Here is a 54,063-nt window from a genome sequence, read left to right on the forward strand (position 1 = left end):
GCGACGCCGTCCGTCGCGGCGTCGACGCCCGCGGTGTAGAACCGGTAGCGCTCGGTGAGGAACGCGGCCCGGTCGGGGTCGGCCAGCGACCCGTCGGTCGGGCCGTACTCCCCGTCGAACGCGAGCGGCGGGGCGTCGCGGTGGGTCCGACGCGAGCGAAACCGGACGCGGGGGCCGTCGCGCGGCCCGTCGTTCGACCCCTCACCCCCTCCGTCGTCGCGCGCGCCGACGTCCCGAATCCGCATCGAGGCGGCGTAGTACGGGAGCCCGAACGCTCGGCGGGCGACGGCGACGCCGAGGCGGTCCCCGGCGTCGAGGTTGAAGAAGTAGATGCCCGGCGTCCCCTCGTGGGTGACGTACGTCCGGAGGTTGAGTTCGCCGAACGAGACCCCGAGCGACGCGGGGACCCCTCGCGGTCGGATGCCCTCCATGCGAAAGCCGACGACGCTCAGCCACGCTCGCCCGTCGTACGTATCGACGTCGAGCCTCGGCGGGAGACGGTGCTCGACGACTGCTGGGTCGACCGGCCAGTGGGCGAACAGCGTGTCGCGCCACGTCATCCTGACGAGCGACATACCACACCTACGCTCGCCCACGGTTTCGGCGTACCGCTCGCGGCGTTTTTCGAGACGGGACCCCTACGGTGCGTATGGAGGTTCCCGACGACGCCCCCGCCACGTGCCCGGTGTGTGAACGGGCGTACGACTCGGTGTCGGTCCACGACTCGGGGCTGATGGTCAACCTGCTCGACAACACGCTGTACCGACGGGTCTGTTTCGACCCCGTCGAGGGTGCGTGCGTCCAGTTCTACCACCACACTCACGACCAGGTCGCCGGCGGGACTGTCAGCGAGCGCGACTGACGGCACGGTTATTCACCTCCGGTCGAACTGTGCCACCACGGGGCACACCTGGTGACTCACCATGACCGATCGAGACAGCGACGCGCGGCGACGAACCGAGGGGACGACCACGAAACGCCGCTGGGCGGAGAGCCTCCGACCGGTGTTCGCGACCGGACAGGAACTGGCGCACCTCGGGGACGCGACGATGCGAACGGCGATGGCGCAGTACCCACCGGCTCGGAGTGGCCGGGAGGTGACGGAGATCGCGCCGTACGGGGCACGCGCCCCCGAGGGCGAGCGAGCTGCAGAGGACGACACGGCGTCGGAAGAGGACGCCTTCGACGACTTCCTCGCGACGTTCGAACCGGACCTGCCGACGCCCTGAGCGGCGTGGCGAGGGGGACTACTCGTGACCGGCGACGCGGACCGGTTCGTAGGGCTCTTCGAGGAACTCCACGTCCGAGTCCGAGAGGTCGATGTCGAGCGCTTCGACGGCCTCTTCGAGGTGTTCGACGCTCGTCGTCCCGACGATGGGGGCGTCGACCCACTCCTTCGAGAACAGCCACGCGAGGCCGATCTGGGCCATCGTCGCGTCCTCCTCGGCGGCGAGTTCCTGGACGCGCTCGTTGACCTCCTTGCCCCCGCCCTCGAAGTACGGGTGCGACCGTGCGTAGGAGTCCGACTTGCCGCGGGTCGTCGCGTCGAACTCCTCGTGTGGGCGAGCGAGGTAGCCCCGCGCCAGCGGCGACCACGGGACGACGCCGACGTTCTCCTGGGCGCAGAACGGGAGCATCTCGCGTTCTTCCTCGCGGTACAACAAGTTGTAGTGGTTCTGCATCGTCGCGAACCGTTCGAGGTTCTCGAGGTCGCTCGTGTGGAGTGCCTCGGCGAACTGGTAGGTGTGCATCGAACTCGCACCGACGTAGCGCGCCTTCCCCCGCCGGACCGCGTCGTCGAGCGCGCGCATGGTCTGCTCGATGGGTGTGTCGTAGTCCCAGCGGTGGGTCTGGTAGAGGTCGACACACTCCATCCCCAGCCTGTCGAGCGAGGCGTCGAGTTGTTGTTCGATGGCCTTCCGCGAGAGGCCCCCCGAGTTGGGGTCGTCGTCGTCCATCTGGAAGAACCCCTTCGTGGCGACGACCTGCTCCTCGCGGCGGCCCTCCAGCGCCTTCCCGAGGACGCGCTCGGACTCGCCGTTCGAGTACATGTTGGCGGTGTCGAAGAAGTTGATACCGAGGTCGATGGCCCGGTCGACGAGTTCGAGGCCCGCCTCCTCGTCGAGCACCCAGTCGCGCCAGTCGCTCGTACCGAAGCTCATACAGCCCAGACAGATGCGCGAGACGGTCGTGCCGGTGTCACCGAGCGTGGTGTACTCCATGAGGGTGGCTCACAGGCCGTCGACATAACTCCCCGGACGGGGGAGACGCCACGGACCGCGGGGACGGGACCGTCGCCCTCGCCGTGAAGGGGGCCGCCGCCGTACACCGGGTATGACACCCTCGCTGTCGCGGACTCCCGACGGGATGCGCGTCGAAGTCGACCGCGTGGTCGACGCGCCCGCCGACGTGCTGTGGGGCCTGCTCCGAGACACGACTCGTTGGCCCGACTGGGGGCCGAGCGTCCGCGCCGTCGACTGCGACGTCCGCTACGTCGAGACCGGGACGACGGGACGGGTCCAACTCGACGCGCCGGGCGGGCCGTGGGCGCGCTTCCGTGTCACCACCTGCGAGGAGTACCGCTGGACGTGGTCGGTGAGTCCGCCGCTGACCGACGCGCTGCGGAACGTGCTCGACATCGGACCGACGCTTCCGGCGACGGGTCACCGCGTCGAGTCGCTCGACGGGGAGCGCTGTCGAGTGGTGTTCGAGATTCCGCCGCTCGCGGCGGGCTACGCGGTGGTGTGTCGGCGAGCGCTGGCGACGCTCGACGAGTTGGCACACGAGCGTATCGAGAAGTGACAGCACACTGCACGAGGCGAGCGCGTCCTGCAGGAGCGCGAGAAGGGTGGGCGCGGCGGTTCGTCGACGACGGGGTCCTCCGGTCGGGCTACCGGGAGACGGAGATGGCGTCGCGTACTCGGCGCAGGTCCTCGCCGATGCCGGCCCCGTCGCACTCGTCGCTCGGGCACTCGTAGTGCCAGCCGTCGCGTGTCGCCCGTCGCTCCGCGAACCGGTCGCCACACTTCCCGCAGAACAACTGCGCGTCCGAGCAGGTGTCGCGGTGCAGTTCGAGTTCGAGTTTCGACGTGAACGTCCGCTTGCAGTTCCTGCAGGTGTGGGTCATACGCTTCCCTCATGCCTGCAAAACAATAATATTACCGTCAGTGGCCGTGTGAAGCCTTCACACAGCCAATCGCGTCACCGCGCGGTACCTCCTCGAACTCCGACGGGACGGGCCCGCTCAGAGCGCCGTCATCTCGACGGCGAACGGCCAGGCCCCACCCCCGAGCGCGAGGAACGCGAGCGCGCCTCCGACGAGCGCGACGTTCTTCAGGAACTGCGTCATCTCGGTCTGCTGTTGCTCCTCGGGGGCGGCCCAGAAGTCGTGCATCGTCGGCGTCGAGACGAGCAGGAACACGGCGAGCGCTCCCGCCCCGAGCACCGGGAACGCGCCGGTGACGACGGAGAGCCCACCCAACAGGAGCATCCCACCGGAGAGCGGGACCATCACCTCGGCCGCCGGGACACCCTTCGCGTCCGCGTAGCCCGCCATCTGGTCACCGTTCAGGAAGTGGTTCAACCCCATGAACGCGAGGACACCACCGAACAGGACGCGCGCGACCAGGAAGACGACCTCGGCGGTCGCCGAGTCGAACGTCGCCTGCAGGAGTACCGCTGTCGAACTGACTTCAGGTTGCATCACGTTACCAGGTACGCGCTGGAACCGACTTATAGTTCAGCGAACCCCGGTGTCAGCGGGTGACGGCAGTGTTACCGGGGAGAACGGGTTCGCGGACGAAAGGGGGAGCAGGGAGACGGGAGTCAGCGATTGGACATCGGACCGACCAGCAGCGCCTCCTGGACGAGCACCTCCGTCCCCCGTCGGAGCCGTTCGGAGAGTGCCTGGTGGGAGATGCCCAGTTCGTCGGCCAGTTCGTCGAGGTCCGTCTCACGCGGCACCGAGTAGTAGCCCTGTTCGCAGGCGTTCGTCAGCGCCTCGTACTGCTCTTTGGTCAGGCCGAACCGGCCCGACGGTTCGCCCTCCATCTCGCGAACGTGCCGAATCTCGAAGGAGAGACCGTGGCTCTCACAGAACTCGTTGGTCTTCGAGAGCGCCTCGCGGTCGGGGTAGAGGATGCGGAACTCCCACTCGCTGGCGTCGGAGTAGGCGTTCATCACCGTCGCTTCGAGTGTCGTCACCATCTCCAGGACGAGGCGGACGTGGTCGACCCACACCATCCGGTAGAGCAGTTCCTCGCCGAAGTCCGCGAGCAGTGAGTACTCTCGGACGTCCGGGTCCTCGTCGAGTGCCGCCTCGAGGTCCTCCCGGGCGACGCTCCGTGCCCAGATGAGCGGCATCACGGCCTCCGTCCCGCTCTCGACGATGCGCTCGCACTCGAACTCCACCTCCGGAACGGTCGAAATCGTCTGCCGGAGCGCGAACTCGTCGGCAGGTATCGCCGCACGAATCACCGTTGCCATGTCGTTAGCAGTGATGCCGGCGGGTGTGATAGTAAAGTTATTCCTCGGCGGCCGACGCCCCGGCAGGCCGGTGACCGAGACCGTCGTCGAGGGCGATCAGTCGTACTGGTCGGGGTAGGCCGTCGCGAGCAGGTCGGAGTCGGCCAGCAGTCGCTCGCGGACGGGGGCGACGGCGTCGGCGATGTGGTCGGCCGTCGCGTTCTTGAGGTCCTGCGGGTGGAGGTCCTCGCTGACGAAGTCGGCTTCGAGCGACTCGTAGTCCTCGTAGACGAGGTCGCCACCGAACTTCTCGGGGCGTTCGACCTGGAACGCCTCGTCCTGCTCTTCGAGTAGCGGGAAGACGAGGTAGCGCGCGTACTCCAGCACGCCGTTGTCCTCGACCTCGCCCATCGGGCAGTACGCCTGCCCTAGTTTCTCGCGGACCGTCTCGCGGTCGTCGGTCAGGTTCACCTTCGAGGCGGCGTCGCTGGCGGACATCTTCCCGCCGGTCAGCCCCGACAGCAGCGGCGCGAACACGCAGACGGGCTTGTCGTAGCCGTAGTCGGGCAGCATCTCGCGGGCGAGCATGTAGATGCCGCGCTGGTCGATGCCGCCGTAGGCGATGTCGGCGTCGAGCGCGGCGACGTCGAGACTCTGCATCAGCGTGTAGACCAGTCCCCCGAGTTTCGGGTTGTCGGACTGGCGGACGACCTCGCTGCCGGCGCGCGTCGCGCGAGAGATGGTCGTGTCGGCGAGCATCCGGTAGAGGTCGAGCGTGTAGGGCTGGTCGAGTTCGAACTCGCGACCCTGGACGAACTCGATGTTCTCGGGGTCCGCGCCGGCCACCTCGACCATCGCCTCGATGGCCTGCTGGTAGTAGTCGGTCCGGGCGTCGAGCAGGTCGAACGGGCTCTTCTCGTCGTCGAGGTGTGCGTGGAGGTCCGCGACGAGCACCGTCACCTCGACGCCCGCCCGGAGGAAGTCGGCGAGTTTCCGGATGGTCGTGAAGTGACCGATGTGCATCTCGCCGGTCGGCGCGTAGCCGATGTACGCGCTCGGCGAGTCGCGTTCGAGAACGTCGAGGAGTTCCTCGTCGGTGACGACCTCTTCGGTGTAGCGGGTCATCAGGTCCCGCCGCTCGGCCGTGTCCATGCCTCCGCTTTCCGTGTCCCGCGCTTAAGCGATTCGACATCCGTACTCGCTGGCGGGGCGAGGAGTGCTTTGTCTCGCGCCGTCGACCGGTCGGTGGGTCGGCCTGTCAGTGCGTCGACTCCGGCGAGGGGTCCGGCGTCCGCAGTCGGTCGAGACGTTCCGCGAGCGCCCAGTTCATCGACTCGTAGGCCGCGGTGTCCTCCTCGCCGGAGACGAACCGCACGAGCAGTCCCGAGAGCCGTTCGTGGTTGACGAGCAGCGTCCGGTCGTCCGCCAGCGGTTCGAGGTCGAACGTGTGTCGCCCCTCGAACAGCCACGACGGCCCCACCGTGCCCACCCACTGGAGCCGTCGCGGCGCGTCGACCGTCGTCACCGTCGGCCGAAACGTCCGGGTCCGGTCGCGCTGGTCGACCGATATCGTCACCCGACTCCCCTCCTGCAGGTCACCGGCCGCCGTCGTGATGTGCGGGTTCCACTCCTCGTAGGCGTCGAGGTCAGCGAGCACCGACCAGACGGCCGACGGCGGCGCGTCGATGACCGTCTCTGATCGAATCGTCCTCATCAATGTGTGTGAACTACCCCCACGGCCAAGAAGCTGTGTTCAGGATGGCGTGAACCACCGGGGCCACAGACGACAAGCCCCCTCGTCCCGTAGCCCCCGACATGTACACGGGCAAGACGGAGAAGCCGTGTTGTCTCTGCGGCGACCGCGACACCGTGACCCGTCTCGACCTCCCACCACGAGCGGTGCGCTCGATGAAGAACTCGGGACCAATCGCGTGGCGCGACATCGTCGGAGAGGTGTCCATCCACTTCTGTGACTCCGACTGGGACCTCGTCACCGACCTCGTCCTCGACACCGGAATGTCGCCGCTCTCGCGGTGTAACGTCGCGCGCGCCTCCTTCGACATCCGCGAGGACTTCGAGGCGCTGTTGAACGACGTCCGGGACGAACCCGACCAGACGCCGACCGAACGCCGGATGCTCGAAGAGGCGACGGAGACCATCGACCGCGTCGAGTCCGAGGGTGTCGAGGCGGTCAACACCCGCGACGCCGTCGAGGCGTACGTCCGCCGCTGGGCGCTCGAAGACGCCGACCGGATGGCGGCCGACGACTGAGCGAGGTCGGCCCGTCCTCCGAACCGTCACGGGGTCAGTACGGTACCGTCGGGAGCGCGTGCCCACCGTCGACGACGAAGTAGCTCCCCGTAACGTACGCCGCGGCGGGACTGGCGAGGAACAGCGTCAGCGGAACGCAGTCGGCGGCCTCGCCGAACCGGTCGGCGGGGATGGTCTCCAGCATCGACGCGGGCAACTCGCCCCCGGCCGCCTCAGCGACGCCCTCGGTCTCGACGATACCCGGTGCGACGGTGTTCGCCCGGATGCCGTGGCCCGCCCACTCGTTGGCGACCGTCTGCATCAGGTTGTGGACGCCCGCCTTCCCGGCCCCGGAGTGGGCGTGGTACGGCGCGCCGCCGACGCTGTTGGTCGCGCCCATCGAGAGAATCGTGCCACCGTCGGTCTCCATCATGTGTTCGCCGACCGCGAGCGTGCAGTACGCCGTCCCGTCGAGGATGGTCCCGACGACCGCCCGCCACCCGTTCGGCGAGAGCGACTCGGTGGGACTGAGGAAGTTCGCGCCCGCGTTGTTCACGAGCACGTCGATACCACCCAACTCGGAGACGACCGTGTCGCGCATCGCCTCGACGGCGTCGTACTCGCGCACATCGACGGTGGTCGCACACGCCTGCACGCCCCGCTGCTCGATATCGTCGGCGACGGGAGCGAGGTGCTCCATCGACCGCGAGGCGACGGCCACGTCCGCACCGTGGTCGGCGAACGCCAGCGCGAGTTCTCGGCCGATACCGGTGCCACCGCCCGTAATCAGCACGCGCTGGCCCTCGAACAGGTCATCGCGGAACACGTCGGTACTCGCGGGCGTCACGGGCCACTCGCTCACCGAGAATCACCCGCGGTCTGTCGCGTCGGGCGCGTGCCCCCGTCGTCGTCGTGGTGCATGGTGACACGCCCGTGACGCTATCGCTTAACTGTGGGTGTCGAGACGGGTACCCACGTCGGGTCGTCGAGACGGATTCCCGCGACTGGTCGCCTGTCCCCCGGTCAGCCGATGCGCGTCCCGACTCGCTCTTCGCGGACGAACGCGTCGAGACCGTCGAGGTCGAAGATGGTCGCGGGGACGTCGAGCGCGAGCAGTTCCTCGACCTTCGCGGCCATCCCGCCGGTGACGTCGGTCGACTCGCTCTCGCCGAGTGCGCCCGCGACCTCGCCGAACGCCCTGATGCGCTCGACGACCTCGTCGTTCTCGTCGTAGACGCCGGGCACCGCAGAGCAGAGGCCGACGCGCTCGGCGTCGAGGCGTTCGGCGAGTTCGACGACCAACTCGTCACCCGAGAGGATGGTCGCGCCGCGGCCCTCGTGGCCGACGACGTCGCCGTGGAGCACCGGGACGAACCCTTCGCGGAGCAGCGTCCGGACCTGCCCGGTCGGGAAGACCAGGTCGGCGACGGTGTTGCGAAAGCCCGCCGAGAACGGGTGGACGGGGACGGCTGGGACGTCCTCGGCGTGGAGCGCGTCCAGCACTTCGCCGTTGAGTCGCGCCATCGCGTCGTGGATGGCGACGACGCCCTCGTACTCCTCGGTGCCCTGCGTCCGGGAGACGTCGTACTCGCTGGCGAAGTGGTGGCCGAACGACCCGCCGCCGTGGACGACGATGAGGTCGTCGTCGACGGCCGCCAGCGCTCGGGCCGCCTGCGTCAGCGACGCCTCGTCGACCGTCTCGGGGGTGTCCTTGTCGGTGATGACGCTCCCGCCGAGTTTGACGATGATCACTCCGCACGCACCCCCTCGCGGTCGAGTTCGGCCCGGAACGCAGACTCACAGCCGGGCGTGTAGCTCAGCGCTGTCTCCGTCGCGGGCGTCTCGTCGAGCGCGACGATACAGCCGCCGCCGCCAGCGCCGGTCAGTTTCGCGCCGAGCGCGCCCGCCTCTCGGGCGGCCCACACCATCGCGTCCAGCGAGCGCGAGGAGACGCCGAGCGCCGACAGCAGGCCGTGGTCGAAGTTCATCAGTTTGCCGACCGCCGAGACGTCGTCCTCCGCCAGCGCGTCCTCCCCCTCCCGGACCACGTCGCCGATGGCCTCGACGGTGTCGGCGGCGAACGCGTACTCGTCGCGCAGCGCGCGAACGCCGGCGACGAGTTCGCCCGTGTCGCCCGCGCCGCCGTCGTAGCCGACGACGAGCGGTAGGTTCGGGACGTCCTCGATGCGCGCACAGTCGTCGCCCTCGACGCGGACGGCCCCGCCCATCGCCGAGCAGAACGTGTCGGCGCGAGAGGCCTGGCCGTCCTGCACCTCGTGTTCGACCCGGTAGGCGCGGTCGGCGACCTCCTCGGGTGTGAGGTCACAGTCGAGTTCACGGGCGGCGGCGTCGATGGCCGCGACGACGACGGCCGCCGACGAGCCGAGCCCCGCTCCGAGCGGGATGTCGCTCTCGACGACCATGTCGAAGCCCGCGTCGGGGGCGTCGGCGACGTCGCGAGCCTGTTCGACAGCGCCGTCCACGTAACCCATCGCCGCCTCGACGAGCGGCGTCGGGACGTTCACGTCCGGCGCGTCGCTCGCGCCGCTGCTGTACTCGACGGTGAACCCGTCGAGCGTGAGGTCGCGAGCTTCGACGCGGAGGCGGTCGTCGTCACGCGACTCGACGGTCACCCGTGCGCGCCGTTCGATGGCGCACGGGACCGCCGGTTCGCCGTAGACGACGGCGTGCTCGCCGAAGAGGTACACCTTCCCCGGCGCACTCGAAACGGTCATACTCGGTACTGCCGGAGCGACCGTTTAAGCGTGTCCGAACGCGACCACGAATCGGCTCCCACCCGACCCGGTCGCTCGCGACCGCTCGACGAGGGAGCGCTGGGTCCAGCAGTGATGTGACGCCCCGGCGGTCGTGGGAGGCTGAGCGGTCGCGGTGGTCGTAGTAATCGCCGGCGGCCGCAGCCAATCGTGACGCACGAGTGAACTGAACAGCGAATCGAAACGTCGATGGTGCTCGGTAACGTACGACTCGATATGCGACGACGGACGTATCTCGCGACCGGGGTGGCGGCGGTAGTCGGCGGTCTCGCCGGGTGTCTCGGCGGCGACGACGGTGACGGGGAGACGACGACCGCACCGGCCGGCCCGTCGGGTAACGGGACGGACGCTGGAGGCGGCGGGACCGGAACCGGTGGGGCGACGGCCGGCGGTGACGCGACGGTCACCGTCGCCACCTCCGAGCAGTACGGCGAGTTCCTCGCCGACGCCGAGGGGATGGCGCTGTACCTGTTCACGAACGACGAGGGCGGAGAGAGCACCTGCTACGACGGGTGTGCGGAGACCTGGCCGCCGCTCACCGTCGAGGGCGAACCGAGCGCCGGCGAGGGAGTCGACGCCGACCTCGGGACGACCGAACGACGGGACGGGGCGATGCAGGTCACCGCCGGCGGCGTCCCGCTGTACTACTACGCCCCCGACGAGTCGCCCGGCGACACCACCGGCCAGGGCGTCGGCGGCGTCTGGTTCCTCCTCGCACCCGACGGGGCGGCCATCGAAGGAGAGGGTGGCGGCGGCGGTGACGAGGGCACGACGAACGGGAGCGGTGGCGGGAGCGACCCTTACTGACGCTACAGACCGAATCGAGAGCGGACGAATGGCTCCGGACGACCCCGGAGCGCTGTCGCTCGACCGGCCGGTCTCCGGACGACACGCACGGGAGCGTCGCCGCTGTGGGGCGCGGTGAACGGAAGAACTGCTAATCGAAAACGCGTTTCAGATGTCGGTCTCGAAGTCCTCCAGCGCGTAGGAGGGTTCGGCACCGCGGTTGTCGAGCGTCTCGTTGGCCAGCAGCCAGTAGACGACCGACAGGGCCTTGCGACCCTTGTTGTTCGTCGGGACGACGAGGTCCACGTTCGACGTGGAGTTGTTCGAGTCACACATCGCGACGACGGGGATGCCGACCGTGATGGCCTCCTTGACCGCCTGGGCGTCGCCGATGGGGTCGGTGACGACCACGACGTCCGGTTCGATGTAGCCGTCGTACTGCGGGTTCGTCAGCGTGCCGGGGATGAACCGGCCCGTGCGAGCGCGTGCGCCGACAGCGTCGGCGAACTTCTCGGCCGGGAACCGACCGTACTGGCGCGAACTGGCCACGAGAATCTGCTCGGGGTTGTAGTTCGCGAGGAACCGCGCGGCCGTGCGGATGCGGTCGTCGGTCTGGGAGACGTCGAGCACGTACAGGCCGTCGGTCCGGACGCGGTGGATGAACCGCTCCATGTCCTTCGTCTTCTGCTGGGTCCCGATGTGGGCACCGGCAGCGAGGTAGTCCTCGACGGGGATGAGGAGGTCGACCTCGTCGTCGGGCATGACGTCTTCGTCGAGCACCGGTTCGACGTCCTCTTCGGTCTCCTCGGTCTCGGCGGCGGCCTCGGGGGCCGCGTCGGGGGCGTCTGCTTCGGCCGCTTCCTCGGCGGCGGGCGTTACTTCTTCGTCGGACTCGGCGGTCTCCTCGACCTCTTCGAGCCCTTCTTCGTTGTCGCTCATGCGTTTTCCTCGATTCTGATCAGTTCGTTGAGTTTCGCGGTTCGCTCGCCGCCGACCGCGCCCGTCTTGATGAACGGGGCGGCGGTCGCCACGGCCAGGTGTGCAATCGTCGTGTCCTCGGTCTCCCCACTGCGGTGGGAGACGACGGCGTCGTACCCGTGTTCGCGCGCCAGTTCGATGGCGTCGAACGCCTCCGAGAGCGTGCCGATCTGGTTGGGCTTGACGAGGATGCTGTTGGCCGCACCCTCCTCGATGCCCTCCTCCAGTCGCTCGACGTTCGTGACGAACAGGTCGTCACCACAGACGAGGCAGTCTTCGCCTGGGTGCCCGCTGGCACCGACCTTCTCGGTCAGCGCGGCGAAGCCCTCGTAGTCGTTCTCGTCGAGGGGGTCCTCGACGTAGACGAGGTCGTACTGCTCGACGAGGTCGGCGATGTAGTCGACCTGCTCGTCGGGCGTGCGCTCGGTGTCCGAGTAGACGTACGTGCCGTCCTCGTACAGTTCGGTGGCGGCGACGTCGAGACCGAACCGAATCTCGAAGCCGACCTCCTCGGCGACCTGCGAGACGGCCTCGGCCATCACGTCGAACGCTTCGGCGTCGTCGATCGAGGGTGCCCACGCGCCCTCGTCGCCCTTCGCGGCGGCCTCGCCGCGCTCGGCGAGGATGTCGCGCGCCGCGCCGTGGACGGCCGCGTTGGCGAACACGGCGTCGGCCACACTGGGCGCGCCGACGGGTGCGGCGAGGAACTCCTGGATGTCCGTCGCGTCGGCGGCGTGTTCGGCGCCGCCGATGACGTTCCCGAGCGGTGTCGGGAACTGGTTGCCACGGAACGCACCACCGAGGTGCTGGTACAGCGGTGCGCCGAGCATGTCGGCACCCGCCTTCGCCGCGGCCATCGAGATGGCGACGGCGCTGTTGGCACCGATCTCCGAGAAGTCGTCGGTGCCGTCGGCCTCGCGCAGCACGTAGTCGACCGAGCGCTGGTCGCCGGCGTACACCTGCCCCTCCAGCCGAGGGACGGCGAGTTCGCGGGCGTTCGCGATGGCCTCCTCGGCGGGCAACTCGATGGCCTCGTACTCGCCGGTGGACGCGCCGGAGGGTGCGGCCCCGCGGCCGAACCCACCGCTCTCGGTGGAGACGTCGGCCTCGACCGTCGGGTTGCCCCGCGAGTCGAGGATACGGCGCAGTCGCACCTCGGTGATGAGCGTCACTGTTGCCCCCTGATGACGGTGAACGGCAGTGCGCCCGCGTCGTACTCCTCGGCGGCGACCAGGATGGGTTCGGTCTGCTCGGAGTCGACGAGCACGGGTGCACCGTAGGACACCTGCAGCGCTCGCGCGCCGATGATGCGGGCCTTCTCGTAGCGGTTGTGGTCCTGTCGTGCCATCACTGGTAGGGTGCGACGATGTCGACGAGGTCCTTGTGCGAGACGAGCATGCGTCGGCAGCACGGCCGGTCGACGCCGAGTTCGTCGAGCACGTCGGCAGGGTTCTCGTCGCCCTCCTTCGTTCGCTGCTTGAACTCCTCCCAGTGTTCACCCACGACTTTGCCGCACGTGAAACACCGGACGGGGATCATCATGATTGAGTCACCTAGCGGTAGGACTTCTGGTAACGCGCCCGTGCACCGGGGCCGCCCCACTTCTTGGACTCGGCCTGACGGACGTCGTTGACCAGCAGCGAGCGGTCGAACGTCATGTACGCGTCGCGCAGTTCGGCGTCGTTCGTGAACTCGACGAGTCCACGAGCGATTGCGGTGCGGGCCGCGTCGGCCTGCCCCATCACGCCGCCACCGGAGACGTCGACTTCGACGTCCACGGTGTCACGGAGCTCCTCCTCCGCGATGCGGAACGGTTCGAGCATCTTCAACCGCGCCATCTCCGGCTCGGTCAGCTCGACTGGCTGTGCGTTGATGCGCACCCGGCCCTGGCCCTCGCGGACCGTCGCCCGGGCGATTGCGGTCTTCTTCTTGCCACTCGTGTTGGTTACCATGTGACGTTGGCCCCGATCTGGTCGCTGATCTCGCCCAGCGTGACGAATTTGATGTTCGACAGACGGTCGAGGGAGGTGCCGTCGAGGATGACGGCCTCCTGGTCCTCGTACGGGTTGCCCACGTACGTTCGGACGTTCTCGAACGCCTCGCGCCCGCGGGGGGTCTTGTACGGGACCATGCCGCGGATGGCGCGCTTGAAGAGGCGGTCGGGACGACGCGGGTAGTACGGACCCTGGTCGGAGCCGACCTCGACGCGCTTTCGGTAGACCGACAGCACGTCCTCCTCGTCGCCGGTGATGATGGCCTGCTCTGCGTTGACGACGGCGACACGCTCGCCGTCCATCACGCGCTGGGCGACCTCGCTGGAGACGCGACCGAGGATGCAGTCTCGGGCGTCGACGACGACGTCGGCGTCGAACTCGGCGACGCTCATCGGATCACCCGGACGTTGGAGCCCTCTGGGTTCTGTTCGATTGCCTGTTCGAGGTCGATGGCCTCACCGACCTGACTGATCTTCGTGCGGGCCGTCCCGGAGAAGTCGACGGCAGCGACGGTGACGTCCTTGCGGAGCGCACCACTGCCGAGGACCTTCCCGGGGACGATGACGGTCTCTTCTTCCTGAGCGTACCGTTCGATACGCCCGAGGTTGACCTCCGCGTGCGTTCGCCGTGGCGATTCGAGCCGGTCGGCGACGTCGCCCCACACCGCGGCACCGCTGCGTGCGGCGGCCTTACAGTCGGCGATGAGACTCTGGAGTCTCGGGTTCGTCTTACTCATTGTTCTGAATTGTGAGAGAAATGCAGGGAGCAGGATTCGAACCTGCGGACCCCTGAAGGACGGCGCCCTGAACGCCGCGCCGTTGGCCAGACTTGGCTATCCCTGCGCGTTTGTACTGTGTGTCGTTTCCCGTAAAACCCCTTTCGGTCCGTCGGCTCTGCGGGGCCTGCGTCATCACCACGGGGTTGGGGGTTCGGGACATCGTTACAACTGGACCGCTTCTTCGAGTTCGTCTGCGCGTGCGTACAGCGAGTCGACGGCTTCGAGCACCAGTTCGGGCGCGCTCATCGACCCGTCGGTCTCGACGTCGAAGACGAACGCGCCGGGGACGTCCTCGACGCGCACCTCCTTACCGGGGTACCGGTTCCGGAGGTCGTTGCCGAACTCCTCGGTCGGAACGAGCTCGCCGTCCTCCTCGATGACACCGCGGAGGATCTGTGGGTCGTCGTCCGCGAACTCGCCGAGGTCACCGACGACTTCGACGGTCTGGAGGTGACGGTAGCCGACCGCGACCCCGCCCTGGTGTTTGGCGTGGGTCTTGCCGTGGTCGAGCACCGCTTCGGCCTCCAGTTCGAGGCGCTGGCTCTCCTTGAGGTCGATGATGGGGACGTTCTCGTCCGCCGGGGCGACCATCCCGTCGGCCGAGACGAGGTCGCCGGAGTACGCCGTCGCCGGACCCTGCACGTCGAGCGCGAGGGTGACGGTCTCGCCCTCCTCGAACTCGCCGGGCGGGGTCGTCAGCGGGACGAGCCCCAGACGAAGCCCGATCATCTCGTCGAACATCACCGACGAGTTCTCGATGACGCGTAGCTCGTCGATCGAGAGCGTCGGGACGTCCGCGATCATCGCTCGGCGGATGCCGTTGGCGAACGCGGGCGTGACGCCACGGACGACGAACCGGGCGTCCCGGTCGTCCTCGGAGCGGTCGATGAACTCCACGTCGAACTCACTCATGGCTCAGAACCCGCTGTTCTTCGGCGGTCGGGTCCCGTCGTGGGGGATCGGCGTGACGTCCTCGATGCGACCGATCTCGAGGCCCGCACGTGCGAGCGCTCGGATGGTCGCCTGCGCGCCGGGACCGGGGTTCTTCTGCAGGTTGCCCCCCGGACCGCGGACGCGGACGTGGACGCCTTCGATGCCCTGCGCCATGATGTCCTCGGCGACCGTCTCGGCCATCTGCATGGCCGCGTACGGCGACGCCTCGTCGCGGTTCTGCTTCACGACCGTCCCACCGGAGGACTTCGCGAGCGTCTCCGCGCCCGTCTCGTCCGTGATGGTGATGATGGTGTTGTTGAACGATGCGTGGACGTGTGCGATGGCCCAGCGGCCCTCGGGTTCCTGTTGGCTCATTCTTGACCCTCCGCGCGGGCGGGGTGCAGGTCGTCCGCCAGCGGACTGTTCTCGTCGAACTCGATGGTGTCTTCCTCGCTGGTCGTGACGGTGTACGACGGAATCGTCACGCGCGAGTCGCTCACGACGACGTGGCCGTGGACGATGAACTGTCGTGCCTGGGTCGGCGTGCTCGCCAGCCCCTTGCGGTACGCGACCGTCTGGAGGCGGCGTTCGAGCACGTCCGTGACGTCGAGCGACAGGATGTCGTCAAGGGAGTCGTTCTCCCCGAGGATACCCTTGCGCTTCAGACTGGCGAGGAACTCCTCGCCGGCCTCGGCGGCGGCCTCGGCGTCACCCTGGGACTCGCCGAGCAGTCGGCGGGCCTCACGGCGGTAGTCGCGCAGTTCGGACTGCGCCTTCCAGAGCTCCTCCTTGTTCGTCAGGCCGTAGCGGCCGGTGAGACCGGACTCCTCGGCGATACGCTCGCCCTGGTAGGGGTGGTTCGGGGTCTCGTAGAGCTTGGTGTTCTGTCCGAGCGTCATCACTCAGCCTCCTGCTCTTCTTTGATGGCTTCGACGTTCACACCGATGGTCCCCTCGGAGCGACCGGTGGACTTCGTGCGCTGCCCACGGACTTTCTGGCCGCGTTTGTGACGGACGCCCTTGTAGGAGTCGACCATCTGCATCCGGTTGATGTCCTTCCGTCGGGACATTTCGAGCTCGTTGCCGACCTCGTGGGTGGTCTCGCCGGTGTAGTAGTCGCTCTGGTGGTTGGCGAGCCACGTCGGGATGCTGTCGGCGTACTGCTCGACGGCGTCGACGACGTTCTGGATGACGTCGTCCTCGAGGCGGCCGAACGTCGCCTTGCGGTCGACGTCTGCTTTCTCACAGATGATGCGGGCGGTTCGTCGCCCGATACCGTTCATCTCGCTGAGCGAACGCTCGACGGTCTTGGTGCCGTCGAGGTCCGTCTGACCGATACGGACGAAGTAACGAATGTCGTCGTCTTCTTCGCCCTCGGGTTGTTCCTGGCTCATGTGTTGTGGATTCGGACGTCGTGGCGGGGATTCGAACCCCGGAGGCTTGACGCCACTGAGTTAGCAACCCAGCGCCTTGGGCCGAGCTTGGCTACCACGACTCGCGTTTCGTATCTTCGCGTCGGACACCGCGTCCGCACTCGGGAGCCGACCTCCCTACACTGATTGCGTTCGTACGAACCCAGTGCCGACACTTAAACACACCGAATCGGGAGACCCATGAGAGAGTGCGACAGCCCCTCGCCTTCGGGGAGAACGGCCCGTCGGCTGGAGGAGCGATACGATACTCGAGGAGAACGACCGCCCCGACGGCTCAGTCGGCGTCGGCGGGCATCCCGAGGTACTTCTCGTTGACCACCCACTCGTCGTCGTCGTCGCGGACGAGGTACTCGCCGTAGTACGGCACCCTGTTGGCGACGACCTCGCGGAACGCCTCGCGAATCTCCGGTTTCGTCATCTCGCCCATCGGCCGCAGGTCGTCGTTGCGGTTGAGACAGCCCTTCAGGTACCCTTGGTGTGTGACGCGCACGCGGTGGCAGTTCGCACAGAACGACTCGTTGCCCACCGGGTCGACGATCTCGACCATCCCCCCCTCGGAGGAGTCCGTCTCGCCGACCCAGTACCGTCGTCGGCCGTGCATCTCGCGGCGCTCGACCCGGTCGGCCTGCTCTTCGAGCCAGTCGTGGACCCGCTGGATGTCGATGGCCCACTCCGGTCGACCCGCCAGTTCGGGCATGTACTCGATGAGCTGCAACTGGAGGCCGTCGTTCTCGGCGACGTAGTCGACCATCTCGGGGACGTAGCCCGCGGTCTTCTCGAAGACGACCATGTTGAGTTTGACAGGGGTCAACCCCGCCTCGACGGCCGCTTTCACGCCCGCGACGACGTCGTCGTACGCGCCGCTCTTGGTCAACTCGCGGAACGCCTTCGGGTCGAGAGCGTCCTGCGAGACGTTCACCCGGTCGAGGCCCGCCTCGACCAGCGCCTCCGCACGTCCAGGGAGGTACGTGCCGTTGGTGGTCAGGGACGTCTCCATCGAGTCGGGCGTGCGCTCGATGATCTCTTCGAGGTCCTGGCGGAGCATCGGTTCGCCGCCCGTGAACTTCGCCTTCTCGACGCCGAACTCCTCGGCGACCTCCAGGAACCGAACGACGTCGTCGGCGGTCATCTCGTCGTCCTGTGCCTCCATCGGCCCACGCGTGTCCCCCAGCCCCTCGTTGTGGCAGTAGACGCAGTCGAAGTTACACCGGTCGGTGAGAGAGAGACGGACGCCCGTGACCTCGCGGCCGAACTCGTCCGAGAGCATACCCGTCCGTTCCCGTCAGGCGGCTTAAACCCGCGCCCGGTTCGACGGCCGACGTAACTACAAGCGGTTACCCACGACGACGGCGAAAACCGCCCGACGTTGTCTCATCGCAGATATATCGCCGCCGACTCCGCACGTAGCCACGGACGTTCACAACCCTTATCGGCCGAACGCGACGTATCACGGCTATGAACGAAGCGGACGTTCGCGACCGCCTGCGCTCGGTCGAGGACCCGGACCTCGGCGACGACATCGTCTCGCTCGGCTTCGTCAACGACGTCACCGTCGACGACGACACCATCTACGTCTCGCTCGCACTCGGCGCGCCGTACTCCCCCACCGAGACGACTATCGCCGACGCCGTCCGCGAGGCGCTCGCCGACGCCGACCGCGACCTCTCGCTGTCGGCCGACGTCGAGACCGCAGACGACCTCGACGCCACGGAACAGGTCCTCCCTGAGGTCACCAACATCGTCGCCGTCGCCTCCGGGAAGGGTGGCGTCGGCAAGTCGACCGTCTCGGTCAACCTCGCTGCCGGTCTCGCCGACATGGGCGCACGCGTCGGTCTGTTCGACGCCGACATCTACGGCCCGAACGTCCCCCGGATGGTCGACGCCGACCAGCACCCCGAGGCGACGCCCGAGGACACCATCGTCCCCCCCGAGAAGTACGGAGTGAAGCTGATGAGCATGGCCTTCCTCGTCGGCGAGGACGACCCCGTCATCTGGCGTGGCCCGATGGTCCACCAGATTCTCACACAGCTCTGGGAGGACGTCGAGTGGGGCCACCTCGACTACCTCGTCGTCGACCTCCCGCCCGGCACCGGCGACACGCAACTCACGCTCCTCCAGTCGCTCCCGCTCGCCGGGTCGGTCATCGTCACGACTCCTCAGGAGGTCGCGCTCGACGACGCCCGTAAAGCCCTCAGAATGTTCGGCAAGCACGACACCGCCGTCCTCGGCATCGTCGAGAACATGTCCTCGTTTCGCTGTCCCGACTGCGGGTCGGACCACGCCATCTTCGGCGAGGGCGGCGGCCGACGCTTCGCCGACGAGGTCGACATGCCGTTCCTCGGCGACCTCCCCCTCGACCCCCGCGTGCGCGAAGGTGGTGACTCCGGCCGCCCCATCGTCCTCGACCAGGAGAGCGCGACCGGCGACGCCTTCCGCGAGATGGTCGCCAACGTCGCCAACAACACCGGCATCCTCCGCCGTCGTCAACACCAGCAGGCGACTCGATGAGCGTCGAGAAGGACCACGAGCGCGCAGAACTGGTGCGTGAAATCGCCGAGGAGGTCCGTTCGGAGAGCTCCGAGAGTAAACAGCTCTCGGCGATTCTCTACCGCGTCAGCGACCTCTACGACCCCGACGAGGACACCTCCCCCGAGGAGATCTATCTGAACGTCAAGTACATCATGCAGATCAAAGAGCAGGGCGGCATCGACCGGTAGTCAGCGTGCCCGACGGACGAGGAACGCCAAGCCGAGTAGTGCGGCGAAGGCTACGCCCGGGACGACGACCGGTACTCCCCCGACCTCGTTCCCGTCGCTCGCCCGTTCGAAGAACCCCGGTCGGTCGACGCTGCTGTTCTCGTACCGATAGGCGTCTTCGCTCCACGGCCCTTCGATAGCCGTGTACGACTCGTTCCACGTGCTCGTAGTCCCGTTGACTCGACCCTCGAACCCGACCTGATCGATGCCTCCGCTACTGTCGTTCAGGTCGTACGCGTACAGACGGGCCTCGCCGACGACGACCGAGTCGGGGTCGTCGAGGAGTTCGACGGTTACGTTTGTAGACTCGCCAGGGTCAGCAGTTGGTAGATACAGACTCCCATCGGTCCCTGAGGTATGTACCATCAACTTCGTTGGGTAGCGTTGGTCTGATGGATTTGTCACAGTGATATTCACGACTACTGATTTCTCACCGTCGATACTGCCGCTTGAAACGCTCGTGTCTGCAATATAGGGTGTTGGCACGGTGGTTGAGTTTGTGGCATCGATTTCACGAGTGAACGTGAAACTTCGTGCAGCGCCATAGGTGGACACTCTAATTTCGTGCGATGTCTCAAGCGCGTTGAGCGCCGACTGGATTTTTATTGTCGTGTTCGAGGTTTCGCCGGAACCTAATTGATGATTTGTATTACGGATAGTTGCACCATCTACGGTCACAGATACCCCTGAATATTGCCGACTGCTTGTCGGGTTTGTGGCTTCAATTGTGAGATTATGGCCGTCGTTATTGAAATATAGTTTGTACTGAATTCCGAATTCAGAGACCATCTCTTTCTCTGTAGATAATTCGAGTGAACCCTTCGTATCCTCAACACCGATTGCTACGGAACTGGTGATGAGTCCAGTGGCAACTAGCAATACTATGGTAAATCTCCCAATCAGCCGCATAATCTTCCTGCTCACCTCCGTATTTAAATTACTTTCTTTTAGAAACGAAGATAGACTCATTGGCTTCCCTCCGTTTCACGCGTTCGTTCCTCGATTTCGTCCTCGCCTACGACACCCCGACCCACGAACTCGGTCGTGAACTCGTCGACCACTTTTCCGGTCTTGAATCCCGCGTTGCTCGTGCGGTATCGGATGACGTCACCGCTGACGGTCGCACGCGTCTCGACCACCATGCTCTCTGCGGTGTACGCTGGTCTGACGACGTGGTCGGTCACCTGACGTTCCATCGTCCAGTGGCGGGTCGTTCGCTCCGACCCGATTCGGACGTCGGCGCTTGCCGATGCCAGCCGTCTCGCACTCTCTTCGTCGGAGACTGTGGTGTAGTGCTGCCACTCGTATCGAGCGGGTTGAACGACAGTCGTGTGCTCGGCGACGTACGTCTTGTCGACATCGACGTCCCAACTCACGTACTCGTGGCGGTACTCCGTCGTGTACTCCGCCGGATCGGTGAGTGTGCGTCGAACGTCCCCGGTCGCCGAGTGACTGTTCGACACTCTCGACTGCGCCCAGTAGGTGTGGGTCTTCTTCCGCGTTACGAGACGGGTGTAGGTCTTCTCGTAGCAACCAATGCCAGGTAGGCACTGGCGGGTCGTCGTCTTCTCCGGTTCGAGTTCGGTCGTCGTATACTCGTACTCGCGTTCGACGCTGTACTCTGCAGCGTCCGTCTTCACTCTCCGACTCTCGCCGGTGAACGCGTACCCACGCGTTCGCTTCCACGAGACGGTCGTCTCTTGCGTTCGGGTACGAGTCGTCCGCACGCCGGCCTGCCGCCACTCAGGATGGACCCGCAGAAACGTTCGACGGTACGACGACGAACCGAACGTCCGGGTGTCCGTCTGTACGATTTCGTTCTGTGTTTTGACGCGCTGCTGGAGCACGTAACCGGTCGTCTCACTCCTCGTCCCCGCAACGTGGTACCCCGAGTTACGTAACTGAATCATCTCGGCACGAGTGTCTACATCGACGGTATCGACGCTCCGTTCTCTGATCAGGTACCGAACGTCCGAAACTCGGAAGCCGGAGCGTTCAGTCCGCTGTGCTTCGGTGAGTTCGATTGTCGGCAGTGAAGTTGCCTCGCGAGCCATCTGAGGCCGTGCCTCGTTGTACAGCACGATTCGCGAGTCGTTGTTCGCGAGCGCACTGGCGGGGAGTTTGACCGTGCCTCTGAACAAGAACTCGTTCTCCTCGTCGGTTGAGACGCTTTTCCATTCGGCTACACGTCCTGGTGCTCCTCGTAACTCTGCTCCAACACTGAGGGATGCAGTGTTTCGCTGGAAGACGACTCGCTGTGTTTCGATTTGGATAGATACGGTGTCATCTGGCCCGAATGGCTCTTTTCCTTCGATGGTAGTACTCGATACCTCTGGGACGAACGCATCTCTTAGGTCCCAGTTGTGCTTGACTTCGTTTCCGTATCCATCTCGCAGTACTAGCCGCCCAGACTCCCACGCATCGAGACGTGCAACCTCTCCAGATTTCGTAGTCGGTTCTGCTTGCAGTTCCCAGCCGAATCGAAGGCGGCTGTCGTCAGGGTCGAACGAATCGCTCGCGTTGACGATAATCGGCTCCGTGAAATCGATGGGCCGCTGAGGAACACCTTCTGGGCCATTAATTTCCGCCCCGTCGTTCCGCATCGTAAGTCGAAGTTCGGGTTCACTTGGGGTTACCCTGAATTTAGACGTGGAATTCACTGAGATTGAGCCATAGTTTAGATTATCGAATTTCCAGGTATAACCGATAATGTGGGGATTGTGATTGTTTGGAGTTTCACCCCCCCCAGTAGGTGTGAATTGTTGCGATGCCATCACTAGAAGATAGAGCGGACTCTGAAATCAATCTGGTCTTGCCCGGTTTCTGTGCAAAGTGATTTACTCGAATGTCATCTACCGAGTTACCGTTCAGTTCGATCTTCATCACATGGTGAGCAGTGTATCGGCCCGGGTCGATTCGTGAATGGTACGAGTCGACGGGTCCGTTGACGAACTCCGCGGAGATCGTCTCCGGAGGGGCAACGGGGGTGACCGTTCGCCTCACCGTCGTCTCCTGTCCTCGGTTGTCAGTCGCGGTGACGACGAGTTCGTACTCGCGACCGGGTTCGATGTCGTCCCAGTCGAACGTCACCTCGTCGCTCGACCCCTCGGTGGCGACGCGTTCGGTTCCGAGTCCCTCGACCGTGACGGACACCGAGTCGAGATTGCCGTACTCGTCGGTCGCTGACGCGGTCCCGCCGATGCGTTGGCGGCGTTCGAGGTTCGCGAGCGTCACGTCCGGCTTCGGGTCGGCGACGACGCCCGTCGCACCGTCCTCGAACGTGGCTATCTCGGTCCGACCGTCGGAGTACGTCACCGCTGCGCGGAGCGTGTGATTTCCAGGGGCGAAGGTCAAGTCGGTCGTCGTCCCGGACGACCGGGCGGTTCCGTCGACGCGCCACTCGACTCGGTCGACGCTGCCAGCGGTGTCGACCGTGTAGCTCGCTTCGAGCGGCCGGTCGCCGGTGACCAGCCGAGGGCCACGGATCGTCGGCGAACGAGTGACCGTTGGCGTCGCCGTCCCGGTCGTTGGCGTCGCCGTCGGTGTGGTCGTGGTCGACGGTGGCGCGGGCGGTGCGGGAGACGAAGGATCGGACGTCGTCGCGGTCGGTGGAGCAGACGCCGTCGAGGTCGGTACGGGCGTCGGTGTCGATGGCGTCGACGTCGAACGCGGGCCGACGCCGACGTCGACGTACAACGAGTCCGACGCGGTCTCGCCCGCGTCGTCCGTCACAGTCAGCGTGACGACGTATCGCCCCGGTTCGCGTGCCAGGAACGACGTCCTCGGGTCCGTCGGATCTCTCGGTGTGACGACGTCGCCAGCAGGGGTCTCGATGCGCCACTCGTAGCCGACGACGGTGCCGTCGGGGTCACGTGACCCCGTCCCGTCAAGGAAGACGGTCGTGTCGCGTTCGACCGTCTGATCGAGTCCAGCGTCGGCGAGCGGTGCGCCCGTTCGATCGACGTCGGCCAGTACGACTCCCGGAGCGGCCGTCGCGAGGAGGACGGCGACTAGCAGTGCCAACTGTCTCATTCGTGCTGGACGACACGTAATCCGACCTCCAGAGATAAAGTTTCGGAATTAGAGACAGTAGTATTTATCAGACAGTACGGGACGAAAGGGGTGGTCGGTCGACATCGCTCGTCGAACCCAACTTCTTTTAACAGAGTAGCCTGTAGGCCCCAGTAACCGAGTAGACGGTCGCTCACGGGAAGCGTGCGAGCGACCGGCGGGGTCCGGTGTGAACCCGCCGGCTGTCGGCGGGTTCACACGAGAGGACCGCGCAGGAACTCAGTCTCCAGCGGTCCGTCCTCGCCGGTCGGTCGCGGCAACGCGCCCGTCGGGCGACTCCTCGGAGTCAACACTATGGAAGTCGAAATCGCAACGATTGGCGGATACGAAGAGGTCGGCCGACAGATGACGGCCGTCCGTGCCGGGGACGACGTGGTCGTCTTCGACATGGGTCTCAACCTCTCGCAGGTACTGATTCACGACAACGTCGAGACCGAGCGCATGCACAGCCTCGACCTCATCGACATGGGCGCGATTCCGGACGACCGCGTCATGTCCGACCTCGAGGGCGACGTGCAGGCCATCGTCCCGACCCACGGTCACCTCGACCACATCGGGGCCATCTCGAAGTTGGCCCACCGCTACGACGCACCCATCGTCGCCACGCCGTTCACCATCGAACTGGTCAAACAGCAGATCCAGAGCGAGGAGAAGTTCGGCGTCCAGAACGACCTGAAGAAGATGAGCGCCGGCGAGACGATGTCCATCGGCGACTCGGGCAACGTCGAACTGGAGTTCGTCCACGTGACTCACTCCATCATCGACGCCATCAACCCCGTCCTCCACACACCGGAGGGTGCGGTCGTCTACGGTCTCGACAAGCGCATGGACCACTCGCCGGTCATCGAGGACCCCATCGACATGAAGCGGTTCCGCGAGATCGGTCGCGAGGGAGAGGGCGTCCTCGCGTACATCGAGGACTGTACGAACGCGGGTCGGAAGGGCCGGACGCCCTCCGAGAGCGTGGCACGTCGCCACCTCAAGGACGTCATGACCTCCGTCGAGGACTACGACGGCGGTATCGTCGCCACGACGTTCTCCAGTCACATCTCGCGTGTGACGTCGCTCGTCGAGTTCGCCAACGACATCGGCCGCCAGCCGGTCCTGTTGGGTCGCTCGATGGAGAAGTACTCGGGCACCGCAGAGCGCCTCGGCTTCGTCGACTTCCCGGACGACCTCGGGATGTACGGCCACCGTAAGAGCGTCGACCGGACGTTCAAGCGCATCATGAACGAGGGCAAGGAGAAGTTCCTGCCCATCGTGACGGGCCACCAGGGCGAGCCACGCGCGATGCTCACCCGGATGGGTCGCGGCGAGACCCCCTACCAGCTCGACGACGGCGACAAGGTCATCTTCTCGGCGCGGGTCATCCCCGAGCCGACCAACGAGGGCCAGCGCTACCAGTCCGAGAAGCTGCTGAAGATGCAGGGCGCACGCATCTTCGACGACATCCACGTCTCGGGCCACCTCCGCGAGGAGGGCCACTACGAGATGCTGCAGGCGCTCCAGCCGAAGCACGTCATCCCGGCCCACCAGAGTATGGAAGGGTTCGCGCCGTACACGAAGCTCGCGGCCTCGCAGGGGTACACCCTCGGCCGTGACCTCCACGTGACGCGCAACGGGAACATGATCCAGCTGACCGAATGAGCGCCGGGCGCGACCGCGTCGAGCGAGCCGTCGAACGACGCCGCGAACTGGTCAACGAGGGCATCGCGGAGATGCTCCCCGTCCAGCGACCGGAACGGCTCTACGAGGCCTCGCGATACCTGCTGGACGCGGGCGGCAAGCGCCTCCGACCGGCCGTGTTGTTGCTCGCCGCCGAGGCCATCGAGGGCGTCGAACCGTTCGAGGGGGACTACCGCTCGTTCGGCACCGACGACGTCGACGTGATGGCCGCCGCCGTGAGCATCGAGGTCATTCAGTCGTTCACGCTCATCCACGACGACATCATGGACGACGACGACGTCCGTCGTGGCGTCCCGGCCGTCCACCGCGAGTACGACCTGGAGACCGCCATCCTCGCCGGCGACACGCTGTACTCGAAGGCGTTCGAGTACATGCTCGACGCGGACGCCCCCGCGGACCGGACGGTCCGTGCGCTCGACGAACTGGCACAGACCTGCACTCGAATCTGTGAGGGGCAGGCGCTCGACGTCGAGTTCGAGGAACGACCGACGGTCGCCCCGGAGGAGTACCTCGACATGGTCGAGTTCAAGACGGCCGTGTTGTACGCGGCCGCCGCGGCGATTCCGGCCATCCTCCTCGGAGCGGACGAGGAGGTCGTCGAGGCGCTTCGTGGCTACGGCCTCGACGTGGGCCGTGCGTTCCAGATTCAGGACGACCTGCTCGACCTGACGACGCCCAGCGAGACCCTCGGCAAACAGCGAGGGTCGGACCTCATCGAAGGGAAACGGACCATCGTCTCGCTGCACGCCCGCGAACAGGGCGTCGACGTGGACACGCTCGTCCCGCACGAGCGCGAGTCCGTCACCGAGGCCGACATCGACGACGCCGTCGCCGAACTCTCCGCCGCGGGCAGCATCGAGTACGCCCGCGAGATGGCACACGAGTACGTCGAACGCGGGAAGAACCGGCTCACCGTCCTCCCCGAGGGCGAGGCCAGAGAGACGCTCGTCGACATCGCGGACTACCTCGTCGAACGCGAGTACTGAACCTCGTCGGCCGCCGACAGGACCGGGGGGCACCCGGCATCGGCGGCGTCAACTGTTTTCATCCTCCCCCGAGTCGGACCCAGTATGACCGACCGAGTCGAGTGGGAGTACGAGACGCTCCGTGCTCCCCGCGGGCCGACGAAGCACGAGACGAGCGACCCGAAGGCCGAGTTGAACGAACTCGGAGCCGAGGGGTGGGAACTGGTCGGGACGGCGACGTACTCCGGGGGCGGGACGAAGTACTACCTGCTCAAGCGACCGGTCGGGGACGCGGCCGACGGTGTCACGGATGAGTGACCTCTCGGTCGAGAAGCAGGCGGACGTCTCGACGGAGAACACGATGCGCGCTCGGGCCGGCGAGAGTCGCCTGAAGCTGTGGGTGCTGCTCGGTGCGAACCGACTGCTCGTCACCGGCGTACTGTGTGCCATCATCTTCGTCGGGTTCATCCTGCTCGGCGTCTCGTTCGACCCGCCGTTCTACGTCCGAGTGGTCGAGGGCGACGTCCTCGGGACGATGTTCTCGACGATGACCAGCGCGCTCATCACCGGCGTCACGCTGGTCGTCTCCATCAACCAGCTCGTCATCTCACAGGAGAACGGGCCGCTCGGCGACCAGCACAGTCGAATGAGCAACACGCTCGACTTCCGGCAGTACACGAGCGAGCTCATCGGAACCACGGCCCCCGCCGACCCTTCGGCGTTCCTCGCTGCCATCGTCGAGGCGTCAGAGGACCGCGCTACGGACCTCGAGGAGGCCGTCGAACAGTTGGGCAACGACCAGTTCACCGAGGAAGTCTCGGAGTTCGTCGACAGCCTCACCGGGAACGCAGAGACTGTCAAGGACAAGCTAGACGGCGCGACGTTCGGGACGTTCGACGTCCTGTTCGCCGCGCTCGACTACAACTACTCCTACAAGGTGTTCCAGGTCGACCGACTCCGCGAACTGTACGGCGACGACATCGACCAGGAGACGAACGACCTGTTCGACGAACTCCACACCTCGCTCGTGATGTTCGGGCCCGCCCGCGAGCACATCAAGACGTTGTACTTCCAGTGGGCGCTGACGAGCCTCTCACAGCTCATCGTCTACGCCGCGATTCCGGCCCTGCTGGTCTCGGGTGCGATGCTCGCGTTCGTCGACGCCGCGACGTTCACCGGGACCACCCTCGGCATCAGCGACATCCTCTGGGTGACCTCAGGTGCGTTCACCGTCTCGCTGGTGCCCTTCTTCCTGTTCGTCTCCTACGTGATGCGCATCGCGACGGTGGCGAAACGGACGCTGGCCATCGGGCCGCTCATTCTCCGGGACTCCCAGCGCTGACGTCGCCGACCGTCGCGTCCGTCGCGCTCGTCGCGCTTCTCAGCGCTCTCCGACCGGCGTCCACGTCCGTCCCGTCTCGCCGACGTACCGCGACCGGGGACGGACGATGCGGTTGTCCGCGTACTGTTCGAGACAGTGGGCCGTCCACCCGCCGACCCGCGAGACGCCGAACGTCGCGGAGAACAACTCGCGTGGGACGCCGACTCCGCGCAGGAGGACGGCGGTGTAGAACTCGACGTTCGTCTCCAGCGACCGCCCCGGTTTCCGTTCGTCGAGCACCGAGACGGCCGCCGACTCGACGTCCCGTGCGAGGTCGAAGAACGCGGACTCCTCGCCGGCGTAGAACTCCTCGGCCGCCTCGGAGAGCACGGCCGCCCGCGGGTCCCGGACGCGGTAGACGCGGTGGCCGAACCCCATCAGGCGTTCGCCGGCGTCGAGGCGGTCGGTCAGCCACGTCTGGGGGTCGCCGTGGTCGGCGATCTCCTCCAGCATGTCGAGGACGGGGCCCGGCGCACCGCCGTGGAGCGGCCCCTTCAGCGCACCGACCGCGCCCGTCACCGCCGACAGCACGTCCGACTCCGTCGAAGCGACGACCCGCGCCGTGTACGTCGAGGCGTTGAACCCGTGGTCGATGACGCTACAGAGGTACGTCTCCAGTCCACGGACCTGTTCGTCGGTCGGCTCCTCGCCGGTGAGCATCCAGAGGTAGTTCGCGGCGTGGGTCAGGTCGTCGCGCGGTGCGACCGGCTCCTCGCCGTTGGCGACCCGCCAGTAGGCGGCGACGGCCGTCGGCAGTTGGGCGACCGCGACCATCGCGTCGCGTTCGTGGGTGGTCACCTCCCCGTCGGTGTCCTCCTCTGCCGGTCGCGCGAGGCTCGCACACGCCGCACCGATGCGCTCGGCGTCCATCGCGTCGTCGCGACGCTCGGCCGCCTCACGAATCGCGGCGAGCGCGCCGTCGGACAGGTCGCGGTGCGCGGCGAGGTCCGACCGGAACGTGGACAGCTCCTCTTCCGTCGGTAACCGGTCGTTCCATAGTAGGTACAGCGCCTCCTCGTAGGTAGCGTTCGGCGCGAGTTCCTCCAGCGGGAAGCCACCGATGACCAACTCGCCGGCCTCGCCGTCGATGGTCGACAGTCGCGTCTCCCCGGCGAGGACGTGTTCGAGTCCCGGGTCGAAACTGAGGTCTGAGTCCTCCATGACTGGCAAAAGTTGCCTGAGCGACGACTTAGCGACGCGGCTTCCGGGCGTGCTGGCCGGAAGTTCCGGCGATTCGTGAGCGCTGGTCGACCGTCACGGACTCCGGACAGTCGTCGGTAGAACGCGCCCGACGAGGTACGAACAGTGGTAACGTCTCTCGTCGTCGAGCGACGCCTTCAGTTCCCGTTGTCACCGGTCTCGACGCCCATCGCGTCGAACAGCTTCCGGCGAACGGCCTCCTCGGTGAGCTGGAGGAGGGTGTCGCGGTTGTCCTCGCTCGTCTCGATGCCGGTGAAGATTCCCAGCGGAATCTCGACGGTGGCGTCGGTGGAGTGCCCGCGCGCTTCGCCGATCTCGCCGAACGCGTCTTCGAGGACCGCCCCGATGTTCATCCGGATGTCCTTCGAGCGGGCGGCGAGGTAGATGGTGTCCTCGGTGATGGCGAAGACGGCCGTCGTGGTGATGCCTTCGAGGTTGAGGAGGTGCTGGGCGGCCTGGGCGAGCGCGTCGCGGTCGCGGACGAACCCGGCGTTCGAGACGAGGTGACTGCCCTTGACCTCGCGCTTGCGGATGGCCTCGGCGAGCACGTCGAGCGTCTCGGCGCTCATCGACGGCGACTCGACCTGTTCGAGCGTGTCGTGGTTAACGAACGGGTAGAGGTACGCCGCAGCGGTGAGGTCCGCCGGCGTCGTGTCGCGTTTGAAGTCGAGCGTCTCCGCACGGATGCCGTACAGCAGCGCCGTCGCCACCTGCTCGGAGAGCGAGACGTCGAACTCCTGGATGTACTTCGTGAGGATGGTCGACGTCGCGGCGATGCTCGGGCGAACGTCCGAGAACTCCGCCTCGTACTCCACGTCCGGTTCGGCGTGGTCGATGTAGATGCCGACCGAGCGGTTCTGGAGGGGGTCGGCGGCCTGCGAGTGGTCGACCAGCGCGAGCGTGTCGTAGTCGTCGAGGTCGACCTCCGACCGGGAGTGGAGTTCGATGCCGAGCAGGTTGACGAACGCGCGGTTCTCCTGGAGGCCGATTTCGCCCTCGTAGACGATGTCGGCGGTGACGTCGTACGCCGCGGCGATGGCCTGCAGTGCGACCGCACTCGCGATGGAGTCGGGGTCCGGACTCGGCGAGGTGAGGATGGCCAGTCGCTCGTCGGTGGCGTCGAGCACCTCCGCGAGCTGGCTCGCCTTGAACTCCAACTCGCCGGTCTCCAGCGCACGGAGCGCGGAGTCGGCGATGACCGCAGATGGGTTGATGACTACGTCGGCCCCGCTGTCGGAGAGGTCGTCGGCCGAGACCGGGTCGGAGGCCCGCGCGACGATGAACTGCTCGCCGCCACGGTCGCGGATGTTCTCGACGGCGGCCTCGTTGGCCTCCTCGTCCGACGAGAGGATGAGGATGACGTCGCGGTCGGAGACGGTGTCGGCGACACCCGCCTCGCGGATGTCCGCGGCGCGAGCGTCCATGTCCTGGTCACGCAGCGCTTCGACCCGCCCCTCGTCCATGTCGAGGATGAGAACGTCCTTCCCCTCCGCCTCGAGTTCCTCCGCGACGGCGTGCCCGACGCTGCCACACCCCAAGATAGCGTAGGTGGACATCGACGCCATCGTGATGGCGGTACTCATGATATCCTACCTCTGACGGCGGACTACTTGAAACCCCCCACTCAGGAACGAGTCAGCGACGGCTAGTAAAGCACGAAAGCGGCGTGTAGGGGCGCTCTCGCCCCGTCTGCGCTCCGGGAGCAGTTTCCCACCGCCGGGACCCCACGGTCGACGAACGACGGCCCACGGCGCTCGTCTTCCTCGCTCCCGTGTCCTCGGATTTTGGCGGTCCCCGCATAGTGTTTGTGGCCGGTTCACACCTCCCTGACGCCCGCCGAAAGGAAACCTATATGAATCGACCGACCGCACTCGATGACAGGGGCTGATAGCTCAGCCAGGCAGAGCATCTGGCTCTTAACCAGACGGCCGAGGGTTCAAATCCCTCTCAGCCCGTTCTCGTGGCGCGAACTGCACGCCGAGCGAAGCGAGTGCGTGGCGTGAGCGGCCGAAAACGTGTACCTGAAGGGTTTGAACCAGGGAGCGAGCATCGCGAGCGAATGAGGTTCAAATCCCTCTCAGCCCGTTCTCACCCCGAGCGCTCACACGAGGCGTGAGCCAGCCGTCGACTCTCCTCGACGAACACGACACACTCCGGAGCGAATGTGCCCGACTACTGTGCCAGCAGTCCGCCGTCGATGACTATCGGCTGACCCATCACGTACGAGGAGTCGTCCGAACAGAGCCAGACGACGGTGCTCGCGATGTCTTCGGGGGTCCCGAGGCGACCGGCCGGGATGCTCGCCGTGATCTGCTCCATCTCCTCGGTGTTGTCCTCGCTCGCCTGCTGGACCATCGGCGTGTCGATGACCCCCGGACAGACGGCGTTGAAGCGGATACCGTCGTCGGCGTAGTCGACCGTCGCTCGTCGCGTCAGGCCGATGACGCCGTGTTTGCTGGCGGCGTAGTGTGCGCTCCCGTTCGCGCTCACGCCCGCGACCGACGAGGTGTTGACGATGGCCCCGCCACCCTGTTCTATCATCTCCGGTATCTCGGCTTTCAAACACCGCCAGACGCCCTTCAGGTTGATGTCTATCATCCGGTCCCACTCGCTCTCGTCGTACTCCGCCAGACGAGTCCCCTCGTCGGCGATGCCGGCGTTGTTGTGTGCGAAGTCCAGTCCGCCGTACTCGTCGAGCGCCGTCTGGACCATCGCGTCCACGTCGTCGCCGTCGGTGACGTCGGTTCTGACGAACGTCGCCTCGCCACCCTCGTCACGAATCGTTCCGACCGTCTCGTCGCCACCCTCCTCGTCGACGTCCGCGACGACGACGCTCGCACCTTCCTCGGCGAACCGTATCGCCGTCTGTCGTCCGATGCCCGACCCTGCGCCGGTCACGACCGCCACCCCGTCTTGGATTCCGTTCATGAGTATCGTCCACCCACACGACCGTGTGGTGTACTACCAGTCGACAGGTCCGGGCAGGATAACTGTCTGGATAGTCGCGCCACACGGACAGTCACGCGGCCACGATGGAGTGCGGGCGGCGGGCCCTCGGAGCCGTCAGAAGACGGCACTGCAACTCGGACACTCGCTCACCTCGGGTCCGACTCGAGCGGTACAGTTGCCACAGTACCACCGTGAACCGGTCTCGTGTCGCTCGCCGACGGGGTGGTCGTCGTCGGGGCCGAGGTCGGTGTCACACTCCGCACACCGGTCTCGGGGGTCGTCGTACGCTGTCGAACAGGTCGGACAGACCCGGACCGTCTCTGGAGGGTCGGCGTCGGGCGTATCGTCCTCGGTCTCGTCGTCCGTGACCATGACGACCAGCAGGTACGCCGCGGTTCCGAACGGTCCGGTGAGCAGGACGACGACGGCCCAGAACCCACCGTGGTCGCCTCGTCTGCTCGCGTCGATTGCGACGGCGAACGCGAACAGCCCCCAGACGAACGCGGCGAGGAGCAACGTGCCGAGCATGGACCGTCTTCTGGACGACACGGCAAGAGTGTAGGGTCGGGGCGCAGGGAGTCGGCGGCCGTCCGGTCAGTCGGTTCGCGTCGACTTCGCCCGGTGCGCGACGGCCGCCCCGCCGAGGACGGCGAGCACCGTCGCGGGTCCCATTACGAGGGGGTCGGTCGGGTCCGGCGCGAACAGCGTGAACAGGACGAACAGCGCCGTCGCGACCAGGAGCGACTCGACGAGGGTCCGGAACTCGGCGGAGAGCGCGGCGAGTGTGAGGGAGGGCACGGGTCACGGTTCGACCACGCAGGCAAAACCGTTCGGGTCGCTGCCGTGTCGGGTCAGAGTCCGGGGACGAGGGCTGTGTAGCCGAGTGTCTCGGCGACCATCCAGCCGATGAACCCGACGTAGACGACGAGCAACACGCCCGACTCGCGTGGGGTGAGTTCGAGTTCGGTCCGGAGGAGGCCGAAGACGACGACGGTGGCGAGCGTCAGGAACCCCATCGTCGGGACGACGACGGAGAAGTCGACGGTTGCGTAGCCGACGAGGAGGACGCCGACGGGGACGACGACCAGCAGGTCGAAGATGTTGCTCCCGAAGACGTTGGCGAGACTCGTGACGCCGTCGCCGCGCTGTGCGGCCCGGACGCTGACCAGCGTGTCGGGGAGACTGGTCGCGGCGGCGATGACCGTGATTCCCCACAGCGCCTCGTTCGTGTCGAAGATGGCGCTGAGGTCCAGTGCCGCTTCGACCAGTCGCTCGACGGCGACGGCGATGACGACGAGACTGACGAGCAAGAACAGCCACTCCTTGCCCACCGAGAGGTCCTCCGGCGGGGATTCGGGGTCGTAGTCGCTCGTGTCCTGATACTGGGTGAAGACGTACACGCCGTACAGGAGCAGTGGGATGACCGCGAGTTCGCGGGTGACATCGCCGAACAACTGCCCGTCGCCCCCCGTCGGGTAGTAGATGACCGCGAGCGCGAAGGTGATGATGAGCGCGCTGACGCTCACCATGTAGAACTGCGCTTCCTTGTAGACGATGTCGCGGTTCGCCCCCACGCCTTCGCCGTACAGGCCGCTCACTGCGGGGATGACGAGGACGTTGAAGATGGCTGACCCGACGATGGCGCTCACGCCGAGGTTGAATTCTCCTTGAACCGCTGCGATGACGACGCTCGCCAGTTCGGGGAACGACGACCCGATGGCGACGACGATAGCGCCGTGGACGACCGGCGGCAGACCGTAGTACAGCGAGAGGTTCTCTGCAGCCCGTTCGAGGAGAGAGCTACCGCCCCAGACGAACGCCGTCGAGACGACGACGGTAAGGGCTATGACGAGGAGTTCGACGAGCATCTGGTCGGCGCAAGGGCGGCGACCGCCTTAATCGGTCTGAACCGAGACCTGTCGGCCGCCCAGACTGTCGAACTACTCGCCGGGTTTGTAGTTCGGCGCTTCGTCGGTGATGACGACGTCGTGGGCGTGGGACTCCTTCTGCCCGGCCGCGGAGACGCGGACGAACTCCGCGCGCTCTTTGAACGCCGGCAGTGACTCCGCGCCGACGTAGCCCATTCCCGACTGCATCCCGCCGACGAGCTGGTGGAGTTCGGAGGCGAGCGGCCCCTTGTACGGCGTCGCCGCTTCGACACCCTCGGGGACGAACTCCTCGTCCTCGTCGGCGTCCTTGAGGTAGCGGTCGCCGCCGCTCTCGCTCATCGCGCCGACCGAACCCATACCGCGGTACTGCTTGTAGCGCTTGCCGTTCATGGTGATGACACGGCCTGGGGCTTCGTCGGTTCCCGCGAAGTACGACCCGAGCATGACGGCGTCCGCACCCGCGGCGATGGCCTTGATGGCGTCGCCGGAGTAGCGGATGCCACCGTCGGCGATGACGGGCACGTCGTGGTCGCTCGCGACGTCCGCCACACCTGCAACGGCAGTTATCTGGGGCATCCCGGACCCGCTGACGACCCGAGTGGTACAGATGGAACCGGGACCGATACCGACTTTCAGGCCGTCGGCGAACTCGACGAGTTCGCGGGCGGCCTCCGGCGTCCCGATGTTCCCGACGACGACGTCGGCCTCGACGCGCTCCTTGATGTCACGGGCGGACTCGATGACGTTCCGGTTGTGCGCGTGCGCGCAGTCGATGAACAGTACGTCCGCACCGGCGTCGTCGGCGGCGGTCGCGCGGTCCATCTCGAAGGGGCCGACGGCGACGCCCGCTCGCAGGCGGCCGTCCTCGTCGCGGGCGGCCTCGTCGTACTCGCGGCGATGGAGGATGCCCTGCATCGTGACGAGACCGGTGAGTTTGCCGTCGTCGTCGACGATGGGGACGCGCTCGATCTTGTGTTCGTACATCAGTTCGAGCGCTTCGCGGGCGGCGACGTCCTCGCTGGCGGTGATGACCTTCTCGGTCATCGCGTCGCGGACCTCGTCGGCCTCGCCGACCTCCAGGTACGGTCGGATGTCCGTCCCCGAGATGATGCCGAGGACGGTGCCGTCGTCGGCGACGACGGGTGCACCGGAGACCCCTTCGCGCGCCATCATCGAGTCGACGTCGCGGACGGTCTGGTCGGGGGCGGCGGTGACGACCTCGCGGATGATGAGTTCGTCGGCGCGTTTGACCTTGGTGACGGCCGCGGCGGTCTCCTCGACGGTCATGTTGCGGTGAAGGACGCCCAGGCCACCGTTGCGGGCCATCGCGATGGCGAGGTCGGCCTCGGTGACGGTGTCCATCGCCGCCGAGAGGACGGGAATCGAGAGCGAGACGTTCTTCGAGACGCGCGTCCCCGTGTCGGCCTCGTCGGGTTCGACGTGGCTCTCCATCGGTCGTAACAGCACGTCGTCGAACGTGAGCGCCTCTGGGACTCGAAGCTTCTCCGAGAACGTACCGGGTGGAGTCTCCGCCATGTAAACGGTGGTTGGCCGTGGCGCAAAAACGTTGCGAGACCGGTCACGGTCGTGTAATATTTGCCACATCAAGCCGGTGCGTTCGGAAGTAAAACTGGACACTCGTCTACTACATGAGGGTGTCCCTTGCGTGGGAAACGATGTCAGACGGCGCTGTAGTTGAGAACGTTTCGCCCTATGCGGGCACGTCTCACACAACGTTTATTGACTCATGTACAATTGTTACGGGTATGGACTCCGCACGTCCCGTCGGAGGTCGTCCCGGCACGCAACTTCTCGCCACCGGAGAGACCAAACCGTCGACAGGGATTATGCGGACATTCGTCACGTGGCGAAATCGGTTTGCCGTAGCGGACGACGCGACGGCCCGTCTTCGTCCTCGGTATCGTGACGGTGGACTCCACTCGGCCAGTGGTGAGGCCTACAGCGCCTGAATGAGCACTTCCAGACACCCAATCGCGCTCCGACTCGAGCGACAGGTCGGCCGCGGCACGCGACTGCTCGCGACCGTGATGGGCCTCCCGCTCGTCGACGGCATCTTCGCAGCGCTCGTCCTCGCGGGGGCGTTGACCACGCAAGCGGGCGGTATCAACCCCGTCGGCGTCTTCGAGGTCGGACTGCTCGTCTTCGGCGGCAGTGCGACGCTCGCTGTCATCCTCGCCGAGATGGAGGGGACGACCCGACAACGTATCGCCAGCGTGTTGCTCGTCGGTGCGCTCGTCGTCCCGCTGGCCGCCCTCGAAGCGGCCGTCGCGCCGACCATCGAGGCGGCCATCGACATCGACATCTTCAATCGGTTCGCCGCGCTCGTCATCCTCGCCATCGCGGCGAAGACCGCGAGTTCGACCGTCGGCGAGTGGCTGCCACGCCCCGGAGCCATCATCGGCCTGGGACTCATCGCCAGCGTGAACCCGGGGGACGTGACGTTCGTCGTCAACCCCGACACGACCCAGATACTCGCGGCGGCGGCCGCCGCCGGTGTCGGGGTCGCGTTCGCGCTGCTGGTCGCCGTCGCCGGTCCCGCGCTGCGCGGTCTGGTCGACATCGACCGTTTCCGCTTCGGCAGCGCCGTCGCGCTGGGTGTGCTCCCGCTCACGCTGCTCCAGATCATCGACACCGACGTGCCGCTCGCGCTGGCGGTCCTCGGCGTCACCTGCCTGCTGTCGCTCGACCCCGACTCCTCGGAGTTCGAGGTGGGGCTGAACACGGAGGGGAACGCGACGGTCACCGCCGACGGCACCGGCGTCGAACCACGCGAACCCCATCCCGACCCCGACGAGGACGTCGTCGAGCGCGCTCGGTCCTCCTCGTCGGACCCGGAAGCACGCGGCGCGAACGCCGGAGCGATCACCGACGGTGGCTCCGAAGACGGGGGCGGCGACTCCGACCCCGGTCGGGAACCGTGGCTGTAGACTGCAGGGCTTAAGCCCCTGACCCGCGGCGTTGTTCTATGGAAAACCGTGTCGTCCAAGGCCGGATGGTCACGCCCAAATCGCTCGCAGAACTCATCGAAGGCGACGCCGTCATGGACGCCGAAGCTATCGCGGACGCAGACCGGGACTGTCCCGACTGCGGCGGCGACGTCGTCGAGGTCGGCTACATGCCCTCCGTGACGGAGTTCGTCACCGGACAGAAGTGTCAGGAGTGTGACTGGGCGACGACCGACCGGGAGTAGGGAGATTCGAGCGCGAGCGAGAATCTCAGACCGAACGACGAACGAAGTGAGCCGTCAGCAACGCGGCCCGGAGCAGCGCGAAAACGGCGGTCTCGCTGGGACCGGATGACGAAGCCACGAGTGGGGAGCGCGAGCGCCGAACGCGCCTCGTTGAGTGAATCGAAACCGCTTTAGGGCTCTTCGCCCTCGTCGGAAACGCGGGGACGTGGCCAAGCCAGGCATGGCGACTGACTCCAGAGGCCACGCGCCCGGGACGAAACTCCAGACTGATATACCGAGCGGCCGACTGATCATCGGTTCGCGACGACGACCCTCTGGAGTTCCGAGGCGCACACCGGAGATATCAGTCGATCGGGGGTTCAAATCCCTCCGTCCCCATCTCTCGCTTCGACACTCGAACCGAACAGTGACGCCTTCCGACTACCTCGCTCGACGGAATCCTCACGATGGCTGGACGGAACGATGCCCGAAACAGTCGAAACCGTACCGAGCGACGGACGGTCGGCTCGACTCGAACGTCGTCGGCCGCGCTCGCGGCCGTCACCGCCGGTACGGGTCCACGATTCGCTGAGTGTCCGTCGGCTCGGACACTCCGCTCGTCGGTCGAAAACGGGACCTCACTGGAACCGTTGCCGAAGATTGCATCGAGAGTCTCTCTCGATAGGACATATCTTCGGACGAATGTCACGTAACTGGCCGAAATATCTGCGTACTAACTAACCCCCTCAGCCACAGTTCCACAGGGGTGACGTACGAACGCCTCGATAGCCCGACAGGAAGGGACGGACTGGGACGGCGACTGGCGGGCGCCCGGAGCTACTACGACCTCTACGGGCGACTCCTGCTCGAAGTTCGCGGGGAGGGGGGACGTGCGGTCGAGCAGTTCCGCTCGATGTACCGGCGGTTCGAGGTCCCCGCGCCCGCCCGCAGGCCCGACGTCGTCGTCGAGCGGACGACCGACGACCGCGTCGCCGAGCGGGCCTTCGGCGGCCCGAACGACCACTACGGCTGGACCGGCGAGTCGTTCGTCGTCCGGCGAGGGTCGGAGTACATGGCGGTACGACCGGGGTGGGACCACATCGCGGTCACGCCGAACTTCGAGCCGTTCGACGCGACCTACCCCGTCGAGTTCCGACTTCGCCAGCGACTCGTCGAGGAGGGTCGCGCGCTCGTCCACGCCTCCGGCGTCGAGCGCGACGGGGTGGCGACGGTGTTCCCGGCGTGGCGCAGCGCTGGCAAGACGAACACGCTCCTCTCGTTGCTCGGCGACGGCTGTGGCTTCCTCGCGGACGACCGACTGTGGCTGGGTGCCGACGGGACGGCGTGGGGGTACCCGCTGGCGGTCAACGTCCACCCGCGGAACGTCCAGTCGTTCCCGGGGGTCGAGGTGGAGCACGAGGACGTCGAGAGCCGGGTGCGCGAGTGGGCAGACCAGCACATCCAGGACCGATTCGGTTCGGGGGAGTCGGTCGCCGAGAAGGCGCTGAGCTTCCTGAGCGAGCGGTTCGTCGCGTCGTCCGGACGGAACTTCCTCGACATCGAGACGGCGTTCCCCGAGGTCGAATACGTCGAGGAAGCGCCGGTCGCGAACGTCGTGCTCCTGTGTGCGTCCCCGACCGCAGAGCGAGTGACCGTCGAGCCGGTCCCCGCTCGGGAGGTGGCCGCGGCTATCACCGCTATCGACCACTACGAGTGGAACCAGCGACTCGCGGAGTACTTCCGGGCGTACGACGCGCTGGTCGGTGACGCTGCCGTCGAGGAGTTGGCTCACGTCGTCGAACGCGAAGAACAGATCGTCGGCGACGTGTTGCAGCACGTCGACACCTACCGAGCGGCGATACCACAGCACCTCGACTGGGCGGCGAGCGGACTCGACCGGGCGGTGGCCGACGCCGTGCGGACGATCCAGGACCGACAGCGAACCGCGCTCTGAGGGTGGGACTACCTGGTGAGCCACGGTTCGACCGGCGAGACTATCCAGATAGACAGTACCCTTTTTATGTGATACACCAGTGGTCAAGTAATGACATCACCCCGCCCATCGGTCGCCGTCGTCGAGGCCGTCGCGAACGCAGAAGGCTGTGACCCGCTCGACCTGCCGCCGCTGTACGACGTCGTCGACCCGGACTCGGTCGACCGACTCTGTCCGCTCAACGGCGGCGGCGAGATCACGATTCGGTACCACGGCTACGCCGTCACTGTCCGCGACGCCGAGCGAATCACCGTCGAGCGCCTCGACGCACCCGAGGCGGGAACACAGGTCGCGGCGGGCGTGGGGCAGTAAGGCCCGTGTGAACGGGCACCGTGAGCCCGGACGGGACAGCTTCAAACCGCTGGAGTCGAACCGGTAGACATGCGTGAGGAGGGTCACTCCGGGTCGCCCGCGGCCGACCGGGTGGTCCTCCACGTCGACATGGACTGTTTCTACGCCGCCTGCGAGCGACGGCGCGACCCGACGCTCGTCGGGGAACCCGTCGTCGTCGGGATGGGTTACGAGGACGGCGCGACCCACGGTGCGGTCGCGACCGCGAGCTACGAGGCACGCGCGTTCGGCGTCGAGAGCGCGCAGCCCATCTCGCAGGCGCTCGAAGCGCTGCCACGAATCGCCGACGAGACGGACGACGGCACTACCGACGACGAGCCACGGGGCTACTACCGAACGGTCGACCTGGAGTACTACCAGTCGGTGAGCGAGGAGGTGAAGGCCATCCTCCACGAGGTGAGCGAGACCGTCCGGGAGGTGAGCATCGACGAGGCGTACCTCGACGTCACCGGCCGGGTGGGGTGGCACAGCGTCGACGTGTTCGCGCGGAACCTGAAGGCGCGTATCGACGAGGAGGTCGGCGTACCGGCGAGCATCGGCGTCGCCCCGAACATGTCCACCGCGAAGATAGCCAGCGACCACGACAAGCCCGACGGGTTGGTCGTCGTCGAACCCGACGCGGTCCGGGGGTTCCTCGCGCCATTGCCCGTCGACGACATCCACGGTATCGGACCGGTCACCGCCCGCGAACTGCGGTCGATGGGCGTCGAGACGGCCGCGGACCTCGCGACGGCGGACCGCGCGAGCCTCGTCGACCGGTTCGGGACGCGCGGTCGGGAGTTCCACGAGCGTGCGCGCGGCGTCGACCGCCGCGTCGTCGAACCGGTCGGTCGGCCGAAGAGCCTCTCCAGCGAGTCGGCGTTCACGGAGCAGACGGCCGACTCCGACCGAATCGCCGACAGCCTCCGGACGCTCGCTAGCGAGGTCGCCGACCGTGCGGCGGCACGCGACGCGCTGTACAAGACCATCGGCATCAAGGTCGTCCGCCCGCCGTTCGACGTGAACACGCGCGAGCGCTCGCTGTCGGGGCCGGTCGCGGACGCCGACCTCGTGCGGTCGGTCGTCGCCGACCTCGCCGAGGAGTTCGCCGGCGAGACGGTCCGGAAACTCGGCGTCCGGGTGTCGAACCTCTCGTTCGACGAGGCCACCCAGTCGGGACTCGACCGGTGGGAGGGTGCGACCCCGTCCGGAACCGCCACCGACCACGCCACGACCACCGACACCGCCGCGGACGGGACCGACGAGTCGTCCGCGAACGGGAGTTCCGAGACGACGCACGAACACCCACCCTGGTCGGCAGACGCATCCAGTGACGGGGAGACCGACGCGTCGCCGTTGCGTGGACAGACGACGGTGTTCGACTTCGTTTGAGAATCGATACCGCAGTACAGCAACCGTTTAGTGGACCCGTCAAAAATGCCAGTCTATGGTCAACAGACGAAAGTTCCTCTACTTCGTGATGTTTATCGTCGGCGTCACGATGTTGCTGAGCGGCGTCCTCGGGTGGTTCATCTTCGCGGACAAGGACTACTCCATCATCTACGAGTACTCCAGCGAAGACGCACCGGCCGGTGTCTCCGACGGTCGACTCGACGTCGACCGGTACGACAGCCTCGACGAGCAGCAGCGAGCGGACTTCGAGCGTGCAGTCGACGGCGAGGTGATCAAGTACGACGACAGTTCGATGGTGTGGGCCGAGGCCATCGACAGGAACGGCACGTACTACGTGTTCAGTACCGGCGGCAAGTTGGACTGGTTCGACCCGGCGACGTCCGGGTCGGCCGTCCTGGGTCTCGTCGGTCTCGTCACGGTCGTCCAGGCCGCCCGTCTGGAACACCGCCTGTACTGACGACTCGACGACTCGGTCGTCCCACCCCTCAGACCGAGTGACCCCGCCCATCTCTTCGCCGTCCTGCTCGCCGTTCTCTTCGCCACACCACCTCACCGAGCGGCGTCGACGGACCGCTCCAGTTCGGAGAGCACCGTCGGGTCGAACGGGGCCGCAGTGAGTGCGGTCGTCAGTTCGTACACCTCCTCGCGCGAGACCTTCACCGTCGCTCCCGCGAGGACGGCGTCGAGGTCGGCTTCGAGTTCGCGGAGGGTCGCCAACGCGAGCAGGTACGGTAGCCCGAACGGCGCGAGCGAGAGCTGTGCGGTCCGGGCACACCGGTCGAGGTACTCGTGGGCGTCGGCGCGGAAGCTCCGCGCGTGGCCGATGACCCGGCGGAGCGCCCCCCGAGCGTCGTCACGGTGTTCGATCGCCAACAGCGCGTCGTGAGGGACGTCCTCGGCCAGCCACTCGCGGGGGACGTAGATGTTGTCCTCCTCGTGGTAGTCGGCGTGGACGTCCTTGGCGACGTTGACGAGTTGGAGGAGGCGACCGAACCCGTCGGCGCGGTCGCGGAGGTACCCCACGGTCTCCGCGTCGGCGTCGAGCGCGATGAGGTTCGTGATGAGGTGGCCGACGGTCCCGGCGACGACGTCACAGTACCGGTCTAACTCCTCACGAGTGTCGAGGCGAAGCCCGGTATCCTCGTTGCCACGGTCGACGAACCCCGCCATCCCGACGACGAGGTCGTGGATGGGCGGCCACATCGCCTCGCGGACGGGAGCCTCGAACGCCTCGAAGGCGTCGAACACGCGGTCGGCGGCGGTGACGACCGCCCAGTCGTCGGCGCGGTCTCCCTCGGGCACCCACGGCGAGACCGCCGTCAGGAACGCGTCGACGGTCGTCGGGTCCCCGGGGTCGAGGGCAGCGTCGTAGAGCAACAGGAGGTCGGCTCTCTCTGCAGCGGGGATGTGGCCCGCGTCCTCGACGGTGTCCGGGATACGACAGAGGAGATAGCCGGCACAGATGTAGTCGTCCATCGGCGAGTCGAGCAGTCGAATCGTGACCGCGAACGACCGCGAGACCGACGGAACGACCTCGTGACACCACGAGAGCGGGGTGGCGTCCGGCCGCGCAGATTCGGCGTGAGTGTCGGGCATCTACGCGATAACTACGGGTCGCGGCGGTATAACCTGCCGGGAGCGTCCCACGGTTTCGTCCGTTGCGCACGTCATCGACCCCTCGATGCTGAACCCGGGTCGACCCTCCCGGTTAAGCCGGCGGGGCGGCAATCGCTCGCAATGAACCACCTCGTCCCCACCGACCGAGGCTACCGACTGGCCCGTCACGCCCACATCGTCGTCTACACCGCTCGCGACGACGGCGACCTGCTCACCGTCTACGACTGTGGGGCCGCACAGAAACCGCCGAGCGCGCAGTTCATCGGTCACCTCGTCAACGTCGAGGCACCGGGGCGCACCGAACGGACGCCGACGGGCTACGTCGTCCGACTCGTGGAGGGCGGTCGACTGGTCGAACAGGCCGACGGGGAGTGGGTCATCCGGCCCGCCTGACTCCGAACGCGTCGATTTACAGCGGCGACGGTCCCCTCCGCGTCACCGAGCGAACGTGGTGGTGGGCCACCCACGCCGCCCGCGTCCGTCCCGTCGACGTCTGGCCCGACCGCGTTCACGCCGTCCGGTCGCGTAGCTCGGTCCGGCGAATCTTCCCGGTGACGGTCTTGGGCAACTCGTCGACGAACTCGACCTCGCGGGGGTACTCGTGGGCGGCCAGTTCGTTCCGGACGTGCTGTTGGATGTCCTCGACGAGGTCGTCGGAGGGGTCGTAGTCCGCCGAGAGCACGACGAACGCCTTGACGATGTTGCCGCGTTCGCGGTCGGACTTCGGGACGACGGCGGCCTCGGCGACCGCGGGGTGCTCGCCCAGCGAGGACTCGACCTCGAACGGACCGATGCGGTAGCCCGCGCTGATGATGACGTCGTCGGCCCGGCCCTCGAACCAGAAGTAGCCGTCTTCGTCGCGGTGGCCGAGGTCCCCCGAGAGGTACCACTCGCCGTCGGGGCCGTCGACGAAGCAGTTCGCGGTCTTCTCGGGCTGTTCCCAGTACGACGCGAAGAAACACGGGAAGTCCCCCCGCTCGGCGATGACACCCGTCTCGCCGGCCGGGAGCACCTCCCCGGAGTCCGGGTCGACGATGGCCGCCTCGACGCCCGGCAGTGGCTTGCCCATCGACCCGGGTCGAAGCTCCATCTCGGGGTAGTTGTTGATGACCATGTTCCCCGTCTCCGTCTGACCGTAGGTGTCGAGGATGGTGACGCCGAGGGCGTCGCGGCCCCACTCGACGACGCCCGCCGAGAGCGGTTCACCGATGGACAGCGCGTGGCGGATGTCGTGGTCGACGCCCTCCAGCACGGCCTCGTTCTCCCGGAGCATCCGGTAGGCGGTCGGCACCGAGAACAGCACGGTGATGGGGTACTCGTCGAGCAGGTCCGCCCACGCCTCGGGGTCGAACTCGCCGTCGGTCGTGAACATCGAGACGCCCCAGTACCACGCGCCGAGCGTGTTGATGGGGCCGGTGAGCCACCCGAGGTCGCCCGTCGACCAGTAGAGGTCGTCGGGTCCCAGGTCGACCGAGAGCTTCTGGGTCGCGGCGACGCCCGCCACCCAGCGGTGGCGGTGGAGCACCCCCTTCGCCTTCCCCGTCGTCCCCGAGGTGTAGTACAGCAGGGCGTCGTCCTCGCCGCCGGTCTCGACGACGTCGAACTCGTGGCTCGCCTCGGCGGTCGCGGCGTGGAAGTCGAGGTGGTCGTCTTCCCGTCCGCCCGTCTCGCCGTCCCGGTCGACGACGACCACCGTCTCGACGCTGGGCACCTCGGCCAGCGCCTCCTCGACGGTGTCGAGGTTCGAGGGGGTCGTGAACACGAGTCTCGCGTCACAGTCGGCGAGACGGTAGGCGATGCCGTCGGGGCCGAACCGCTCGTTGACGCTCCCCCACACCGCGCCCGTCTTCAGCGTGCCGATCATCGCGGCGTAGTGCTCGGGGACGCGGGGCATGTACGAGAACACGCGGTCGCCACGCTCGACGTGGTCGGCGACGACGTTCGCGACACGGTTCGAGCGGTCGCGCAACTGCTCGAACGTCATCGTCTCGCGGTCGCCGGCCGCGCCGGCCCACTCCAGGGCCGGACGGTCGGGGTGGGCCTCGGCGTGGCGGTCACACACCTCGTGGCCGATGTTGAGCCGTGTCGGGGCGTCCCAGTCCGCCTCGGCGTAGATATCGTCCCAGCTGAACTCGTCTCGGTCCGCGACGGGGTCGAATCGCTCCCAGTCCATAGTTATCGAGTGACACAAAGAGACTTAGCTGTTCACCGGACTGTCGGAGAACGAAAGTCTCCCGTCTCCCGACTGGTCGGGCGGTGGCCGACGTCCGGCCCCGAGGGTGGCGGTCACCACGCCCGGCACTCTCGCCCTCCGCCCGGTCACGTGTCGACCATCGTCTCGTGGACGAGCGAGGCGATGCCGCGACGGAGTCGCTGGGAGTAGGCGTTGTCGCTGATGTCGAACATGGTCGCTAGCTCGCCGAGCGTGACCGCTCGTGGGACCTCGAAGTAACCGTGCTCGTAGGCGGCGACGATGGCCTCCTGTTGTTCGGCGCTCATCCGGGAGCCGTTGCTCGGGAACGACGGGTTGTACAGCCGTCGGAGGACGAGCTGGATATCCGCCTCCTCACAGCCTCGCTGGAACTCCATCAGGTCGTTCTGGCTGGGGACCAGCAGGCGGAAGTCCCACCCTTGGGCGATGGACTCGCCTTCGAGCAGACGGACGTTCGAATCGAGGAGGATGCCGACGAAACCGTCGGCGTCGGAGTCCCAGCGGACCTCGAACAGTTTGCGGCGACCGTCCTCGGTGAGAAATCGGACTTCGCGGGTCGTCGGCGACGATTCGAGCGTCTCGACGATTCGGGTCTCGTCGCCGTTCGACACCCAGAACAGGGGGATGACGGAGTCGTGGAGCGGTATCATCTTCTCCAACTCCACGTGGACGCCCGGAATCTCGTCCAGGAGGCGGCCGAGTTCGAACGCACGGGACGGGACTGTGATATCGACGATGTGTATCATTCTCGAAGACGCTGCACGACCCGGGTCACGGCCCGTGACCCGCGCGGTGAGTAGCGGTCACTCGCCAGTAGGAGGGCCTCGAAGAAGTGCCCACCCTTTCTATTGGAAGGTCGACGGTCCGTCGCGTTCGGCGTCGAGAATAATTCTCACGTACACGTTCGAAATCGAAGGAAGCACCTATCATCACCGGGAAAAAAGAGTGACTGACGAAGGTGACGCCATGGCAACAGTCGTAGACCTGACGCTTCCCAACGGGGCGTTTCCGCTCGGGGAGTTGCTCGCCGACGAGGACGCGCGCATCGAACTCGAGCGTGTCGTTCCGGTCGGGGAGACGCTGTTGCCGTTCGTCTGGGTGTCCAACGGGTCCGTCGAGCACATCGAACGCGTCCTCGACGAGCAGTCCGCCGTCGACGTGTTCGACCACCTCACGACCGTCGACGAACGCCACCTCTACCAACTCTCCTGGGGCGGCGACTTCGAGGGGTTCGCGGGAGCGCTGGTCGACAGCGCGGGCGTCATCGTCAGCGGTGTCGGCGTCCACGGTCGCTGGGAGTTCCGCATCCGGTTCCCCGACCACGACCACCTGAAACGGTTCAGCGACCGCTGTCGGGACGAGGGTATCCGCTTCGACGTCAAGGGCGTCTACAACCCCCACGTGCCGGCGCTCAAGGACCGACTCACCACCAAACAGTGGGAAACCGTCTCGGTCGCCTATCGGAAGGGGTACTTCGAGGTGCCACGCCGGGCGACGCTGAGCGACCTCGCCGACCACTTCGGCGTCACCGAACAGGCCGTCTCACAGCGTCTCCGGCGGGCGCTCAACACGCTGCTCGGCGGAATCCAGTTCGACGGCACGACCGACTGAGTCGCTCGACCGAAAAAGGGGACGTACCGGTCCCGTTGCTTCGAGGGAGACTGCGTGTGTCAGAGGCATAGAACCCCCTCTGAGCACGACTGCTGCGCCGACGACGGACCTCCCCCACATCCCGAGGTCTGTACGAGAGTGCTGGACGTCGTACTCCACCCACTGAAGGGACGTTCGAGGGCATAACCTGGCGGCTTCACATCTCCAGCGAGTTATCTCGCTGTCGGTCGAGGCGGTCTCCGGGCCCCGAGCGACGGGTCGTCTGCCGAGCGTCTGACGGAGCGTTATGGCAGTTCGCACGTACGCGCGAACATGGGAGAGACCGAGACCATCACGGTGGCGGAGGTGAGCGACGGCGTCGGCAGCGTCGGTAGCGTCGGATTCGACGTGTCGCTGCCGTCCGTCGAGGTGCTGACCGGTCGCGGGTTCGTCACCGGCAAGTCCGGGTCCGGGAAGTCGAACACCGCGAGTGTCGTCATCGAGAAACTGCTCGACCGAGGGTTCCCGGTGCTCATCGTCGACATCGACGGCGAGTACTACGGACTGAAAGAGAAGTACGAGATACTGCACGTGGGCGACGACGAGGAGTGCGACATCCAGGTGAGCGCCGAGCACGCCGAGAAGATCGCGGACCTCGCGCTCGCACAGAACGTCCCCATCATCCTCGACGTCTCCTCGTTCCTCGACGAACGCGAGGCCGAGAACCTGCTGACGGAGGTGGCGAAACAGCTGTTCGCCAAGGAGAAGAAGCTGAAGAAGCCGTTCTTGCTCGTCGTCGAGGAGGTCCACGAGTGGATTCCCGAGGGCGGCGGGATGGGCGAGTGCGGTCGGATGCTCATCAAGGTCGGCAAGCGCGGCCGGAAACACGGACTGGGCATCATGGGCATCAGCCAGCGCCCCGCCGACGTGAAGAAGGACTTCATCACCCAGTGTGACTGGCTCTGCTGGCACCGCCTGACGTGGCGCAACGACACGAAGGTCGTCAAGCGCGTACTCGGCAGCGAGTACGCCGACGCCGTCGAGGGACTCGGCGACGGCGAGGCGTTCTTGGTCACCGACTGGGAGGAGGAGGTCCGTCGCGTGCAGTTCCAGCGCAAGACGACGTTCGACGCGGGCGCGACCCCGGGACTGGACGACTTCGAACGCCCCGACCTCAAGAGCGTCAACGAGGACCTCGTCGGGGAACTCCAGTCCATCACCGAGGAACAGGGCGCTCGCGAGGACCGCATCGCGGAACTCGAAGCCGAACTCCGCCAGAAGGAGTCGCGTATCGAGATCCTCGAACGCGACCTGGAGGACGCTCGTGACCTCTCGCAGATGGCCGACCAGTTCGCCGCCGCGCTGTTCGACCACCCCGGTCGCTCGCGGATGCAACTCCAGCGTGACGCCGAAGCGACGGAACAGACGACGCTGGAGGAGTCGAGCGACGACGAGGCAGCGGCGGAGAAGTCACCCACCGACGAACCGGTCGCGAACGAACCGTCCGACGACGAGGCCGAGACGCCGACCGCGCCGTGGCCGATGCCCGCGGTCGACGACCCGTCGATGACCGGCGGTGACGAGACGCCGACCACCGTGAGCGGGCCACGGGCCGCGGCCGACCCCGACACGGAGACCGAGGCGGACTCCACCGCCGAGGACGCGGTCACCCCCGAGACCGGGGAGGCGGCCGACGCCACTCCCGCCGACTCCGGCGACCACGCGACCGGCGAACGCGTCGACGCCGCGATGGCGAGCCTCACCCGGACGGGCGCGACGGACACCGACGCGTCGGCCGAAGCGAGCGACGACTGGGCGGACGCGGGGATGACGCTCCCGCCGTCCGTCGATGCCGAGGCGACGGCCGCAGCACAAGCGCCGTGGCCGGACGCAGACGGGTCCGATAGTGCCGACGGTGCCGACGCGCACCCCGCGAGCGACGGCCACCCCGAGACCACCTCGGACCGATCGGCGGAGCGACCCGCTGGCGCGGCGTCGCCGTCACACGAGGCCACGACCACGAGCGAGCATCCGGCGGTCGACCGCGTCCGTGCGGTGCTCGCAGCGCTCGACGACCGAACGCGGGCGATGCTCACGGTCTACCGCGACCGCGGCCCGTGCTCGCCGGTCGAGGCGTACACCGCCGCGGGCGGGTCGGGCGACCGGACCGTCGCCTACAGCAAGAACAGCGAACTCAGAGAAGCGGGGCTCATCTCCCACGCCGGTCGCGGTCGGTACGCCTACGCGCTGCCGACGTTCGTCGCCGCCGCGCGCGAGGAGGACGCCGACGCACCCGGGACGGCCACCGTCGTCGAGCGAATCGAGGACGGACTGCTCCACTGACGCCGCTGGGGCGGGGGAGTCCGAGACCGAACCGACTGGCGGTCCGTCGTCGTGTCGACACTCGCCACTACGCAGGGTCTGGGTCCCAGAACTCCGCCGTGTCTCCGGTCGTCGTGACCGTGTCAGTTCGACTCGGAGAGAACGGAGACGTCGTCGCTGCTACACTCGGTACAACGTGCGATCGCCGGCGAGACGGTCGTCTGCCACGTCGCACCACAGTCGTCGCACTCGTACTCGTACCTGGTCCGTTCTTCACCTCCCGTTCCGAGCGCGTCTTCCACATCGTCAAGTAGTCCCATGTTAGTCTCTACTTCTGGCGTTGTGGTTATCAGAAATAAATCTTTCTCTGATTCGGAGATGTTTACGCCGCCGACCGACGCACCGGCCGCGACCGACTGTCGACTCCGAGGAAGTCGGAGCGATTCGCCCGTAATCGGAAAGTAGTGGCTCTGTGGGGCGGTCGTGCTCAGAGGTCGTACTGCGTTCTGACCAGGTCGTCGAGGCCACGGTCGGCCAGCACGTCCATCGGCGCGAGCAGTGTCAACTGCACGACACCGGGGAGTCGGGCGATCTCGACGCCACCGGTGAACGTGCATCGACCACGGACCTCGCCCTCGGTCATGTCGAGCAGTTTGCCGGCCCGGTCGAACGCGTTCTGGGTCGCGTCGTTGACGGTCGCACCGCTGCCGACGACCTGGATGGGACCCATCTCCTCGTGGAGGTCGACCCCGTGGGCGTCGGCGAGTGCGCGTCCGGTCTCCAGTTCGGCCTCGGAGTACGGTCTGGCGATAGGGGGGAGGTCCTCGGTGTTGGGCAACAGGAGCGGACCGTCGATGTCGAGACCCTCGATGACCTCGACGCGGAGCGTCGTCTTCCCGCTCACGTCGGTCGTGTGCAGGGAGAGTTCGCCGTCGCCCTGGTTGGCGTGGAGGTCGCCGACGTAGAGGCCGCCGCCGTCGACCTTCACCGGACAGATCAGGACCGCGCCCTCCCGCACGTCGTTGGAGTCCATGTGACCGTCCGTGCGCTCTGCGAGGTCGGCTTCGGTCTCGACGCCCCACTCGTGGTCCGCGCCGACGAGGAACTGCCCGAAGTCCCCCGCGTTGTGCGAGTCGGGGAGTTCGACGGGCGGCGTCGTCCCGACGTTTCCGACGAACGGTCGGAGGTGGCCGAGCGTCCCGGGCATCTCGCTCGGTTTGTAGAGCAGGATGGGGTGTTGGCGGGAGTTCTCGGGGATGGCCATGTTCTCGCGAGCGTCCTGTGCGAGGTCGTCGGCCGCCGCGTCGTCGAGCGTCAGGCCGACGGTTCGGTCGTCGTCGAAGACGACGGTGTAGCCGTACTCGAAGCCGAACGACGAGGCGTTCGCACCGCACTCCGCACAGCGGATGGCGTCCTCGCCCGTCCCTTCGACGACGCTGTCGGGCCAACTCGCGCCGCACTCCGGACAGCGGTGGTCGACGAACGGGTCGCTCCCGAACGCCCCCTCGCGTTCGGCCATGCTCCCCGTCGAGGTGGCGACGCTCGTCACCTCCACCGACTCGATGTGGACGGCGATGGCGTCGCCGACTGCCGCGCCTTCGACGGCGATGGGACGGGTCACCTCGTGGCCGCCGCGGAACGAGGGCGTGATCATCGGCCCCCAGCACGCCGGCGGGGTGTGGGTGTGGACCGTCCCGCCGTCGGCGACGGTGCCCGCCCACTCCTGGTCGGGGCCGACGAGGCCGAGGGTGTACTGGTCGACGGTGAGTTCGTCGTGTATCTCTCGTTGTGCCATGACAGCTAAGGACAAGGACGCGCCGGCGATAACTCTGTGCAGACCCGTCCGTCGCCGAGAACGAACCCGTCGACGACGGGCCGTTCAGACTTCGGAGACGAGGTCTCTGAGGACGGATTCGGGGTCGTCGGCCTTCGCGACGCCGCTGGCGAGCAGGACGCCCTCGGTGCCGAGGTCGGCGGCCGCCTCGACGTCCGCGCCCGTCGAGATGCCCGCGCCACAGAGGACGGGGACCGGCGGGTTGACCTCGTCGGCGGCGGCGACGGCCTCGCGGACGACGTCGGGGTCCGCACGACTGACGGGCGTGCCCGAGCCGATGAGTTCGGGGGGTTCGACGGCGACCATGTCGGGGCCGAGCGTCGCCGCGGCGGCTATCTGACGGGGGTTGTTCGCACAGACGACGGTCTCCAGACCGGTGTCCTCGGCCGCTCGCAGGCCGGCGTCGACGTCGGCGAGGCGAAGTCGCTTCTCGGAGTGGTTCAGCAGGGTGCCGGTCGCACCCGCGTCGGCGACGGCGGCGGCGAGCGTACTCCCGGTGTGACTGCCGTGGCCGGCCCCCGAGACGTGCTGCGCCCAGGTCTCGACGCCGGTCGCCGCGACCGACTCGAGGTGGGCGGCCTGCGGTGCGACGGCGATGCGCGCGCCGGTGTCGTCGGCGACGGTGGCGGCGGCCCGTGCGACGCGCTCTGCGTCACAGGGATACGCCTTCAGGTTGACGAGGACGAACATACCCGACACGCAGTCGCGGGCGGCAAATAGCTACTCGTTCCGGCGTGAGCGCGCGGGTCGTGTCGCCCCCGGGGCGGCCCGGGGGGAGGTGTCACCGACCGTCGGTGGCCGGTCAGTCCTTGCGCTTGACGACGTCGCCGAGGGTGTACGACCCGGTCGCGGAGCCACCCTCCCACTCGTCGTCGCTCGACCCCACCCCTTCGGTGAGGGAGATGTCGAGTTTCTTCTCGAGTTTCTTCCGGACGCTGTCGCTCGGGAGGACGTCGCCCCGTTCGAGCTTCCGGATGAGGCTCACCTTCTCGTTGAGTTGACCGGCGAGGTCCTCCTGGGTGAGGCCCTCGCCCTCTCGTGCGTTACGGATTCGGTCGTCGTAGTCCTGTGCGACCTCGTCCATCTGGTCGAACATATCCCGGCGACGGCGGGTCGACGACCCACCGGACCCGGACGTGCTCGACGAGGACGAGGAGGAGGACTTGCCGGACGAAGAGCTGGTCGAGTACTTCGAGGTCGAACTCGACGACGACTGCGTCTTCACCTCGGTGCCGAACTGTGCACAGGAATCACACACCTGTATCTCGGCGCCCTCGATCTTCACGGTCTTCGGCGACGAGGTCTCCGCTCCGCACATCTCACACTGCGCCATACGTGCCTAGTTGCCACGACGACGGATAAATCGTCCGACGCGTCGGCCGAACTGCCGCGACCGACTACAGTCGGTCCGCGTCCCCGAACGCCCGCATCGCGTAGTAGAACCGCTGGAGCGCGGTGAAGTGCCCGACCACTGCGAAGAACACCAGCGTCCACCCGACGACGGTCAGTCCGACGAGGGTGTCGGTGTAGAGCCACGCCACCACGCCGAGGACGCCGACGATGACGAGTCGGTCCGCACGACCCACAAGCCCGCCGTAGACGCGGTCCAGACCGACGGCCTGTGCCTGCGTCCCGAGGTAGGAGGTCATCACGACGCCGGTCACCGCCGCGAGACCGAGCGCCCACTGTTCGACGCCCGCCGCGAGGCCGACGAGGATGAAGATGTCCGCGTAGCGGTCGAGCACGTGGTCGAGCAGGTCGCCCGCGGGCGAGGCGACGTTCAGCCGACGCGCCAGCGCGCCGTCGAGGATGTCGAGCCAGCCGTTGCAGAAGACGAGTATCGACCCGACGAGGTAGAGCACCGGGGCCGACTGACCGAACGCGAAGGCGAGACCGGCCGCCGCCGCGAGCGCGATGGCACCGACGCTCACCGCGTTGGGCGTCAGTCCGAGGCGCTCGGAGACGTCGACGAACGGCGCGAGGAACCGGTTGGCGACCGGTCGGAACTGGTCGAGCGTCATAGGTACCCCGTGAAGTCCACGTCGCCGGCGCTCGGCTCGCGCTCGTCGGCGAGGACGGCGCGCAGTTCCTCGGCGACCGCCTCGGGCGTGCGGTCGGTGGTGTCTATCTCGTACACCGATTCGAGCCCGTGGCGCTGGACGGCTTCGCCGAGAATCACGTCGAGAGCTTCTGCTTCCGCGTTCTCGCGAGCGTAGCGAGTGAGAGCTTGCGGCGACTTCGTCGACGCATCGTTCTCTCGTGCTTTCTCCTCGGTCTCGCCGCGCTCTCGGAGCCGAGATTCGAGCGACTCGGGGTGACAGCGCAACACGACTACGCGGTCGGCGTCGAAGTGGTGTGCGAGGTGCGACTCGACGACGACCGTCTCGTCGTCCGCGCTCGCGTTCGCCGCCAGCCACTCCTCCAACGCCTCGAAGTCGGCGTAGAGGCTCGCCCGGTCGGGGTCCTCGCCGTCGTGGAGTCCCTCCTCGCGGATGACGTCGTTGAGGTGGACGACGGCGTAATCGAGCGTCTCGGTCGCGGTGGTCTTCCCGGTGCCGGGCGTCCCCGTGACGGCGACCCTCACGCCTCGGGCACCTCCGCGAGGACGCGGTTGACGACCTCGACGGCCCGTTCGGTCTCCTCGCGAGTGCCGGTCGTGATTCGGATGCAGTCGGGGAGGCCGAAGCTCGAACAGTCCCGGACGATGACGCCCCGACGCTGTGTCGCGTCAGCGACGGCGCTCCCTGCGTTCTCCTCACCCTCGCCGCTCGGGGCGGCCCCGCTCACGTCCACGAGGACGAAGTTCCCGCCGCTCTCGAACGTCGGCGCGTCGAGGTGCTCGTGGAGGTAGTCGCGTGCCCAGCGGGCGGTCTCGACCGTCTCGGTGACGAACTCGTCGTCCGAGAGCGCCGCCAGCCCAGCGCGGCACGCCAGTTCGTTGACCGAGAACGGTGTGTTGACACGGGCGTACACGTCGGCCCACGACTCGGGGGTCATCATGTACCCGAGCCGGAGCCCCGCCAGTCCGTACGCCTTCGAGAACGTGCGGAGGATGGCGACATCCTCTCGCTCGCCCAGCAGCGTCCGTTTGCTCTCGGATTCGGAGAACTCGGCGTACGCCTCGTCGACGACGACGAGCGTCTCGTCGTCCGTCTCCTCGGCCAATCGTTCGACCTCGCTCGTCGGCATCTCGCTGCCGACGGGGCTGTGCGGGCTGATGACGAAGACGACGCGCTCGCCGTCGTAGGCGTCGAGGACGACGTCGGCGGTCTGGGCGAACTCGTCGGCCTTCGACAGCGAGTACGTCGCGACGTCGCCGTGGTGGTAGCGCGCGCTCATCGCGTAGTAGGCGAACCCCGGTCGCGGGACGAGGACGTCGTCGCCGGGGTCGAGCATCGCGCGGTGGAGGTAGTCGAGCGCACCGTCGCCGCCGGGAGCCAGCCACACCTGTTCGGACGCGAGGTCCCAGCTCTCCGCGATGGCCTCGACGAGGTCGACCTGCGAGGACTTGGGGTAGCGGTTGACGCCGGCGGCGTGGTCGCGGATGGCGTCGACGGCCGCCGGCGAGGCCCCGAGCGCGTTCTCGTTCGACGAGAGGACGACGAACGACTCGGGGTCGCGACCGAGTTCGCGGGCCACCTCCTCGATGCCCCGCCCGGCCTGGTACACCGAGTACGACGAGCGGTCCCGTGGTTCCATACGCGAAACGTGCGGACGGCGCGGCTTAAGCGTGCTCACACGCCGCCGTGCGGTCCCGTGGCGCGCCGACCGTCTCGGAGCCACGGGGACGGCCCCGCGACCGAATCGGTCGTCATCCGAACCGTTCTTTGTGATTCCGGACGGTCTCTCGACCATGTCAGTCGCCGACGCCGTCGCCTACACGACCCACCTCCTGTTCGCCGGCCTCTGGACCGGCACCGTCCTGTTCGTCACCGTCGGCATCCTCCCGCTCGGCCTCCGGGGAGACATCCGTCCGGCCCCGTTCGAGTTCGCCGTCTCGCGACTGTCGACGGTGACCAGAGTCAGTGCGCTCGCGCTGTTCGTCACGGGCGGCCACATGGCCGGGAACGCCTACACCGTCGAGTCGCTCACCGGTAGCCCGCGGGGCCACCTCGTGCTCACGATGGTCGCGCTCTGGTTCCTCCTCGCTGCGCTCGTCGAGGTCGGGAGCGCCCGGATGCGCCGCGGCCTGAACGCCGAGAAGGTCCGGACGCCCGCCCGCGACGGCAAGCCGTTCCTCTACGCCGCGAGCGTCGTCGCCCTCTTGTTGCTCGTC

At 66.9% G+C, this 54,063-nt stretch carries 63 protein-coding genes and 4 tRNA genes (1 of these 67 only partly in view); 23 read left to right on the forward strand and 44 right to left on the reverse strand.

Annotated features, from left to right (window positions below):
* The coding region (locus M1L36_RS19265) for a YqjF family protein (RefSeq protein ID WP_250875362.1) at positions 1-575 on the reverse strand (575 nt) is incomplete at its 3' end.
* Between the two features lie 74 nt (positions 576-649).
* On the opposite strand from M1L36_RS19265, the gene M1L36_RS19270 reads away from it, so the two are divergent.
* A complete protein-coding gene (locus tag M1L36_RS19270) occupies positions 650-862 on the forward strand; it encodes a DUF8145 family protein (protein WP_250875363.1) in 213 nt (70 codons plus the stop codon).
* Positions 863-923: 61 nt separating this feature from the next.
* Complete coding sequence (locus tag M1L36_RS19275; RefSeq protein ID WP_250875364.1) at positions 924-1,229, forward strand: hypothetical protein; 306 nt, start codon at positions 924-926, stop codon at positions 1,227-1,229.
* A gap of 18 nt (positions 1,230-1,247) precedes the next feature.
* Here the strand turns inward: M1L36_RS19275 and M1L36_RS19280 are convergent, their stop codons facing one another.
* Positions 1,248-2,222, reverse strand: coding sequence for an aldo/keto reductase (locus M1L36_RS19280; protein ID WP_250875365.1), 975 nt, complete (start codon positions 2,220-2,222; stop codon positions 1,248-1,250).
* A 112-nt stretch (positions 2,223-2,334) separates the two neighbouring features.
* Between M1L36_RS19280 and M1L36_RS19285 the strand changes: the two genes are divergently transcribed.
* Complete coding sequence (locus M1L36_RS19285; protein WP_250875366.1) at positions 2,335-2,802, forward strand: SRPBCC family protein; 468 nt, start codon at positions 2,335-2,337, stop codon at positions 2,800-2,802.
* Positions 2,803-2,890: 88 nt separating this feature from the next.
* Here the strand turns inward: M1L36_RS19285 and M1L36_RS19290 are convergent, their stop codons facing one another.
* The 5 genes from M1L36_RS19290 to M1L36_RS19310 all read right to left on the reverse strand — a co-directional run bounded on the left by M1L36_RS19290 (position 2,891) and on the right by M1L36_RS19310 (position 6,178).
* Positions 2,891-3,127, reverse strand: a complete 237-nt coding sequence (locus M1L36_RS19290; protein WP_250875367.1) for a transcriptional regulator — start codon at positions 3,125-3,127, stop codon at positions 2,891-2,893.
* Positions 3,128-3,244: 117 nt separating this feature from the next.
* A complete protein-coding gene (locus M1L36_RS19295; RefSeq protein ID WP_250875368.1) occupies positions 3,245-3,703 on the reverse strand; it encodes a DoxX family protein in 459 nt (152 codons plus the stop codon).
* A gap of 122 nt (positions 3,704-3,825) precedes the next feature.
* Positions 3,826-4,485 (reverse strand): helix-turn-helix domain-containing protein, encoded by a 660-nt coding sequence (locus M1L36_RS19300; RefSeq protein WP_250875369.1) that lies wholly within the window; start codon positions 4,483-4,485, stop codon positions 3,826-3,828.
* A gap of 96 nt (positions 4,486-4,581) precedes the next feature.
* Positions 4,582-5,616, reverse strand: a complete 1,035-nt coding sequence (locus M1L36_RS19305; protein WP_250875370.1) for a tyrosine--tRNA ligase — start codon at positions 5,614-5,616, stop codon at positions 4,582-4,584.
* A 106-nt stretch (positions 5,617-5,722) separates the two neighbouring features.
* Positions 5,723-6,178: an SRPBCC domain-containing protein gene (locus tag M1L36_RS19310; RefSeq protein ID WP_250875371.1), complete on the reverse strand. Its 456-nt coding sequence runs from the start codon at positions 6,176-6,178 to the stop codon at positions 5,723-5,725.
* A 101-nt stretch (positions 6,179-6,279) separates the two neighbouring features.
* Here M1L36_RS19310 and M1L36_RS19315 point away from each other — a divergent pair, with 101 nt between their 5' ends.
* Positions 6,280-6,735: a DUF7960 family protein gene (locus M1L36_RS19315; protein ID WP_250875372.1), complete on the forward strand. Its 456-nt coding sequence runs from the start codon at positions 6,280-6,282 to the stop codon at positions 6,733-6,735.
* Between the two features lie 34 nt (positions 6,736-6,769).
* Here the strand turns inward: M1L36_RS19315 and M1L36_RS19320 are convergent, their stop codons facing one another.
* The 3 genes from M1L36_RS19320 to mvk form a co-directional block, all read right to left on the reverse strand.
* Positions 6,770-7,576 (reverse strand): SDR family oxidoreductase, encoded by an 807-nt coding sequence (locus M1L36_RS19320; RefSeq protein WP_250875373.1) that lies wholly within the window; start codon positions 7,574-7,576, stop codon positions 6,770-6,772.
* 161 nt (positions 7,577-7,737) lie between these two features.
* Complete coding sequence (locus tag M1L36_RS19325; RefSeq protein ID WP_250875374.1) at positions 7,738-8,466, reverse strand: isopentenyl phosphate kinase; 729 nt, start codon at positions 8,464-8,466, stop codon at positions 7,738-7,740.
* Complete coding sequence (gene mvk / locus M1L36_RS19330; RefSeq protein ID WP_250875375.1) at positions 8,463-9,449, reverse strand: mevalonate kinase; 987 nt, start codon at positions 9,447-9,449, stop codon at positions 8,463-8,465. Before mvk ends, M1L36_RS19325 begins: the two co-directional genes overlap by 4 nt.
* A 255-nt stretch (positions 9,450-9,704) precedes the next feature.
* Here mvk and M1L36_RS19335 point away from each other — a divergent pair, with 255 nt between their 5' ends.
* The gene (locus tag M1L36_RS19335; RefSeq protein WP_250875376.1) at positions 9,705-10,295 is read left to right on the forward strand and encodes a COG4315 family predicted lipoprotein; all 591 of its coding nucleotides are present in this window, start codon (positions 9,705-9,707) and stop codon (positions 10,293-10,295) included.
* A 147-nt stretch (positions 10,296-10,442) separates the two neighbouring features.
* Here M1L36_RS19335 and rpsB read toward each other — a convergent pair whose 3' ends face one another.
* The 14 genes from rpsB to moaA form a co-directional block, all read right to left on the reverse strand.
* Positions 10,443-11,213 (reverse strand): 30S ribosomal protein S2, encoded by a 771-nt coding sequence (rpsB, locus tag M1L36_RS19340; protein WP_250875377.1) that lies wholly within the window; start codon positions 11,211-11,213, stop codon positions 10,443-10,445.
* Complete coding sequence (gene eno, locus M1L36_RS19345; RefSeq protein ID WP_250875378.1) at positions 11,210-12,424, reverse strand: phosphopyruvate hydratase; 1,215 nt, start codon at positions 12,422-12,424, stop codon at positions 11,210-11,212. The genes rpsB and eno overlap by 4 nt, the downstream gene beginning before the upstream one ends.
* The gene (locus M1L36_RS19350) at positions 12,421-12,600 is read right to left on the reverse strand and encodes a DNA-directed RNA polymerase subunit K (RefSeq protein WP_250875379.1); all 180 of its coding nucleotides are present in this window, start codon (positions 12,598-12,600) and stop codon (positions 12,421-12,423) included. The genes eno and M1L36_RS19350 overlap by 4 nt, the downstream gene beginning before the upstream one ends.
* Positions 12,600-12,794 carry a DNA-directed RNA polymerase subunit N gene (locus tag M1L36_RS19355; RefSeq protein ID WP_250875380.1) on the reverse strand — a complete coding sequence of 65 codons (195 nt, stop codon included), beginning with the start codon at positions 12,792-12,794 and terminating at the stop codon, positions 12,600-12,602. The genes M1L36_RS19350 and M1L36_RS19355 overlap by 1 nt, the downstream gene beginning before the upstream one ends.
* 11 nt (positions 12,795-12,805) lie before the next feature.
* On the reverse strand, positions 12,806-13,204 hold the full coding sequence (locus M1L36_RS19360; RefSeq protein ID WP_250875381.1) for a 30S ribosomal protein S9: 399 nt from the start codon (positions 13,202-13,204) through the stop codon (positions 12,806-12,808).
* Entirely contained in the window at positions 13,198-13,638 is a 441-nt protein-coding gene (locus M1L36_RS19365; RefSeq protein ID WP_250875382.1) for a 50S ribosomal protein L13, read from the reverse strand. Before M1L36_RS19365 ends, M1L36_RS19360 begins: the two co-directional genes overlap by 7 nt.
* The gene (locus tag M1L36_RS19370; RefSeq protein WP_250875383.1) at positions 13,635-13,982 is read right to left on the reverse strand and encodes a 50S ribosomal protein L18e; all 348 of its coding nucleotides are present in this window, start codon (positions 13,980-13,982) and stop codon (positions 13,635-13,637) included. Before M1L36_RS19370 ends, M1L36_RS19365 begins: the two co-directional genes overlap by 4 nt.
* Before the next feature lie 21 nt (positions 13,983-14,003).
* Positions 14,004-14,088, reverse strand: a tRNA-Leu gene (locus M1L36_RS19375).
* Positions 14,089-14,186: 98 nt separating this feature from the next.
* Positions 14,187-14,936, reverse strand: a complete 750-nt coding sequence (locus M1L36_RS19380) for a DNA-directed RNA polymerase subunit D (RefSeq protein ID WP_250875384.1) — start codon at positions 14,934-14,936, stop codon at positions 14,187-14,189.
* Positions 14,937-14,939: 3 nt separating this feature from the next.
* Positions 14,940-15,332, reverse strand: coding sequence for a 30S ribosomal protein S11 (locus M1L36_RS19385; protein WP_250875385.1), 393 nt, complete (start codon positions 15,330-15,332; stop codon positions 14,940-14,942).
* Positions 15,329-15,856 carry a 30S ribosomal protein S4 gene (locus tag M1L36_RS19390; RefSeq protein ID WP_250875386.1) on the reverse strand — a complete coding sequence of 176 codons (528 nt, stop codon included), beginning with the start codon at positions 15,854-15,856 and terminating at the stop codon, positions 15,329-15,331. The genes M1L36_RS19385 and M1L36_RS19390 overlap by 4 nt, the downstream gene beginning before the upstream one ends.
* Positions 15,856-16,350, reverse strand: a complete 495-nt coding sequence (locus tag M1L36_RS19395) for a 30S ribosomal protein S13 (RefSeq protein ID WP_250875387.1) — start codon at positions 16,348-16,350, stop codon at positions 15,856-15,858. The genes M1L36_RS19390 and M1L36_RS19395 overlap by 1 nt, the downstream gene beginning before the upstream one ends.
* 16 nt (positions 16,351-16,366) lie before the next feature.
* Positions 16,367-16,451, reverse strand: a tRNA-Ser gene (locus tag M1L36_RS19400).
* Between the two features lie 212 nt (positions 16,452-16,663).
* Positions 16,664-17,656 carry a GTP 3',8-cyclase MoaA gene (gene moaA / locus M1L36_RS19405; protein ID WP_250875388.1) on the reverse strand — a complete coding sequence of 331 codons (993 nt, stop codon included), beginning with the start codon at positions 17,654-17,656 and terminating at the stop codon, positions 16,664-16,666.
* A gap of 188 nt (positions 17,657-17,844) precedes the next feature.
* On the opposite strand from moaA, the gene M1L36_RS19410 reads away from it, so the two are divergent.
* Both M1L36_RS19410 and M1L36_RS19415 read left to right on the forward strand, forming a co-directional pair.
* The gene (locus tag M1L36_RS19410) at positions 17,845-18,897 is read left to right on the forward strand and encodes an Mrp/NBP35 family ATP-binding protein (protein WP_250875389.1); all 1,053 of its coding nucleotides are present in this window, start codon (positions 17,845-17,847) and stop codon (positions 18,895-18,897) included.
* Positions 18,894-19,106, forward strand: coding sequence for a DUF7976 family protein (locus tag M1L36_RS19415; RefSeq protein WP_250875390.1), 213 nt, complete (start codon positions 18,894-18,896; stop codon positions 19,104-19,106). Before M1L36_RS19410 ends, M1L36_RS19415 begins: the two co-directional genes overlap by 4 nt.
* On the opposite strand, the gene M1L36_RS19420 is transcribed toward M1L36_RS19415, so the two are convergent.
* From M1L36_RS19420 to M1L36_RS19430, 3 genes are all read right to left on the reverse strand, one after another.
* Entirely contained in the window at positions 19,107-20,114 is a 1,008-nt protein-coding gene (locus M1L36_RS19420; RefSeq protein WP_250875391.1) for a hypothetical protein, read from the reverse strand. It abuts the gene before it with no gap.
* A complete protein-coding gene (locus M1L36_RS19425) occupies positions 20,111-21,748 on the reverse strand; it encodes a hypothetical protein (RefSeq protein ID WP_250875392.1) in 1,638 nt (545 codons plus the stop codon). The genes M1L36_RS19420 and M1L36_RS19425 overlap by 4 nt, the downstream gene beginning before the upstream one ends.
* A 133-nt stretch (positions 21,749-21,881) precedes the next feature.
* Positions 21,882-23,177 carry a PKD domain-containing protein gene (locus M1L36_RS19430; RefSeq protein ID WP_250875393.1) on the reverse strand — a complete coding sequence of 432 codons (1,296 nt, stop codon included), beginning with the start codon at positions 23,175-23,177 and terminating at the stop codon, positions 21,882-21,884.
* Positions 23,178-23,510: 333 nt separating this feature from the next.
* Here M1L36_RS19430 and M1L36_RS19435 point away from each other — a divergent pair, with 333 nt between their 5' ends.
* The 4 genes from M1L36_RS19435 (at position 23,511) to M1L36_RS19450 (ending at position 27,209) form a co-directional block, all read left to right on the forward strand.
* Positions 23,511-24,863: a ribonuclease J gene (locus M1L36_RS19435; protein WP_250875394.1), complete on the forward strand. Its 1,353-nt coding sequence runs from the start codon at positions 23,511-23,513 to the stop codon at positions 24,861-24,863.
* Positions 24,860-25,888: a geranylfarnesyl diphosphate synthase gene (gene idsA3, locus M1L36_RS19440; RefSeq protein WP_250875395.1), complete on the forward strand. Its 1,029-nt coding sequence runs from the start codon at positions 24,860-24,862 to the stop codon at positions 25,886-25,888. The genes M1L36_RS19435 and idsA3 overlap by 4 nt, the downstream gene beginning before the upstream one ends.
* A gap of 84 nt (positions 25,889-25,972) precedes the next feature.
* Positions 25,973-26,185 carry a Sp36 family protein gene (gene sp36 / locus M1L36_RS19445; RefSeq protein ID WP_250875396.1) on the forward strand — a complete coding sequence of 71 codons (213 nt, stop codon included), beginning with the start codon at positions 25,973-25,975 and terminating at the stop codon, positions 26,183-26,185.
* A complete protein-coding gene (locus M1L36_RS19450) occupies positions 26,178-27,209 on the forward strand; it encodes a DUF7972 family membrane protein (RefSeq protein ID WP_250875397.1) in 1,032 nt (343 codons plus the stop codon). The genes sp36 and M1L36_RS19450 overlap by 8 nt, the downstream gene beginning before the upstream one ends.
* 39 nt (positions 27,210-27,248) lie before the next feature.
* On the opposite strand, the gene M1L36_RS19455 is transcribed toward M1L36_RS19450, so the two are convergent.
* Positions 27,249-28,409, reverse strand: a complete 1,161-nt coding sequence (locus tag M1L36_RS19455; protein ID WP_250875398.1) for a citrate synthase/methylcitrate synthase — start codon at positions 28,407-28,409, stop codon at positions 27,249-27,251.
* Positions 28,410-28,585: 176 nt separating this feature from the next.
* Entirely contained in the window at positions 28,586-30,031 is a 1,446-nt protein-coding gene (locus M1L36_RS19460) for a DHH family phosphoesterase (RefSeq protein WP_250875399.1), read from the reverse strand.
* Between the two features lie 298 nt (positions 30,032-30,329).
* Between M1L36_RS19460 and M1L36_RS19465 the strand changes: the two genes are divergently transcribed.
* A tRNA-Lys gene (locus M1L36_RS19465) sits at positions 30,330-30,403 on the forward strand.
* Positions 30,404-30,620: 217 nt separating this feature from the next.
* On the opposite strand, the gene M1L36_RS19470 is transcribed toward M1L36_RS19465, so the two are convergent.
* From M1L36_RS19470 to guaB, 5 genes are all read right to left on the reverse strand, one after another.
* Positions 30,621-31,376, reverse strand: coding sequence for a glucose 1-dehydrogenase (locus tag M1L36_RS19470; protein WP_250875400.1), 756 nt, complete (start codon positions 31,374-31,376; stop codon positions 30,621-30,623).
* A 135-nt stretch (positions 31,377-31,511) separates the two neighbouring features.
* The gene (locus M1L36_RS19475) at positions 31,512-31,925 is read right to left on the reverse strand and encodes a hypothetical protein (protein WP_250875401.1); all 414 of its coding nucleotides are present in this window, start codon (positions 31,923-31,925) and stop codon (positions 31,512-31,514) included.
* 66 nt (positions 31,926-31,991) lie between these two features.
* Entirely contained in the window at positions 31,992-32,195 is a 204-nt protein-coding gene (locus M1L36_RS19480; protein WP_250875402.1) for a hypothetical protein, read from the reverse strand.
* Positions 32,196-32,248: 53 nt separating this feature from the next.
* Positions 32,249-33,265: a sodium:calcium antiporter gene (locus tag M1L36_RS19485; protein ID WP_250875403.1), complete on the reverse strand. Its 1,017-nt coding sequence runs from the start codon at positions 33,263-33,265 to the stop codon at positions 32,249-32,251.
* Positions 33,266-33,337: 72 nt separating this feature from the next.
* A complete protein-coding gene (guaB, locus tag M1L36_RS19490; protein WP_250875404.1) occupies positions 33,338-34,822 on the reverse strand; it encodes an IMP dehydrogenase in 1,485 nt (494 codons plus the stop codon).
* Positions 34,823-35,256: 434 nt separating this feature from the next.
* Here guaB and M1L36_RS19495 point away from each other — a divergent pair, with 434 nt between their 5' ends.
* The 7 genes from M1L36_RS19495 (at position 35,257) to M1L36_RS19525 (ending at position 40,669) form a co-directional block, all read left to right on the forward strand.
* Positions 35,257-36,234 (forward strand): DUF5794 domain-containing protein, encoded by a 978-nt coding sequence (locus tag M1L36_RS19495; protein ID WP_250875405.1) that lies wholly within the window; start codon positions 35,257-35,259, stop codon positions 36,232-36,234.
* 38 nt (positions 36,235-36,272) lie between these two features.
* Complete coding sequence (locus M1L36_RS19500) at positions 36,273-36,497, forward strand: DUF5795 family protein (RefSeq protein ID WP_250875406.1); 225 nt, start codon at positions 36,273-36,275, stop codon at positions 36,495-36,497.
* A 199-nt stretch (positions 36,498-36,696) separates the two neighbouring features.
* Positions 36,697-36,875 (forward strand) — tRNA-Trp (locus tag M1L36_RS19505).
* 367 nt (positions 36,876-37,242) lie between these two features.
* The gene (locus M1L36_RS19510) at positions 37,243-38,430 is read left to right on the forward strand and encodes a hypothetical protein (RefSeq protein WP_250875407.1); all 1,188 of its coding nucleotides are present in this window, start codon (positions 37,243-37,245) and stop codon (positions 38,428-38,430) included.
* A gap of 90 nt (positions 38,431-38,520) precedes the next feature.
* Positions 38,521-38,781: a HalOD1 output domain-containing protein gene (locus tag M1L36_RS19515; protein ID WP_250875408.1), complete on the forward strand. Its 261-nt coding sequence runs from the start codon at positions 38,521-38,523 to the stop codon at positions 38,779-38,781.
* A 69-nt stretch (positions 38,782-38,850) separates the two neighbouring features.
* On the forward strand, positions 38,851-40,191 hold the full coding sequence (gene dinB, locus M1L36_RS19520) for a DNA polymerase IV (protein WP_250875409.1): 1,341 nt from the start codon (positions 38,851-38,853) through the stop codon (positions 40,189-40,191).
* 55 nt (positions 40,192-40,246) lie between these two features.
* Entirely contained in the window at positions 40,247-40,669 is a 423-nt protein-coding gene (locus M1L36_RS19525; RefSeq protein ID WP_250875410.1) for a hypothetical protein, read from the forward strand.
* Between the two features lie 92 nt (positions 40,670-40,761).
* On the opposite strand, the gene M1L36_RS19530 is transcribed toward M1L36_RS19525, so the two are convergent.
* Positions 40,762-41,808: a phytoene/squalene synthase family protein gene (locus M1L36_RS19530; RefSeq protein ID WP_250875411.1), complete on the reverse strand. Its 1,047-nt coding sequence runs from the start codon at positions 41,806-41,808 to the stop codon at positions 40,762-40,764.
* Positions 41,809-41,949: 141 nt separating this feature from the next.
* On the opposite strand from M1L36_RS19530, the gene M1L36_RS19535 reads away from it, so the two are divergent.
* Complete coding sequence (locus tag M1L36_RS19535; protein ID WP_250875412.1) at positions 41,950-42,222, forward strand: hypothetical protein; 273 nt, start codon at positions 41,950-41,952, stop codon at positions 42,220-42,222.
* Positions 42,223-42,337: 115 nt separating this feature from the next.
* Here M1L36_RS19535 and M1L36_RS19540 read toward each other — a convergent pair whose 3' ends face one another.
* Positions 42,338-44,002: an acetate--CoA ligase gene (locus tag M1L36_RS19540; protein WP_250875413.1), complete on the reverse strand. Its 1,665-nt coding sequence runs from the start codon at positions 44,000-44,002 to the stop codon at positions 42,338-42,340.
* Positions 44,003-44,148: 146 nt separating this feature from the next.
* Entirely contained in the window at positions 44,149-44,787 is a 639-nt protein-coding gene (locus M1L36_RS19545; RefSeq protein ID WP_250875414.1) for a helix-turn-helix domain-containing protein, read from the reverse strand.
* Positions 44,788-45,007: 220 nt separating this feature from the next.
* On the opposite strand from M1L36_RS19545, the gene M1L36_RS19550 reads away from it, so the two are divergent.
* Positions 45,008-45,652 (forward strand): helix-turn-helix domain-containing protein, encoded by a 645-nt coding sequence (locus tag M1L36_RS19550; protein WP_250875415.1) that lies wholly within the window; start codon positions 45,008-45,010, stop codon positions 45,650-45,652.
* A 312-nt stretch (positions 45,653-45,964) separates the two neighbouring features.
* Positions 45,965-47,974, forward strand: coding sequence for an ATP-binding protein (locus M1L36_RS19555; protein ID WP_250875416.1), 2,010 nt, complete (start codon positions 45,965-45,967; stop codon positions 47,972-47,974).
* Between the two features lie 122 nt (positions 47,975-48,096).
* On the opposite strand, the gene M1L36_RS19560 is transcribed toward M1L36_RS19555, so the two are convergent.
* The 7 genes from M1L36_RS19560 to hisC all read right to left on the reverse strand — a co-directional run bounded on the left by M1L36_RS19560 (position 48,097) and on the right by hisC (position 53,486).
* Positions 48,097-48,255, reverse strand: a complete 159-nt coding sequence (locus tag M1L36_RS19560; protein ID WP_250875417.1) for an FmdB family zinc ribbon protein — start codon at positions 48,253-48,255, stop codon at positions 48,097-48,099.
* Between the two features lie 185 nt (positions 48,256-48,440).
* Positions 48,441-49,748 carry an acetamidase/formamidase family protein gene (locus M1L36_RS19565; RefSeq protein ID WP_250875418.1) on the reverse strand — a complete coding sequence of 436 codons (1,308 nt, stop codon included), beginning with the start codon at positions 49,746-49,748 and terminating at the stop codon, positions 48,441-48,443.
* Positions 49,749-49,832: 84 nt separating this feature from the next.
* Entirely contained in the window at positions 49,833-50,477 is a 645-nt protein-coding gene (gene tpiA / locus M1L36_RS19570; RefSeq protein ID WP_250875419.1) for a triose-phosphate isomerase, read from the reverse strand.
* A 112-nt stretch (positions 50,478-50,589) separates the two neighbouring features.
* Positions 50,590-51,120, reverse strand: a complete 531-nt coding sequence (locus M1L36_RS19575) for a multiprotein bridging factor aMBF1 (RefSeq protein ID WP_250875420.1) — start codon at positions 51,118-51,120, stop codon at positions 50,590-50,592.
* A 64-nt stretch (positions 51,121-51,184) separates the two neighbouring features.
* A complete protein-coding gene (locus tag M1L36_RS19580; protein ID WP_250875421.1) occupies positions 51,185-51,808 on the reverse strand; it encodes a CDP-alcohol phosphatidyltransferase family protein in 624 nt (207 codons plus the stop codon).
* On the reverse strand, positions 51,805-52,371 hold the full coding sequence (locus M1L36_RS19585) for an adenylate kinase family protein (protein ID WP_250875422.1): 567 nt from the start codon (positions 52,369-52,371) through the stop codon (positions 51,805-51,807). The genes M1L36_RS19580 and M1L36_RS19585 overlap by 4 nt, the downstream gene beginning before the upstream one ends.
* A complete protein-coding gene (hisC, locus tag M1L36_RS19590; RefSeq protein WP_250875423.1) occupies positions 52,368-53,486 on the reverse strand; it encodes a histidinol-phosphate transaminase in 1,119 nt (372 codons plus the stop codon). The genes M1L36_RS19585 and hisC overlap by 4 nt, the downstream gene beginning before the upstream one ends.
* Positions 53,487-53,640: 154 nt before the next feature.
* Between hisC and M1L36_RS19595 the strand changes: the two genes are divergently transcribed.
* A protein-coding gene (locus M1L36_RS19595) for a CopD family protein (RefSeq protein WP_250875424.1) crosses the window boundary here: on the forward strand, positions 53,641-54,063 show its 5' portion. 36 nt of this gene lie beyond the right edge of the window; 423 of the gene's 459 nt are visible here — the first part of the coding sequence; it begins with the start codon at positions 53,641-53,643; the stop codon falls past the right edge of the window.

Source organism: Halomarina rubra, from assembly GCF_023699475.1.
Classification (GTDB): Archaea; Halobacteriota; Halobacteria; order Halobacteriales; family Haloarculaceae; genus Halomarina; species Halomarina rubra.

Coding starts and splice junctions, on each gene's coding strand:
- M1L36_RS19420 (WP_250875391.1), bottom strand. CDS start 20,114: ATGAGTCTATCTTCGTTTCTAAAAGAAAGTAATTTAAATACGGAGGTG.
- M1L36_RS19300 (WP_250875369.1), bottom strand. CDS start 4,485: ATGGCAACGGTGATTCGTGCGGCGATACCTGCCGACGAGTTCGCGCTC.
- M1L36_RS19430 (WP_250875393.1), bottom strand. CDS start 23,177: ATGAGACAGTTGGCACTGCTAGTCGCCGTCCTCCTCGCGACGGCCGCT.
- M1L36_RS19290 (WP_250875367.1), bottom strand. CDS start 3,127: ATGACCCACACCTGCAGGAACTGCAAGCGGACGTTCACGTCGAAACTC.
- tpiA (WP_250875419.1), bottom strand. CDS start 50,477: ATGTTCGTCCTCGTCAACCTGAAGGCGTATCCCTGTGACGCAGAGCGC.
- M1L36_RS19450 (WP_250875397.1), top strand. CDS start 26,178: ATGAGTGACCTCTCGGTCGAGAAGCAGGCGGACGTCTCGACGGAGAAC.
- M1L36_RS19515 (WP_250875408.1), top strand. CDS start 38,521: ATGACATCACCCCGCCCATCGGTCGCCGTCGTCGAGGCCGTCGCGAAC.
- M1L36_RS19485 (WP_250875403.1), bottom strand. CDS start 33,265: ATGCTCGTCGAACTCCTCGTCATAGCCCTTACCGTCGTCGTCTCGACG.
- M1L36_RS19350 (WP_250875379.1), bottom strand. CDS start 12,600: ATGGCACGACAGGACCACAACCGCTACGAGAAGGCCCGCATCATCGGC.
- M1L36_RS19500 (WP_250875406.1), top strand. CDS start 36,273: ATGGAAAACCGTGTCGTCCAAGGCCGGATGGTCACGCCCAAATCGCTC.
- M1L36_RS19495 (WP_250875405.1), top strand. CDS start 35,257: ATGAGCACTTCCAGACACCCAATCGCGCTCCGACTCGAGCGACAGGTC.
- M1L36_RS19575 (WP_250875420.1), bottom strand. CDS start 51,120: ATGGCGCAGTGTGAGATGTGCGGAGCGGAGACCTCGTCGCCGAAGACC.
- idsA3 (WP_250875395.1), top strand. CDS start 24,860: ATGAGCGCCGGGCGCGACCGCGTCGAGCGAGCCGTCGAACGACGCCGC.
- M1L36_RS19535 (WP_250875412.1), top strand. CDS start 41,950: ATGAACCACCTCGTCCCCACCGACCGAGGCTACCGACTGGCCCGTCAC.
- M1L36_RS19435 (WP_250875394.1), top strand. CDS start 23,511: ATGGAAGTCGAAATCGCAACGATTGGCGGATACGAAGAGGTCGGCCGA.
- M1L36_RS19545 (WP_250875414.1), bottom strand. CDS start 44,787: ATGATACACATCGTCGATATCACAGTCCCGTCCCGTGCGTTCGAACTC.
- M1L36_RS19565 (WP_250875418.1), bottom strand. CDS start 49,748: ATGGCACAACGAGAGATACACGACGAACTCACCGTCGACCAGTACACC.
- sp36 (WP_250875396.1), top strand. CDS start 25,973: ATGACCGACCGAGTCGAGTGGGAGTACGAGACGCTCCGTGCTCCCCGC.
- M1L36_RS19335 (WP_250875376.1), top strand. CDS start 9,705: ATGCGACGACGGACGTATCTCGCGACCGGGGTGGCGGCGGTAGTCGGC.
- rpsB (WP_250875377.1), bottom strand. CDS start 11,213: ATGAGCGACAACGAAGAAGGGCTCGAAGAGGTCGAGGAGACCGCCGAG.
- M1L36_RS19280 (WP_250875365.1), bottom strand. CDS start 2,222: ATGGAGTACACCACGCTCGGTGACACCGGCACGACCGTCTCGCGCATC.
- M1L36_RS19525 (WP_250875410.1), top strand. CDS start 40,247: ATGGTCAACAGACGAAAGTTCCTCTACTTCGTGATGTTTATCGTCGGC.
- M1L36_RS19380 (WP_250875384.1), bottom strand. CDS start 14,936: ATGAGTGAGTTCGACGTGGAGTTCATCGACCGCTCCGAGGACGACCGG.
- M1L36_RS19540 (WP_250875413.1), bottom strand. CDS start 44,002: ATGGACTGGGAGCGATTCGACCCCGTCGCGGACCGAGACGAGTTCAGC.
- M1L36_RS19310 (WP_250875371.1), bottom strand. CDS start 6,178: ATGAGGACGATTCGATCAGAGACGGTCATCGACGCGCCGCCGTCGGCC.
- M1L36_RS19455 (WP_250875398.1), bottom strand. CDS start 28,409: ATGGAGGACTCAGACCTCAGTTTCGACCCGGGACTCGAACACGTCCTC.
- M1L36_RS19365 (WP_250875382.1), bottom strand. CDS start 13,638: ATGAGCGTCGCCGAGTTCGACGCCGACGTCGTCGTCGACGCCCGAGAC.
- dinB (WP_250875409.1), top strand. CDS start 38,851: ATGCGTGAGGAGGGTCACTCCGGGTCGCCCGCGGCCGACCGGGTGGTC.
- M1L36_RS19370 (WP_250875383.1), bottom strand. CDS start 13,982: ATGAGTAAGACGAACCCGAGACTCCAGAGTCTCATCGCCGACTGTAAG.
- moaA (WP_250875388.1), bottom strand. CDS start 17,656: ATGCTCTCGGACGAGTTCGGCCGCGAGGTCACGGGCGTCCGTCTCTCT.
- M1L36_RS19295 (WP_250875368.1), bottom strand. CDS start 3,703: ATGCAACCTGAAGTCAGTTCGACAGCGGTACTCCTGCAGGCGACGTTC.
- M1L36_RS19270 (WP_250875363.1), top strand. CDS start 650: ATGGAGGTTCCCGACGACGCCCCCGCCACGTGCCCGGTGTGTGAACGG.
- M1L36_RS19395 (WP_250875387.1), bottom strand. CDS start 16,350: ATGAGCCAGGAACAACCCGAGGGCGAAGAAGACGACGACATTCGTTAC.
- M1L36_RS19355 (WP_250875380.1), bottom strand. CDS start 12,794: ATGATGATCCCCGTCCGGTGTTTCACGTGCGGCAAAGTCGTGGGTGAA.
- M1L36_RS19530 (WP_250875411.1), bottom strand. CDS start 41,808: ATGCCCGACACTCACGCCGAATCTGCGCGGCCGGACGCCACCCCGCTC.
- M1L36_RS19360 (WP_250875381.1), bottom strand. CDS start 13,204: ATGGTAACCAACACGAGTGGCAAGAAGAAGACCGCAATCGCCCGGGCG.
- M1L36_RS19315 (WP_250875372.1), top strand. CDS start 6,280: ATGTACACGGGCAAGACGGAGAAGCCGTGTTGTCTCTGCGGCGACCGC.
- M1L36_RS19460 (WP_250875399.1), bottom strand. CDS start 30,031: ATGAGTACCGCCATCACGATGGCGTCGATGTCCACCTACGCTATCTTG.
- hisC (WP_250875423.1), bottom strand. CDS start 53,486: ATGGAACCACGGGACCGCTCGTCGTACTCGGTGTACCAGGCCGGGCGG.
- M1L36_RS19415 (WP_250875390.1), top strand. CDS start 18,894: ATGAGCGTCGAGAAGGACCACGAGCGCGCAGAACTGGTGCGTGAAATC.
- M1L36_RS19475 (WP_250875401.1), bottom strand. CDS start 31,925: ATGCTCGGCACGTTGCTCCTCGCCGCGTTCGTCTGGGGGCTGTTCGCG.
- M1L36_RS19425 (WP_250875392.1), bottom strand. CDS start 21,748: ATGCGGAACGACGGGGCGGAAATTAATGGCCCAGAAGGTGTTCCTCAG.
- M1L36_RS19275 (WP_250875364.1), top strand. CDS start 924: ATGACCGATCGAGACAGCGACGCGCGGCGACGAACCGAGGGGACGACC.
- M1L36_RS19470 (WP_250875400.1), bottom strand. CDS start 31,376: ATGAACGGAATCCAAGACGGGGTGGCGGTCGTGACCGGCGCAGGGTCG.
- guaB (WP_250875404.1), bottom strand. CDS start 34,822: ATGGCGGAGACTCCACCCGGTACGTTCTCGGAGAAGCTTCGAGTCCCA.
- mvk (WP_250875375.1), bottom strand. CDS start 9,449: ATGACCGTTTCGAGTGCGCCGGGGAAGGTGTACCTCTTCGGCGAGCAC.
- M1L36_RS19550 (WP_250875415.1), top strand. CDS start 45,008: ATGGCAACAGTCGTAGACCTGACGCTTCCCAACGGGGCGTTTCCGCTC.
- M1L36_RS19390 (WP_250875386.1), bottom strand. CDS start 15,856: ATGACGCTCGGACAGAACACCAAGCTCTACGAGACCCCGAACCACCCC.
- M1L36_RS19580 (WP_250875421.1), bottom strand. CDS start 51,808: ATGACGCTCGACCAGTTCCGACCGGTCGCCAACCGGTTCCTCGCGCCG.
- M1L36_RS19555 (WP_250875416.1), top strand. CDS start 45,965: ATGGGAGAGACCGAGACCATCACGGTGGCGGAGGTGAGCGACGGCGTC.
- M1L36_RS19305 (WP_250875370.1), bottom strand. CDS start 5,616: ATGGACACGGCCGAGCGGCGGGACCTGATGACCCGCTACACCGAAGAG.
- M1L36_RS19410 (WP_250875389.1), top strand. CDS start 17,845: ATGAACGAAGCGGACGTTCGCGACCGCCTGCGCTCGGTCGAGGACCCG.
- M1L36_RS19385 (WP_250875385.1), bottom strand. CDS start 15,332: ATGAGCCAACAGGAACCCGAGGGCCGCTGGGCCATCGCACACGTCCAC.
- M1L36_RS19285 (WP_250875366.1), top strand. CDS start 2,335: ATGACACCCTCGCTGTCGCGGACTCCCGACGGGATGCGCGTCGAAGTC.